This is a genomic window from Salmonella sp. SJTUF15570, assembly GCF_043357055.1.
Taxonomy (GTDB): domain Bacteria; phylum Pseudomonadota; class Gammaproteobacteria; order Enterobacterales; family Enterobacteriaceae; genus Salmonella; species Salmonella enterica.
The window spans coordinates 1-57449 of record NZ_JBEUKJ010000019.1 but is presented as its reverse complement, the minus strand read 5'-3'; the positions used below and the strand labels follow the sequence as shown (position 1 = coordinate 57449).

54 protein-coding genes, 1 pseudogene and 1 riboswitch (1 of these 56 running past the window's edge) are annotated in these 57449 nt (G+C 54.1%); of the genes and pseudogenes, 33 read left to right on the top strand and 22 right to left on the bottom strand.

Annotation, left to right across the window (positions count from 1 at the left end; translation table 11 throughout):
* Positions 1 to 441, top strand: the 3' portion of a protein-coding gene (locus ABVN44_RS23515; RefSeq protein ID WP_017465744.1) for an ABC transporter ATP-binding protein. The gene continues 336 nt to the left of window position 1, outside the view; the window shows 441 of its 777 coding nt (coding positions 337–777); its start codon lies beyond the left edge, outside the window; its stop codon occupies positions 439 to 441.
* Positions 442 to 531: 90 nt separating this feature from the next.
* On the opposite strand, the gene gpmA is transcribed toward ABVN44_RS23515, so the two are convergent.
* The 8 genes from gpmA to modE form a co-directional block, all read right to left on the bottom strand.
* Positions 532 to 1284, bottom strand: coding sequence for a 2,3-diphosphoglycerate-dependent phosphoglycerate mutase (gpmA, locus tag ABVN44_RS23510; RefSeq protein WP_000301556.1), 753 nt, complete (start codon positions 1282 to 1284; stop codon positions 532 to 534).
* Positions 1285 to 1507: 223 nt separating this feature from the next.
* Positions 1508 to 2548 carry a galactose-1-epimerase gene (galM, locus tag ABVN44_RS23505; RefSeq protein ID WP_000931428.1) on the bottom strand — a complete coding sequence of 347 codons (1041 nt, stop codon included), beginning with the start codon at positions 2546 to 2548 and terminating at the stop codon, positions 1508 to 1510.
* Positions 2542 to 3690 carry a galactokinase gene (gene galK / locus ABVN44_RS23500; protein WP_023193990.1) on the bottom strand — a complete coding sequence of 383 codons (1149 nt, stop codon included), beginning with the start codon at positions 3688 to 3690 and terminating at the stop codon, positions 2542 to 2544. The genes galM and galK overlap by 7 nt, the downstream gene beginning before the upstream one ends.
* Before the next feature lie 2 nt (positions 3691 to 3692).
* Complete coding sequence (galT, locus tag ABVN44_RS23495) at positions 3693 to 4739, bottom strand: galactose-1-phosphate uridylyltransferase (protein ID WP_000187473.1); 1047 nt, start codon at positions 4737 to 4739, stop codon at positions 3693 to 3695.
* A gap of 10 nt (positions 4740 to 4749) precedes the next feature.
* Positions 4750 to 5766, bottom strand: coding sequence for a UDP-glucose 4-epimerase GalE (galE, locus tag ABVN44_RS23490; protein WP_001265465.1), 1017 nt, complete (start codon positions 5764 to 5766; stop codon positions 4750 to 4752).
* A 222-nt stretch (positions 5767 to 5988) separates the two neighbouring features.
* A complete protein-coding gene (locus ABVN44_RS23485) occupies positions 5989 to 6897 on the bottom strand; it encodes a DUF2167 domain-containing protein (protein WP_000885520.1) in 909 nt (302 codons plus the stop codon).
* Positions 6898 to 7067: 170 nt separating this feature from the next.
* Complete coding sequence (modF, locus tag ABVN44_RS23480) at positions 7068 to 8543, bottom strand: molybdate ABC transporter ATP-binding protein ModF (RefSeq protein ID WP_001616901.1); 1476 nt, start codon at positions 8541 to 8543, stop codon at positions 7068 to 7070.
* Between the two features lie 67 nt (positions 8544 to 8610).
* Complete coding sequence (modE, locus tag ABVN44_RS23475; protein ID WP_001147416.1) at positions 8611 to 9399, bottom strand: molybdenum-dependent transcriptional regulator; 789 nt, start codon at positions 9397 to 9399, stop codon at positions 8611 to 8613.
* A gap of 128 nt (positions 9400 to 9527) precedes the next feature.
* On the opposite strand from modE, the gene ABVN44_RS23470 reads away from it, so the two are divergent.
* The 4 genes from ABVN44_RS23470 (at position 9528) to modC (ending at position 12367) form a co-directional block, all read left to right on the top strand.
* Positions 9528 to 9677, top strand: coding sequence for an AcrZ family multidrug efflux pump-associated protein (locus ABVN44_RS23470; RefSeq protein WP_000891513.1), 150 nt, complete (start codon positions 9528 to 9530; stop codon positions 9675 to 9677).
* Between the two features lie 166 nt (positions 9678 to 9843).
* Positions 9844 to 10617 (top strand): molybdate ABC transporter substrate-binding protein, encoded by a 774-nt coding sequence (gene modA, locus ABVN44_RS23465; RefSeq protein WP_000951416.1) that lies wholly within the window; start codon positions 9844 to 9846, stop codon positions 10615 to 10617.
* Entirely contained in the window at positions 10617 to 11306 is a 690-nt protein-coding gene (gene modB / locus ABVN44_RS23460; RefSeq protein WP_000604026.1) for a molybdate ABC transporter permease subunit, read from the top strand. The genes modA and modB overlap by 1 nt, the downstream gene beginning before the upstream one ends.
* 2 nt (positions 11307 to 11308) lie before the next feature.
* Positions 11309 to 12367, top strand: a complete 1059-nt coding sequence (gene modC, locus ABVN44_RS23455) for a molybdenum ABC transporter ATP-binding protein ModC (protein WP_000891710.1) — start codon at positions 11309 to 11311, stop codon at positions 12365 to 12367.
* Here the strand turns inward: modC and ABVN44_RS23450 are convergent, their stop codons facing one another.
* The gene (locus ABVN44_RS23450) at positions 12368 to 13186 is read right to left on the bottom strand and encodes a pyridoxal phosphatase (protein WP_001748281.1); all 819 of its coding nucleotides are present in this window, start codon (positions 13184 to 13186) and stop codon (positions 12368 to 12370) included.
* A gap of 163 nt (positions 13187 to 13349) precedes the next feature.
* On the opposite strand from ABVN44_RS23450, the gene pgl reads away from it, so the two are divergent.
* Positions 13350 to 14345 (top strand): 6-phosphogluconolactonase, encoded by a 996-nt coding sequence (gene pgl, locus ABVN44_RS23445; RefSeq protein ID WP_000815468.1) that lies wholly within the window; start codon positions 13350 to 13352, stop codon positions 14343 to 14345.
* A gap of 143 nt (positions 14346 to 14488) precedes the next feature.
* Here pgl and ABVN44_RS23440 read toward each other — a convergent pair whose 3' ends face one another.
* Positions 14489 to 15772 (bottom strand): putative acyl-CoA thioester hydrolase, encoded by a 1284-nt coding sequence (locus ABVN44_RS23440; protein WP_001094776.1) that lies wholly within the window; start codon positions 15770 to 15772, stop codon positions 14489 to 14491.
* A 237-nt stretch (positions 15773 to 16009) separates the two neighbouring features.
* Between ABVN44_RS23440 and hutI the strand changes: the two genes are divergently transcribed.
* The 5 genes from hutI to hutH all read left to right on the top strand — a co-directional run bounded on the left by hutI (position 16010) and on the right by hutH (position 22345).
* The gene (gene hutI / locus ABVN44_RS23435; RefSeq protein ID WP_023231415.1) at positions 16010 to 17233 is read left to right on the top strand and encodes an imidazolonepropionase; all 1224 of its coding nucleotides are present in this window, start codon (positions 16010 to 16012) and stop codon (positions 17231 to 17233) included.
* Positions 17230 to 18171 carry a formimidoylglutamase gene (hutG, locus tag ABVN44_RS23430; RefSeq protein ID WP_023231414.1) on the top strand — a complete coding sequence of 314 codons (942 nt, stop codon included), beginning with the start codon at positions 17230 to 17232 and terminating at the stop codon, positions 18169 to 18171. The genes hutI and hutG overlap by 4 nt, the downstream gene beginning before the upstream one ends.
* 44 nt (positions 18172 to 18215) lie before the next feature.
* Complete coding sequence (locus ABVN44_RS23425) at positions 18216 to 18941, top strand: histidine utilization repressor (RefSeq protein ID WP_000287413.1); 726 nt, start codon at positions 18216 to 18218, stop codon at positions 18939 to 18941.
* A gap of 196 nt (positions 18942 to 19137) precedes the next feature.
* A complete protein-coding gene (gene hutU / locus ABVN44_RS23420; RefSeq protein WP_023231413.1) occupies positions 19138 to 20823 on the top strand; it encodes a urocanate hydratase in 1686 nt (561 codons plus the stop codon).
* 1 nt (position 20824) lies between these two features.
* Positions 20825 to 22345, top strand: a complete 1521-nt coding sequence (hutH, locus tag ABVN44_RS23415; RefSeq protein ID WP_023231412.1) for a histidine ammonia-lyase — start codon at positions 20825 to 20827, stop codon at positions 22343 to 22345.
* A gap of 84 nt (positions 22346 to 22429) precedes the next feature.
* Here hutH and ABVN44_RS23410 read toward each other — a convergent pair whose 3' ends face one another.
* Positions 22430 to 22906, bottom strand: a complete 477-nt coding sequence (locus tag ABVN44_RS23410) for a kinase inhibitor (protein WP_023231411.1) — start codon at positions 22904 to 22906, stop codon at positions 22430 to 22432.
* Positions 22907 to 22963: 57 nt separating this feature from the next.
* A complete protein-coding gene (gene bioA / locus ABVN44_RS23405; RefSeq protein ID WP_000205502.1) occupies positions 22964 to 24253 on the bottom strand; it encodes an adenosylmethionine--8-amino-7-oxononanoate transaminase in 1290 nt (429 codons plus the stop codon).
* A gap of 86 nt (positions 24254 to 24339) precedes the next feature.
* Here bioA and bioB point away from each other — a divergent pair, with 86 nt between their 5' ends.
* From bioB to slrP, 7 genes and pseudogenes are all read left to right on the top strand, one after another.
* Complete coding sequence (gene bioB / locus ABVN44_RS23400; protein ID WP_000090727.1) at positions 24340 to 25380, top strand: biotin synthase BioB; 1041 nt, start codon at positions 24340 to 24342, stop codon at positions 25378 to 25380.
* Entirely contained in the window at positions 25377 to 26534 is a 1158-nt protein-coding gene (bioF, locus tag ABVN44_RS23395; RefSeq protein WP_023231410.1) for an 8-amino-7-oxononanoate synthase, read from the top strand. The genes bioB and bioF overlap by 4 nt, the downstream gene beginning before the upstream one ends.
* Positions 26518 to 27273: a malonyl-ACP O-methyltransferase BioC gene (gene bioC, locus ABVN44_RS23390; RefSeq protein ID WP_000079911.1), complete on the top strand. Its 756-nt coding sequence runs from the start codon at positions 26518 to 26520 to the stop codon at positions 27271 to 27273. The genes bioF and bioC overlap by 17 nt, the downstream gene beginning before the upstream one ends.
* The gene (gene bioD, locus ABVN44_RS23385; protein WP_000167227.1) at positions 27266 to 27952 is read left to right on the top strand and encodes a dethiobiotin synthase; all 687 of its coding nucleotides are present in this window, start codon (positions 27266 to 27268) and stop codon (positions 27950 to 27952) included. Before bioC ends, bioD begins: the two co-directional genes overlap by 8 nt.
* 650 nt (positions 27953 to 28602) lie before the next feature.
* Positions 28603 to 30624, top strand: a complete 2022-nt coding sequence (uvrB, locus tag ABVN44_RS23380; protein WP_000042502.1) for an excinuclease ABC subunit UvrB — start codon at positions 28603 to 28605, stop codon at positions 30622 to 30624.
* Positions 30625 to 30930: 306 nt separating this feature from the next.
* A pseudogene (locus ABVN44_RS23375) lies at positions 30931 to 31105 on the top strand (hypothetical protein).
* A 7-nt stretch (positions 31106 to 31112) separates the two neighbouring features.
* On the top strand, positions 31113 to 33410 hold the full coding sequence (gene slrP, locus ABVN44_RS23370; protein WP_023231409.1) for an SPI-1 type III secretion system effector E3 ubiquitin transferase SlrP: 2298 nt from the start codon (positions 31113 to 31115) through the stop codon (positions 33408 to 33410).
* 91 nt (positions 33411 to 33501) lie between these two features.
* On the opposite strand, the gene yvcK is transcribed toward slrP, so the two are convergent.
* Entirely contained in the window at positions 33502 to 34410 is a 909-nt protein-coding gene (gene yvcK / locus ABVN44_RS23365) for a uridine diphosphate-N-acetylglucosamine-binding protein YvcK (protein WP_001246031.1), read from the bottom strand.
* Positions 34411 to 34674: 264 nt separating this feature from the next.
* Positions 34675 to 34819: riboswitch (molybdenum cofactor riboswitch) on the top strand.
* On the opposite strand from yvcK, the gene moaA reads away from it, so the two are divergent.
* The 9 genes from moaA (at position 34807) to ABVN44_RS23320 (ending at position 40316) form a co-directional block, all read left to right on the top strand.
* Positions 34807 to 35796: a GTP 3',8-cyclase MoaA gene (moaA, locus tag ABVN44_RS23360; protein WP_000168180.1), complete on the top strand. Its 990-nt coding sequence runs from the start codon at positions 34807 to 34809 to the stop codon at positions 35794 to 35796. (Overlaps the previous riboswitch by 13 nt.)
* A 21-nt stretch (positions 35797 to 35817) precedes the next feature.
* On the top strand, positions 35818 to 36330 hold the full coding sequence (gene moaB, locus ABVN44_RS23355) for a molybdenum cofactor biosynthesis protein B (protein WP_000084604.1): 513 nt from the start codon (positions 35818 to 35820) through the stop codon (positions 36328 to 36330).
* Positions 36331 to 36332: 2 nt separating this feature from the next.
* A complete protein-coding gene (gene moaC / locus ABVN44_RS23350) occupies positions 36333 to 36818 on the top strand; it encodes a cyclic pyranopterin monophosphate synthase MoaC (RefSeq protein ID WP_000080894.1) in 486 nt (161 codons plus the stop codon).
* On the top strand, positions 36811 to 37056 hold the full coding sequence (gene moaD / locus ABVN44_RS23345) for a molybdopterin synthase sulfur carrier subunit (protein ID WP_000598596.1): 246 nt from the start codon (positions 36811 to 36813) through the stop codon (positions 37054 to 37056). The genes moaC and moaD overlap by 8 nt, the downstream gene beginning before the upstream one ends.
* Position 37057: 1 nt before the next feature.
* Entirely contained in the window at positions 37058 to 37510 is a 453-nt protein-coding gene (gene moaE / locus ABVN44_RS23340) for a molybdopterin synthase catalytic subunit MoaE (protein WP_020898569.1), read from the top strand.
* Positions 37511 to 37557: 47 nt separating this feature from the next.
* Complete coding sequence (locus ABVN44_RS23335; RefSeq protein WP_000373611.1) at positions 37558 to 38262, top strand: Bax inhibitor-1/YccA family protein; 705 nt, start codon at positions 37558 to 37560, stop codon at positions 38260 to 38262.
* Positions 38263 to 38408: 146 nt separating this feature from the next.
* Entirely contained in the window at positions 38409 to 39116 is a 708-nt protein-coding gene (locus ABVN44_RS23330) for a Bax inhibitor-1 family protein (protein WP_023231408.1), read from the top strand.
* Positions 39117 to 39139: 23 nt separating this feature from the next.
* Complete coding sequence (locus ABVN44_RS23325; RefSeq protein WP_077248404.1) at positions 39140 to 39748, top strand: hypothetical protein; 609 nt, start codon at positions 39140 to 39142, stop codon at positions 39746 to 39748.
* A 7-nt stretch (positions 39749 to 39755) separates the two neighbouring features.
* Positions 39756 to 40316, top strand: coding sequence for a hypothetical protein (locus ABVN44_RS23320; protein ID WP_001052196.1), 561 nt, complete (start codon positions 39756 to 39758; stop codon positions 40314 to 40316).
* A gap of 2 nt (positions 40317 to 40318) precedes the next feature.
* On the opposite strand, the gene ABVN44_RS23315 is transcribed toward ABVN44_RS23320, so the two are convergent.
* The 3 genes from ABVN44_RS23315 to ABVN44_RS23305 are packed head-to-tail and all read right to left on the bottom strand — an operon-like array spanning position 40319 to position 43277.
* Positions 40319 to 41281 carry a YbhN family protein gene (locus ABVN44_RS23315; protein WP_001129817.1) on the bottom strand — a complete coding sequence of 321 codons (963 nt, stop codon included), beginning with the start codon at positions 41279 to 41281 and terminating at the stop codon, positions 40319 to 40321.
* The gene (gene clsB, locus ABVN44_RS23310) at positions 41281 to 42522 is read right to left on the bottom strand and encodes a cardiolipin synthase ClsB (protein WP_000649639.1); all 1242 of its coding nucleotides are present in this window, start codon (positions 42520 to 42522) and stop codon (positions 41281 to 41283) included. Before clsB ends, ABVN44_RS23315 begins: the two co-directional genes overlap by 1 nt.
* Positions 42519 to 43277: an endonuclease/exonuclease/phosphatase family protein gene (locus tag ABVN44_RS23305; RefSeq protein WP_000192039.1), complete on the bottom strand. Its 759-nt coding sequence runs from the start codon at positions 43275 to 43277 to the stop codon at positions 42519 to 42521. Before ABVN44_RS23305 ends, clsB begins: the two co-directional genes overlap by 4 nt.
* A 132-nt stretch (positions 43278 to 43409) precedes the next feature.
* On the opposite strand from ABVN44_RS23305, the gene ABVN44_RS23300 reads away from it, so the two are divergent.
* Positions 43410 to 43820, top strand: coding sequence for a YbhQ family protein (locus ABVN44_RS23300; protein WP_000871970.1), 411 nt, complete (start codon positions 43410 to 43412; stop codon positions 43818 to 43820).
* On the opposite strand, the gene ABVN44_RS23295 is transcribed toward ABVN44_RS23300, so the two are convergent.
* From ABVN44_RS23295 to ABVN44_RS23270, 6 genes are all read right to left on the bottom strand, one after another.
* Positions 43782 to 44888 (bottom strand): ABC transporter permease, encoded by a 1107-nt coding sequence (locus tag ABVN44_RS23295; RefSeq protein ID WP_023231406.1) that lies wholly within the window; start codon positions 44886 to 44888, stop codon positions 43782 to 43784. The two genes, ABVN44_RS23300 and ABVN44_RS23295, sit on opposite strands and share 39 nt — an antisense overlap.
* A 115-nt stretch (positions 44889 to 45003) precedes the next feature.
* The gene (locus ABVN44_RS23290) at positions 45004 to 46134 is read right to left on the bottom strand and encodes an ABC transporter permease (protein WP_000045762.1); all 1131 of its coding nucleotides are present in this window, start codon (positions 46132 to 46134) and stop codon (positions 45004 to 45006) included.
* Positions 46127 to 47863, bottom strand: coding sequence for an ATP-binding cassette domain-containing protein (locus ABVN44_RS23285; protein ID WP_001287612.1), 1737 nt, complete (start codon positions 47861 to 47863; stop codon positions 46127 to 46129). The genes ABVN44_RS23290 and ABVN44_RS23285 overlap by 8 nt, the downstream gene beginning before the upstream one ends.
* The gene (hlyD, locus tag ABVN44_RS23280; RefSeq protein WP_000743436.1) at positions 47856 to 48851 is read right to left on the bottom strand and encodes a secretion protein HlyD; all 996 of its coding nucleotides are present in this window, start codon (positions 48849 to 48851) and stop codon (positions 47856 to 47858) included. The genes ABVN44_RS23285 and hlyD overlap by 8 nt, the downstream gene beginning before the upstream one ends.
* A complete protein-coding gene (cecR, locus tag ABVN44_RS23275) occupies positions 48851 to 49525 on the bottom strand; it encodes a transcriptional regulator CecR (protein WP_023231419.1) in 675 nt (224 codons plus the stop codon). The genes hlyD and cecR overlap by 1 nt, the downstream gene beginning before the upstream one ends.
* A 73-nt stretch (positions 49526 to 49598) precedes the next feature.
* Positions 49599 to 50522 carry a LysR substrate-binding domain-containing protein gene (locus tag ABVN44_RS23270; protein WP_001075546.1) on the bottom strand — a complete coding sequence of 308 codons (924 nt, stop codon included), beginning with the start codon at positions 50520 to 50522 and terminating at the stop codon, positions 49599 to 49601.
* A gap of 338 nt (positions 50523 to 50860) precedes the next feature.
* Between ABVN44_RS23270 and ABVN44_RS23265 the strand changes: the two genes are divergently transcribed.
* The 5 genes from ABVN44_RS23265 to adhE all read left to right on the top strand — a co-directional run.
* On the top strand, positions 50861 to 52192 hold the full coding sequence (locus ABVN44_RS23265; RefSeq protein ID WP_001518324.1) for an MFS transporter: 1332 nt from the start codon (positions 50861 to 50863) through the stop codon (positions 52190 to 52192).
* 50 nt (positions 52193 to 52242) lie between these two features.
* Positions 52243 to 52992 carry an SDR family NAD(P)-dependent oxidoreductase gene (locus tag ABVN44_RS23260; protein ID WP_000924697.1) on the top strand — a complete coding sequence of 250 codons (750 nt, stop codon included), beginning with the start codon at positions 52243 to 52245 and terminating at the stop codon, positions 52990 to 52992.
* Between the two features lie 13 nt (positions 52993 to 53005).
* Positions 53006 to 53851: a transketolase gene (locus ABVN44_RS23255; protein WP_000784291.1), complete on the top strand. Its 846-nt coding sequence runs from the start codon at positions 53006 to 53008 to the stop codon at positions 53849 to 53851.
* A complete protein-coding gene (locus tag ABVN44_RS23250) occupies positions 53851 to 54843 on the top strand; it encodes a transketolase family protein (protein WP_000083414.1) in 993 nt (330 codons plus the stop codon). The genes ABVN44_RS23255 and ABVN44_RS23250 overlap by 1 nt, the downstream gene beginning before the upstream one ends.
* Before the next feature lie 56 nt (positions 54844 to 54899).
* The coding region (gene adhE / locus ABVN44_RS23245; RefSeq protein ID WP_393954310.1) for a bifunctional acetaldehyde-CoA/alcohol dehydrogenase at positions 54900 to 57449 on the top strand (2550 nt) is incomplete at its 3' end.

The window sequence follows — 57449 nt, the reverse complement described above, 5'->3', positions numbered from 1 at the left end:
GGCAGAGCGCAGATACTGGCTATCCTTGAGCAATTGGGCATAACGCATCTGGCGTTGCAGTATCTCGACCAGCTTTCCGGCGGTCAGCGGCAGTTAGTGGGTCTGGCGCAATCGCTGATTCGTCGCCCTGAACTTCTGTTGCTGGATGAGCCGCTCAGCGCGCTGGATTTAAACTATCAGTTTCACGTAATGGATCTCGTGCGTCGGGATACCCAGGCGCAAAATAGGGTGACGATAGTCGTGGCGCATGACATTAATATTGCACTGCGTCATGGTGACCATGTCCTGATGCTAAAAGACGGCAGGCTGGTCGCCAGCGGCGCGCCGGAGACGGTGATTACCGCGGAGCGTCTGGCTGAAGTGTACCGGGTACGAGGACGCGTGGAGCGCTGTTCGCAGGGGAAATTGCAGGTGGTGCTGGACGGCGTGATCGCTGTTTAAGACGTATTGCCTGATGGCGCTGCGCTTATCCGGCCTACCCATTGCTCGTAGGCCGGATAAGGCAGTTATACCGCCATCCGGCAAAGGTGATTACTTCGCTTTACCCTGATTCGCCACGGCAGCCGCTTTCGCGGCGATTTCGTCAGCGTTGCCCAGATAGTAATGTTTGAGCGGCTTGAAGTTTTCGTCGAACTCATACACCAGCGGCACGCCGGTCGGGATGTTTAACTCAAGGATCTCATCTTCACTCATGTTATCCAGGTATTTCACCAGCGCACGCAATGAGTTACCGTGAGCGGCGATGATCACGCGCTCACCGCTCTTCATACGCGGCAGGATGGTGTCGTTCCAGTAAGGAATAACGCGGTCGATGGTCAGCGCCAGACTTTCGGTCAACGGCAGCTCTTTCTCGCTCAGTTTGGCATAACGTGGATCGTGACCCGGATAACGCTCATCATCTTTGGTCAGTTCCGGCGGCGTCACGGCAAAACCGCGGCGCCACTGTTTAACCTGCTCGTCACCATATTTTTCTGCCGTTTCCGCTTTATTCAGCCCCTGCAACGCGCCATAGTGACGTTCATTGAGTTTCCAGGATTTTTCCACCGGCAGCCACGCCTGATCCAGTTCATCCAGTACGTTCCACAGCGTATGGATAGCGCGTTTCAGTACGGAAGTGTAGGCAAAATCAAAGCTGAAACCTTCTTCTTTTAGCAGTTTACCCGCTGCTTTTGCTTCGCTTACGCCTTTTTCAGACAGGTCAACATCATACCAGCCGGTGAAACGGTTCTCTTTGTTCCATTGACTTTCACCGTGACGTACCAGAACCAGCTTAGTTACAGCCATACTCTCACTCCTATAAATCATATGTAATGATAATAATTCTCATTATATTGCCGCGAGGTGTTGGCGGCAATGCTTACGCATAACCATAGCGAAAATAGTGGCGCAGTGTAAGGTTCTTGTGAACTCAGAGTTGCGATTTTGTCTTTAAGTGGTGGAGGTTTGAGCAGGGCAATGGCGCGTAGGCCCGATAAGCTTGCGTCATCGGGCATGTAGCGGCATATCGTTAGAACGGAATAAACTGATACTCGGTCAGGCTGGCGTACTCCTCGCCAGGGCGAAGGATACAGTCAGGCTGCGGCCATTCAGGATGATTCGGGCTGTCCGGCAGCAGTTCGCTTTCCAGCGCCAGCCCTTGCCAGTCGGCATAAGGTTCCGGCCCGCGGGAAGGTGTACCCGCCAGATAATTGCCGGAATAAAACTGTAACGCCGGGGCGGTGGTGTAAACCATCATTTGTAGCTTTCCATCCTGTGACCACAGACGGGCCGCCGGCTTTTTGCCATCACCCTGCGTCTGTAGCAGGAAAGCATGATCGTAGCCTTTAACCTTGCGCTGATCGTCATCGGCGAGAAATTCACTGGCAATGACTTTTGGCATCCGGAAGTCAAACGAGGTATTGGCTACCGATTTTAGTCCCTGGCGTGGAATACCGGATTCATCTACCGGCAGATACTCATCCGCCAGAATTTGCAGCTTATGCTGGCGCACGTCGGTCCGATCGCCGTCCAGATTAAAATAGACGTGGTTGGTCAAATTCACCGGACAGGGTTTATCGACCGTCGCCCGGTAGGTGATGGAGATTCTATTGTCATCGGTCAGACGATATTGCGCCGTGGCGCAAAGATGGCCAGGAAAGCCCTGGTCGCCGTCATCAGAGGTGAGCGCGAATAATACCTGGCGATCGTTCTGGTTCACAATTTGCCAGCGGCGCTTGTCAAAGCCTTCCGGTCCGCCGTGTAGCTGGTTCTCGCCCTGGCTTGGGCTTAACTGTACGGTTTCGCCGGCAAACGTATAACGGCTATTGGCGATACGGTTCGCGTAACGGCCAATAGAGGCGCCGAGGAATGACGTCTGTTCAGGGTAGTGTTCCGGGCTGGCGCAGCCCAGCAATGCTTCCCGAACGCTGCCGTCAGACAGCGGAATACGGGCGGAAAGAAGAGTGGCTCCCCAGTCCATCAGCGTTACCACCATCCCTGCGCTGTTGCGCAGGGTTAGCAGGCGGTACGGTTGACCATCGGGGGCCAGTGCGGGCGTTTCATTTAGCACTGTCCTGCTCCTTGTGACGGTTTGCATACATAAAAGGTTTCTTTGATTCCGGTTTTCGCTTCGTACTGTTGCGCAACAGCCTGCTGCACAGCGGGAACCAGATCTTCCGGGATCAGCGCGACAACACAGCCGCCGAAGCCGCCGCCGGTCATGCGCACGCCGCCTTGATCGCCGATGGTCGCTTTGACAATGTCTACCAGCGTGTCTATCTGCGGGACGGTAATTTCGAAATCATCGCGCATTGAGGCATGGGACTCCGCCATCAGTTGGCCCATACGTTGCAAATCACCTTTCTCCAGCGCGCTTGCCGCTTCAACGGTGCGCGCATTTTCGCTCAATACATGGCGAACGCGTTTTGCGACTACCGGGTCCAGTTCGCTGGCAACGGCATTGAACGCCTCAAGGCTGACATCGCGCAGGGCCGGCTGCTGGAAGAAACGGGCGCCGGTTTCGCACTGTTCACGGCGGGTATTATACTCGCTGCCCACCAGCGTGCGCTTAAAGTTACTATTGATGATCACCACGGCGACACCTTTCGGCATGGAAACCGCTTTGGCGCCGAGCGTACGGCAATCAATCAGCAACGCATGATCTTTTTTGCCGAGCGCAGAGATGAGCTGATCCATAATGCCGCAGTTACAGCCAACAAACTGGTTCTCGGCCTCTTGTCCGTTGAGCGCAATTTGCGCGCCGTCCAGCGGCAGGTGATAAAGCTGCTGGAAGACGGTGCCCACCGCCACTTCCAGCGAGGCGGAGGAGCTTAACCCGGCGCCCTGCGGCACATTGCCGCTGATGACCATATCCACGCCGCCAAACGCGTTGTTACGCTGTTGCAGGTGTTTCACTACGCCGCGCACATAGTTAGACCACTGCTGGCTATCGTGGGTCACGATCGGCGCATCCAGTGAAAATTCGTCCGCCTGATTGTCGTAATCGGCGGCAATCACCCGTACGGTACGATCGTCGCGCGGCGCACAGCTAATTACGGTCTGGTAATCGATAGCGCAGGGCAGAACAAAACCATCATTGTAATCAGTGTGCTCGCCGATCAGATTGACGCGGCCTGGCGCCTGAATCGTGTGGGTGGCAGGGTAGCCGAAAATTTCAGCAAACAGCGCGCGCGTTTTCTCTTTCAGATTCATTTTTATACTCCGGATTCGCGAAAATGGATGTCGCTGACCGCGCGCAGGCGTTCAGCCGCTTGTTCTGCGGTTAAATCACGCTGGGTTTCCGCCAGCATTTCATAGCCGACCATAAATTTACGGACGGTCGCAGAGCGCAGCAGCGGCGGGTAAAAGTGTGCGTGCAACTGCCAGTGTGCGTTTTCTTCACCGTTAAACGGCGCGCCGTGCCAGCCCATTGAGTAGGGGAAGGAACACTGAAACAGGTTGTCATAACGACTGGTCAGCTTTTTCAACGCCAGCGCCAGAGAGTCGCGCTGCTCGTCGCTTAAATCGGTAATGCGCAGGACATGCGTTTTGGGTAACAGTAGCGTTTCGAACGGCCACGCCGCCCAGTAAGGCACCACCGCCAGCCAGTGTTCGGTTTCGACCACGGTGCGGCTGCCGTCCGCCAGTTCTCGCTGGACATAATCCACCAGCATTGGCGAACGCTGTTCGGCGAAATAGGCTTTTTGTAAACGATCTTCGCGTTCGGCCTCATTCGGCAGGAAGCTGTTGGCCCAGACCTGTCCATGCGGATGCGGGTTCGAACAGCCCATCGCCGCGCCTTTATTTTCAAAGACCTGCACCCACGGATAGGTTTTGCCTAACTCGGCGGTCTGCGTCTGCCAGGTTCTGACGATTTCCGTCAGCGCGGGCAGGCTCAACTCCGGCAGCGTTTTACTGTGATCGGGAGAAAAGCAGATCACGCGGCTGGTGCCGCGCGCGCTCTGACAGCGCATCAGCGGATCGTGGCTGTCCGGCGCATCCGGCGTGTCGGCCATCAGCGCCGCGAAATCGTTAGTAAAGACGTAAGTCCCTTTGTAATCGGGATTTTTATCGCCGGTGACACGCGTATTGCCCGCACACAGGAAGCAGTCCGGATCGTGGGCCGGCAGCATTTGCTGAGACGGCGTTTCCTGCGCCCCCTGCCAGGGGCGTTTTGCGCGATGCGGCGAAACCAGAACCCACTGGCCGGTAAGCGGGTTATAACGGCGATGCGGATGATCGATGGGATTAAATGGGGTCATAACAACGTCCTTAATCTGGGTATCCCTGCGGATGGCGTGACTGCCAGTGCCAGGTGTCCTGCGCCATTTCGTCAAGCGTGCGGGTGACGCGCCAGTTCAGCTCGCGATCGGCTTTGCTGGCATCCGCCCAATACGCCGGGAGATCGCCGTCGCGACGCGGCGCGAAGTGGTAATTAATGGGTTTACCGCAGGCTTTACTAAAGGCGTTGACCACATCCAGGACGCTACTGCCGACACCCGCGCCGAGGTTATAAATATGTACGCCGGATTTGTCCGCCAGTTTTTCCATCGCCACGACGTGCCCGTCGGCTAAGTCCATAACGTGAATGTAATCGCGTACGCCGGTGCCATCCTCGGTCGGGTAATCGTTGCCGAAAACGGCGAGCGATTCGCGACGACCCACGGCGACCTGGGCGATATAGGGCATCAGGTTATTCGGAATACCTTGCGGATCTTCTCCCATGTCGCCCGACGGGTGCGCGCCGACCGGGTTGAAATAACGCAGCAGCGCAATACTCCACTCCGGCTGGGCTTTTTGCAGATCGGTGAGGATCTGTTCTACCATCAATTTACTTTTGCCGTAGGGGCTTTGCGGCGTGCCGGTAGGAAAACTTTCGACGTAAGGAATTTTGGGCTGATCGCCATAAACGGTGGCAGAGGAGCTAAAAATAAGGTTTTTAACGTTGGCCGCACGCATGGCGCTGACCAACCGCAGCGTACCGTTGACATTGTTGTCATAGTACTCCAGCGGCCTGGCGACCGATTCGCCGACGGCTTTCAGGCCGGCAAAGTGAATCACGGTATCAATCGCGTGATCGTGCAGAATTTCGGTTATAAGCGCTTCGTTGCGAATATCGCCTTCGACAAAGGTCGGGTGCTTACCGCCCAGACGTTCAATCACGGGCAGCACGCTGCGCTTGCTGTTGCAGAGGTTATCGAGGATGACGACGTCATGACCATTTTGCAGCAATTGTACGCAGGTATGACTTCCAATGTAACCGCTACCACCTGTAACCAATACTCTCATAATTCGCTCCGTTAAGCCTATGGTATGGAATAACTATAGCATAACAAAGATGCGAAAAGTGTGACATGTAATAAATTAGTGGAATCGTTTACACGCTGGTGATTTTACGCATTTATATCAATTAAATGATTACAAATCATCTGGCTTGAGAATGCTTCTGCTTTTTATCCGAAAAAAAGGCGCGTTACGCGCCTGGGAATGAAACGGACGGGGCAGGAGCTGTCAGTCTTTTTTACGCGAGAGTAGCTTCCTGGCGAGCGCCCCGACAGCGACGACGCCGATGGCGGTCACTTTCCAGAACTTAAGCAACGCGATACCGAGCATAGCAAGCAGACCTACTTTTTTGGCCGCGATACCGCCAATCAGCGCGGCGAGCCCATACTCCGCTATTTTGTCCGTTGATTCGTTGAAGTCAGCGTAGCGTTGTCCAGAGTTGAACTTGACGGAACTGAGAATTCTTTTCGCCAGAGGGATTTCGTGGTCAACAGAACCTCTGTCGGTCACCAGATTTAAAGAAAAATAACCTTCACGTCCCAGTAGATAGGTGTTGTAGTTCACGCCTTGTTCATTCAGTGGTTCGTTGGTGCCGATATCCTGGATGGCGGCGGACCAGATCAGACGATGATTGGTTGCATCGTAGGTAGGCTTCTCGATCCAGCCAATAATTTCTATCGGCTCAATGCCTTTTGCAATACGATCTTTATTCGCTTCTTTTGTGCCTTTGCGCAGGTTATCCATTAATTCATCGGCATCCCAGTTTTTTGCATCATCATCTTTTACATAACCAGAATCATCATATTCGATAGAAATAAATCCATTCATTTCCTTTTTAAATACGAGGCCGTAAAAATATTCATCGTCAACATAGTTACCAATTTCACGCATAAATACCGCCGCTTCTTTTGCGGGTATCCAGGTAAATCCTTCCGGCAGATTAAGCGTGGCTTTATCACCTAAACTAATCTTTGTCGGACCCGCAACGGCGGCGCGACTCATGCCTTCAACAGCGACCTCAACGGCGGTTTTACGCGCTTCCTGCGCAGCGGTCGGCTTTTGCTCAGCATAACTGCCGGGGCAAAATAACATGGCTGCCAGTAAAAATAGTATTATTTGTGGAAAACGAAAAGCCATAATGAATCCCTTATATTCACATACGACATCATTGTCGAAAATTTCAGGATTATTATGACAATGAGGCGGTCAGCGATTCAAGAGATAGTAAGCTTATCGACCGTTATTATTATTCTTAATAAAAGGAGAGTGGTTCCAGAATGGCGCGCGGCGCCATTCTGATAATACATTTAATTATTGCATCGTCCGGAAACGTACTTATAACGTTCGCCATCTGGTACAAATTCCAGCCGGTGAGTAATACAGGCAGGCGCATCCTCTGCATGATGGGAAACGAACAGCAGTTGGGTCTCTCCCTGGCGAATTAATACATCTACAAAACGGCGTACCAGTTGGCGGTTTAGCGGGTCCAACCCTTGCAGCGGCTCATCCAGAATCAACACTGTCGGATGCTTAACCAGCGCGCGCACGATCAGCGCCAGCCGCTGCTGTCCCCAGGAGAGACTGTGGAAGGGGGCATCCGCCGTACGCTTATCGATTCCCAGAATATCCAGCCACTGTTGCGCCAGTTTTCGTTGCCTGTCTGAAACGGCCTGGTAAATGCCGATAGAATCGAAATAGCCGGAGAGAATGACATTGCGCACCGTGGTACTGACGCGGTAATCCAGATGTAAACTGCTGCTGACGTAGCCGATATGTTTTTTGATATCCCAGATTGTTTCGCCGCTTCCTCGCCGCCGCCCGAACAGCGTAAGATCGTTGCTGTAGCCTTGCGGATGATCGCCAGTAATAAGGCTAAGCAACGTAGACTTACCCGCTCCGTTAGGACCGACGATCTGCCAGTGTTCGCCCGGATTGACTCGCCAGCTTAGGTGGTGGAGGATAGGGCGATCGTTATACGAGACTACGCCATCGTTAAGTACGATCCGTGGTTCGCCATCGGGTAACGCATGGCGGGCGGAAGGTTCGTCCGGTTCGGGTAATTGTACGTCGGTCAGACGCTCGCTGTGCGCGAGTTGAGCAACCAACGCCCGTTGCAGCAACTCCGCCGTCGTTCCGGTCTCCGCCAGCGTACAGTCGGCAAGCACGCCGGCAAACTGCACGAAGTCCGGGATTTCATCAAAACGGTTGAGTACCAGTGCCAGGGTCATACCCGCCTGGTTCAACGCCGTCAGGCGTTGCGCCAGTTGTTGACGGGCGGTCACGTCAAGTCCGTCGAACGGTTCATCAAGGATTAATAACTCCGGCTCAGACATCAGCGCCTGACACAGCAGCGCTTTTCGCGTCTCGCCGGTAGAAAGGTATTTAAAACGTCTGTTGAGTAAAGCGGAAATGCCGAACTGCTGCGCCAGCATCGCACAGCGGGCAGGATGGTGAACATCATCCTGAATAATTTCCGCGGTAGTGCGCCCGGTATCGTCTTCGCCAGGACTGAGCATATCGGTGTTATTACGTTGCCACTCATCGCTGACCAGCTTTTGCAATTGTTCAAAGGACAGACGAGTAATGCGGGTAAACCGACACTGGCGCTCGCCTGTTAATAATGGCAGTTCACCCGCCAGCGCGCGGGCGAGCGCCGACTTTCCGCTCCCGTTAGCCCCAACGAATGCCCAGCTATCGCCCGCATTGAGCGTCAGCGAATCCAGATGAAGTGTTTTTGTATCGCTCAGACGAAACGTGCCTTGCGAAATTTGCAACGATGACATTTTGCATCCCATTTTTTGCAGCGATGAATGACAGGGATACGTCTTTCGGCAACGGATGTCAATGTGCTTAGCACAACGTTGCAATAATCACTCTGTCCGCATTAAACCAGGCAATCACGTCATCGCCTTCCTTTAACGTGGCGGCATCCGCAGTCGGTATCGTGGCGCACAGCGTCTGGCCGTCCGGTAGCGCCATCAACACTTCACACTGTTCCGCGCCGCGCTCGATATGGCTGATCGTTCCCGACAACTGATTGTCAGCGGCGCGCGCAACGGCTGCATCCCGGGTAATGCCAACCCACGGCGCTTTTAGCAGGATCAGCACTTCTTTACCTTCCTCCAGGCCGAGACGCTCGCCGCTTTGCGCCGTCAGCGCGACTTTGAGCCGCGTTTTGCCGTCGGCCAGCAGCACATCGACATGCTGTTGCACCTGATCGCGATCGCGGGCGGTAATGGTGCCGAACCACTGATTTCGGGCGCTGGTTTGCAGTGAAAAGCGGGAGATAGCGGCCAGCAGACTGTCAAGCGGCAGGGCGTCATCGTCGCTTAACACATCGAACGCTTTTTGCTGAATTTGGCCCAGCAAATCGTAAAGCTGGATCAGACGCTGGCCATAGCGGGTTAATACCGCGCCGCCGCCGCCTTTGCCGCCCGTTGCGCGTTCAACCAGCATATGTTCGCTAAGCTGGTTCATGTCGTTTATCGCATCCCAGGCGCTCTTATAGCTGATTCCCGCGTCTTTCGCGCCCTGACTAATCGAGCCGGAAAGCGCAATGTGTTTCAGCAGAGAGATACGTCGGGGATCGGCAAAAAGCTTTTGCTGAAGTTTCAGGGTAAGAAGGATTTCGGCCTGCATAACCAGCTCCTGGTAAAAAGACTATTGTGACTGAAAAGCGCGTCAGCGCAAAGCCGACCGCACAAAAGGGGAGTGCTTTTCTGTGTGATGCGGTTAAAATACAAAAAGGACTATATCTGGAGTTGCCCATGTTAGAGTTATTAAAAAGTCTGGTATTCGCCGTCATCATGGTACCGGTAGTGATGGCCATCATCCTCGGTCTGATTTACGGTCTGGGTGAGGTGTTCAACATTTTTTCCGGTATCGGTCAGAAAGACCAGTCCAGACAGAACCGCTGATTTCCCCAAACGCCCGCTCAGTCGGGCGTTTTTGTTACTCAAGATCCTGCTTTTCCTGCCGATATTTTCTGTGTTTAATCGTTAATGGGTATGAATAACCGCTGGGAAACCCCTGAGATTATCGTTATATTATCGTTTACATAACGAAACGCACAAGGAGTTACAGATGGCGCATTCCTGGTTACGCCTGGTCGCAGGGGCGACATTATCTTTCGTCATCGCTGGTCATGCGCTGGCGGATGAAGGCAAGATCACCGTATTTGCCGCCGCGTCGCTAACGAACGCGATGCAAGACATTGCGGCAGAATATAAAAAAGAGAAAAATGTGGATGTGGTCTCCTCATTCGCCTCCTCTTCAACGCTGGCGCGCCAGATAGAAGCGGGCGCGCCGGCGGACCTGTTCATCTCTGCTGATCAGAAATGGATGGATTATGCAGCCGATAAAAAAGCGGTGGATACCACGACGCGCGAAACATTGCTTGGCAATAGCCTGGTGGTGGTAGCGCCGAAAGCCAGCGAGCAGAAACCGTTTACCATCGACAACAAAACGGACTGGATTCGTCTGTTGAACGGCGGGCGTCTGGCAGTGGGCGATCCGCAACACGTACCGGCGGGAATTTATGCCAAAGAAGCGCTGCAAAAGCTGGGCGCATGGCAAACGCTTGAACCGAAACTGGCGCCGGGCGAGGATGTGCGCGGCGCGTTGGCGCTGGTCGAACGTAACGAAGCGCCTTTGGGCATTGTATACGGTTCTGATGCGGTTGCCAGCAAGGGGGTCAACGTGGTGGCGACGTTCCCGGAAGATTCACATAAAAAAGTGGAATACCCCATCGCTATCGTAGAGGGGCATAAAAATGCGACCGTCAGCGCGTTCTATGATTACCTGAAAGGACCGCAGGCCTCGGCAATCTTTAAACGTTATGGATTTACGACGAAGTAATGATACTGACCGATCCAGAATGGCAGGCTGTCCTTCTTAGCCTGAAAGTGTCTTCCCTGGCCGTGCTGTTTAGCCTGCCGTTTGGGATCTTTTTTGCCTGGTTACTGGTACGATGCCGGTTTCCGGGCAAAGCCTTACTTGATAGCGTCCTGCATCTGCCGCTGGTGCTGCCGCCGGTGGTGGTCGGCTATCTGCTGCTGGTGTCGATGGGGCGACGCGGGTTTATTGGCCAGTGGCTGTATGACTGGTTCGGTCTCACGTTTGCCTTTAGCTGGCGCGGCGCCGTGCTGGCGGCGGCGGTGATGTCCTTCCCGCTGATGGTGCGGGCCATTCGGTTGGCGCTGGAGGGGGTGGATATCAAGCTTGAACAGGCCGCCAGAACGCTGGGCGCCGGGCGCTGGCGCGTTTTTCTGACTATCACCTTACCGCTTACCCTGCCGGGTATTATTGTCGGTACGGTGCTGGCGTTTGCCCGTTCGCTTGGCGAATTTGGCGCGACCATTACCTTTGTTTCCAATATTCCGGGCGAAACCCGCACCATACCTTCCGCCATGTATACCTTGATCCAGACGCCTGGCGGGGAGAGCGCGGCGGCGAGGCTGTGCGTGATTTCGATTGTATTAGCGCTGATTTCGCTATTAATTTCTGAATGGCTGGCGCGGATTAGCCGTGAACGGACGGGGCGCTAACCATGCTGGAGCTTAATTTTTCCCAGACGCTGGGAACGCACTGTTTAACCCTCAACGAAACGCTGCCAGCCAGTGGGATCACGGCTATCTTTGGCGTCTCCGGCGCGGGAAAAACCTCGCTGATTAATGCCATCAGCGGTTTGACTCGCCCGCAAAAAGGACGCATCGCGCTGAATGGCCGGGTGTTGCATGACGCGGAAAACGGTATCTGTTTAACGCCGGAAAAGCGCCGCATCGGTTATGTTTTCCAGGATGCGCGCCTGTTCCCCCATTACAAAGTACGCGGCAATTTGCGCTACGGCATGGCGAAAAGCATGACCGGTCAGTTTGATAAGCTGGTGTCGCTGCTGGGAATTGAAGCGTTGCTTGATCGCCTGCCGGGGAGCTTGTCCGGCGGAGAAAAACAGCGCGTAGCGATAGGCCGGGCATTGCTCACCGCCCCGGAGTTGCTGCTGTTGGACGAACCGTTGGCCTCGCTGGATATCCCGCGTAAACGCGAATTACTGCCGTACCTGCAACGGCTGGCGCGGGAAATCAATATTCCCATGCTGTATGTCAGCCATTCTCTCGATGAAATTCTCCACCTGGCGGATAAAGTCATGGTGCTGGAGGATGGACAGGTTAAAGCGTTTGGCCCGCTGGAAGAAGTCTGGGGAAGCAGCGTTATGCACCCGTGGCTGCCGAAAGAGCAACAGAGCAGTATTCTGAAAGTCAGCGTGCTGGAGCATCACCCGCATTATGCCATGACCGCCCTGGCGCTTGGCGACCAGCACCTGTGGGTAAATAAACTCAATCAGCCGCTGCAATCCACACTGCGTATTCGTATACAGGCGTCGGATGTCTCGCTGGTACTACAGCCGCCGCAGCAGACCAGTATCCGCAACGTATTGCGGGCAAAAGTGGCGAATTGCTATGACGATAACGGACAGGTGGAAGTCCAGCTTGAGATAGGCGGCAGAACGCTGTGGGCGCGAATAAGCCCGTGGGCCAGGGATGAGCTGAATATCAAGCCTGGCCTGTGGCTTTACGCGCAGGTGAAAAGCGTTTCTATCACCGCCTGACTATAGCAGGTGGGTGTAAATAAATTTGGCGATGCTATCGGTAGTGTTATCGCCGATCACGACGTCAGCGCGCGCTTTCACCGCCTCATCGGCGTTGCCCATCGCAACGCCGGTGCCTGCCGCCTCCAGCATACTGATGTCGTTGTAGTTATCGCCGAAAGCGATCACATTTTTCATTGACCCTCCCTGCGCTTCTATCCACTGGGTAAGGCGCTTGCCTTTACTGTTGCCTTTGCGCGCGATATCCACCTGATCGTGCCATGACCATTCGCACTCCAGGCCAAGCGCCTGTTCAACATGCTGACCGAACCGCTGTAGCCTGGGAATATCTTCATCGGTAAGCGCAAACTTCCACACGGCATTCACGTCGCGCGCCGCCTGCGCCAACGAAGAGACCTGTGTAAAGGTCGGACGTTGCTCCGGCGGCAAGGTCTGCGCCCACCGGGAGGTACGCACGACGTGACCGGTTGGGTGTTCGTAAAGCATAGCGTCATCAACATACATCAGGCCGTGAATCTGATGCTCATCCAGTAAATCAATCAACTGCAACGCCTTATCCACGGGCATAGGATCGGCATCCAGGACAGTTTTAGCTTGATAATCATACAAATAGGTGCCGTTGCAGCAAATAGCAGGTGTTTCCAGCGCCAGCGCCTGATAAAAAGGATGAATAGCAACGTGATGGCGACCAGTGACAATGATAAGTTGAAAGCCCGCCTCTTTGGCGCGTGATAGCGCGTCAAGCGAGGAGGGGAGTAAGGTTTTATGCGGGGTTAATAATGTTCCGTCTAAATCGAGGGCAATCACGCGTGCAGTCATAATTTTTTCCAGATTAAGAGTAATAATTCCGTCTGTCGGCATGGTACACCGGGACGGTAAGCAGACAAAATTCTGCGTCTGAATTCAGCATTCGCCGTCAAAAGCGACTACGTTAAGCTGTGTCCTGTTATTGCAGCTACATGCCATATGCAAAGGAGTATTCATGAAACAAACAGTCTATACCGCCAGCCCTGAGAGTCAGCAAATTCACGTCTGGAGCCTGAACCACGAAGGGACGCTGACGCTGGTGCAGGTCGTGGATGTGCCCGGTCAGGTTCAGCCGATGGTGGTCAGTCCGGATAAACGCTACCTCTATGTCGGCGTGCGCCCGGAGTTTCGTGTCCTGGCGTATCGTATTGCGCCGGATGATGGCGCGCTGACGTTTGCCGCCGAATCCGCCCTGCCGGGTAGCCCGACCCATATTTCTACCGATCATCATGGTCGTTTTGTCTTTGTCGGATCGTATAACGCCGGTAATGTCAGCGTGACGCGCTTACAGGATGGTCTGCCGGTTGAGCTGGTGGATGTGGTGGAAGGGCTGGACGGCTGCCACTCGGCAAATATTACGCCTGATAACCGTACCCTGTGGGTGCCTGCGCTAAAACAGGATCGCATTTGTCTGTTTACGCTAAGCGATGACGGCCATCTGGTGGCCCAGGAGCCGGCGGAAGTAAATACAGTCGAAGGGGCAGGCCCGCGTCATATGGTCTTCCACCCGAATCGACAATATGCGTATTGCGTCAATGAACTGAACAGTTCGGTGGATGTCTGGCAGCTTAAAAATCCGCATGGCGAGATAGAGTGCGTACAAACCCTGGATATGATGCCCGCCGATTTTTCCGATACCCGCTGGGCGGCGGATATTCATATTACGCCGGATGGACGGCATCTGTATGCCTGTGACCGCACCGCCAGTCTGATTACCGTCTTTAGTGTCTCCGAAGATGGCAGCGTACTGAGCGTTGAAGGCTTCCAGCCGACGGAAGCCCAACCGCGCGGCTTTAATATCGACAATAGCGGAAAATACCTGATTGCAGCGGGTCAAAAATCACATCATATCGCGGTCTATGAAATTACGGGCACTCAGGGGTTGCTGACGGAAAAAGGCCGTTATGCCGTCGGGCAGGGGCCGATGTGGGTTGTGGTGAACGCGTACTAAAGCGCTGTGTGCCGGAGGGCGGCGGGCTGGAGCTCATCAAGGCGGGATGCCTGATTAATTTCAATAAACATCGCTTGCAGTAAAACCACGGGCCGCCACATCTGCTGCGGCGGCCCGTTTATAAACCTGAACCGGAACGGCGATTACTGCTTAGGTTCCGCCACTACTTTACTGCCTACACCGCGGTTGTTGTATTCCCACATGCGGTTGTAGTTAGTGTCGTTCAGATTACGCTGCACCTCGTCTTTGTCATCCACGGTTCCCGTATTTCCAGCAAACGGACGTTTCGAGATGACCGCGTCGGCCCACGGTTTGGCAACGTTGAAGCCCTCGTTAATCACGCTGTCGCGGATCACGACCTGACCGTTGGTGTTGGCGTCGACATCCAGCGAGCGGCCAAGCTGCGCAACGCCATCGCCGGAGGCGTTAAAGCGGCTGTTGATCGCCAAAAAGCCATAGTAAATATTGGACAGCGTCGCCGGGGCGAAGACGTAGGCTTCCTGCTGTGTGCGGGAGTTGACGACCTGGAAGTTGGTGTTATCGAACACCACGGCGCCGCGTCCGGACACCATATCCACATCGCCTTCAATATAGCTGTTCGTCACCAGCGTACGCGGCTGGCGATCGGTTTGCAGACGGTTCTGCACGCCGCTGTTGGTCACAAAGAAGGTATTCTGGCGGCCAAGGATATTGACCTTGTTAATCTGGACTTTGTCGCCATCGGTACGCAGCGCCACCGCCGGATGGTTTCCGGCATCGACGCTGTCGCCCAGCGTGTTCTCGATGGTCAGATTTTGTAGCTGCAGACCGTTATTCTGCGACCAGAACGCGGCAGAACACATTACACCGATCGTCGCGGCGTGTTTGCTTTGGCAGTTATCGAACATATACCAGGCGGGTTTACCAGGCATATATTTCCCGCCGGGATTCACCGCGCGGCGCCAGTCAGCGACGCTCATTTCACCATCAATCGCCATCCCAATTTTCACATCGATCGGTTTTTCACCGGTCCCGTACAGGGTCAGACTTCCCGGCGCGGCGGGAACATACACGGTCCCCTGATAGTCGCCCGGCATAATAGCAATGTACTGGCGTTTGTTCGTGCGTTTAACCATTGCCGCATCGACCGCGGCCTGAATCGAGGTGTGCGTAACGCCTGGCGTACCTGCCGGCCCCACCACAAAGTCAGGCTGTGCGGGCAGGGTAATCGGCGACGGCGACCACGGGGCGGTATTCGGCGTCAGGGAGGCAAAATAGCGCGCCGCAACGAAGTTTTTCGCTTCATTTGCCGACAGAATTGGGCGCGAGGCGGTGCCAGGCGCGGTTTGATCGGAAGGGATCTGATCGGGTGGCGTAGAGCTACAGGCGCTCAGCGTCACGCCAAAAGCCAGTGCCAGCGCCAGACGGGAAACCGATAATGTATTCACAGGTTGCTCCGGGCTTGAAAAAGTTAAATGACATCCATTGAAGCCTGCTTTTTTATACTAAGTTGAACGAAACGGGAAGGCGAAAAGGTAAAAAGTTCCTTTTCAGGCTGGAAACACCTGTCGCATCAGATAGTTTTATCACAATTAAGCAACAACTTTCGCGCTTTGAGTTGACAATCCGGAGCAGAAAGAAAATAAATGTCTATACAACTCATGACAGGCAAGAGAGCGACAGGAATGCGGCAACTTTTACCGGACGATACTGTCTGGCGAAACATCAGGCTGGCGACAATGGACCCGCAGCGGCAAGCCCCGTACGGGCTGGTGGATAACCAGGCGCTGATTGTACGCGAAGGGCATATTTGCGATATCGTGCCAGAGACGCAGCTTCCTGTCAGTGGGGACAATATCCATGATATGCAGGGACGACTGGTAACCCCGGGACTTATCGATTGCCACACGCATCTGGTGTTTGCCGGTAACCGCGCCGCAGAGTGGGAGCAGCGGCTTAACGGCGCGTCATACCAGCATATTAGCGCTCAGGGCGGCGGCATTAACGCGACGGTATCAGCAACCCGCGCCTGTGCGGAGGAGCCGCTCTACCTGCTGGCGCGCGAACGCATGATGCGCCTTGCCAGCGAAGGCGTTACGCTGCTGGAGATTAAATCCGGCTATGGTCTGGAGCTGGCGACAGAAGAAAAGCTGTTGCGCGTTGCTGCAAAACTTGCCGCCGAAAACGCTATCGACATTAGCCCCACGCTATTGGCCGCTCATGCTACACCAGCGGAGTATCGTGACGACCCGGACGGCTACATCACTCTGGTCTGCGAGACGATGATTCCGCAGCTCTGGCAAAAAGGGTTATTTGATGCGGTAGACCTCTTTTGCGAGAGCGTCGGCTTTAATGTGGCGCAGAGTGAGCGCGTGTTGCAGACGGCGAAGGCGTTAGGTATTCCCGTTAAAGGCCATGTTGAGCAGCTTTCGCTGTTGGGCGGCGCGCAGCTGGTGAGTCGTTATCAGGGTTTATCGGCGGATCATATCGAATATCTTGATGAAACGGGCGTCGCGGCGATGCGTGACGGCGGTACTGTCGGCGTATTATTGCCCGGCGCGTTTTATTTTCTGCGCGAGACGCAGCGCCCGCCGGTAGAACTGCTGCGCCGCTATCAGGTGCCTGTCGCCGTCGCCAGCGATTTCAATCCCGGCACCAGCCCGTTTTGCAGTTTGCATCTGGCGATGAATATGGCCTGCGTACAGTTTGGTCTGACGCCGGAAGAGGCATGGGCGGGCGTTACGCGCCATGCCGCACGCGCGTTGGGAAGACAGGCGACGCACGGGCAGATCAGGGCCGGCTACCGGGCGGATTTTGTGGTGTGGGATGCTGAACAGCCGGTAGAGATAGTGTATGAGCCGGGGCGTAACCCTTTATATCAGCGGGTATACAGAGGAAAAATCTCATGACGCAATGGTATCCGGCTTCTCCGGCGCTTTGGCAGGGGCGCGATGACAGTATAGAAGCGCCGGATGCGCGGCGTCTGTTTCAGACCGTCACGCGCAGCGAGACCTTTTTCCCCGAAAACTGGCAGCAAAAGATCGCGTTAATGGGATTTGCCTGCGACGAGGGGGTAAAACGCAATGCAGGCCGTCCCGGCGCGGCAGGCGCCCCGGACGCGTTGCGTAAAGCGCTGGCGAATATGGCCAGCCATCAGGGACATGAACGGCTGGTGGATTTAGGCAATTGGGTTGCGCCGACGCCCGATCTGGAAGGCGCGCAGCAGGCCTTGCGCGATGCGGTAAGCCGCTGTCTGCGGGCCGGGATGCGCACGCTGGTACTGGGCGGCGGGCATGAAACCGCGTTTGGACACGGCGCGGGGGTGCTGGACGCGTTTGCGCAGGAAAGCGTAGGGATCATTAATCTTGATGCGCATCTGGATCTCCGTCAGACCGACCGGGCAACATCCGGGACGCCGTTTCGTCAACTGGCGCAGCTATGCGACGCGCAGAGCCGCGCGTTTCATTATGCCTGTTTCGGCGTGAGCCGTGCGGCGAATACGCAGGCGTTGTGGCGGGAAGCGCAGTGGCGGAATGTTACCGTGGTGGAGGATCTGGACTGCCATGACGCGCTGGCGCAGATGGCGCAGTTTATCGACAAGGTGGATAAAATTTATCTGACTATCGATCTCGACGTATTGCCTGTCTGGGAAATGCCGGCCGTCTCCGCTCCCGCAGCGCTGGGCGTGCCGCTGATACAGGTTCTGCGTTTAATTGAGCCGGTTTGCCGCAGCGGAAAATTACAGGCGGCGGATCTGGTTGAATTTAATCCACGCTTTGATGAAGATGGCGCAGCGGCGCGCGTGGCGGCGCGGCTTGGCTGGCAAATCGCGCACTGGTGGCGTTAATCTGTCATCCGGAAAACACTCTCCGCATAAGGAAGGCTTCACGCATGTATTCATCCCGCTCCCGTTCTGCGCCTGCGCCTTTTTACGAAACGGTGAAACAGGACATCTGTAAAAAAATAGCCGGCGGCGTCTGGCAGCCGCACGATCGCATTCCGTCGGAAGCAGAACTGGTCGCCCAGTATGGCTTTAGCCGAATGACCATCAACCGGGCGCTGCGTGAGCTGACGGATGAAGGGTGGCTGGTGCGTTTACAGGGCGTGGGGACGTTTGTCGCCGAACCGAAAGGCCAGTCCGCGCTGTTTGAAGTCCGCAGTATCGCCGAGGAGATTGCCGCCCGCCGTCATCAGCATCGTTGTGAGGTGCTCACGCTGGAGCGTGTGCGGGCAAACGCCATCCAGGCCAGCGCTCTCAACGTCAATGAGAGCGATGTCATTTTCCATTCCATCATGGTGCATTATGAAAACGATCTGCCGGTACAAATTGAAGATCGCTGCGTGAATGCGGATATTGCCGTGGATTATCTGACGCAGGATTACCGTCAGACCACGCCGCACGCTTATTTGTCGCGGATCGCGCCGCTAACGGAAGGGGAACATATTGTGGAGGCGGTGCGCGCCACGGCGCAAGAGTGTGCGTGGTTAACTATCAAAGAGCATGAGCCTTGTCTGCTCATTCGTCGTACGACCTGGTCCGCGTCGCGGATTGTTTCTCACGCCCGTTTACTTTTCCCCGGGTCGCGCTACCGGCTACAGGGACGATTTATCTCCTGAGCGGGCCGCTGCCGGAAAACGTGATTGCTGACACAATATAACAAAATTGTATCATTTTTGTTAATTCTATTCTTGTGCTTACTTGTATAGACAAGTATATGTCTGATTCTTATCTGTGGGTCTGCGGCGGTGCCTGATAGTGGCGTTTTAGCGTTATTTGGCGATGGCAGACCGATAATAATGAGGAGTCATTGCTATGCCTGAAAGCAAGTATCGTCAGCAGACTATCCGCGCGCCCCGAGGCACGGTATTAACGGCGAAAAGCTGGCTGACAGAAGCCCCGCTGCGGATGTTAATGAATAATCTCGATCCTGACGTGGCGGAAAATCCGCATGAGCTGGTGGTCTACGGCGGGATTGGTCGCGCCGCGCGCAACTGGGAATGCTATGACGCTATTGTTGATGCGCTCACCCGGCTGGAGGCGGACGAAACGTTGCTTATTCAGTCTGGCAAACCGGTCGGCGTATTTAAAACGCACGACAACGCGCCGCGGGTATTAATCGCCAACTCCAACCTGGTTCCCCACTGGGCGACATGGGAACACTTTAACGAACTGGATGCGAAAGGGCTGGCGATGTACGGTCAAATGACGGCCGGAAGCTGGATCTATATCGGCAGCCAGGGAATCGTGCAGGGAACATACGAAACCTTTGTCGAGGCGGGGCGTCAGCACTATAACGGCACGCTGGCGGGACGCTGGGTGCTGACTGCCGGGCTGGGCGGCATGGGCGGCGCGCAACCGCTAGCCGCGACGCTGGCCGGAGCGTGTTCGCTGACGATTGAATGCCAGCAAAGCCGTATCGATTTTCGTCTGCGTACTCGCTACGTGGATGAGCAGGCCGCCACGCTGGATGACGCGCTGGCCCGCATTACGCGCTACACCCGCGAGGGGAAAGCCGTGTCCGTCGCCCTGTGCGCGAACGCGGCGGATATCCTGCCGGAACTGGTTAATCGCGGCGTGCGCCCGGACCTGGTGACCGATCAGACCAGCGCCCACGATCCGCTACATGGCTATTTACCCTCCGGCTGGCGCTGGGAGGAGTATCAGAAAAACGCGCAATCCGATCCCCACGGGACGATGCAGGCAGCGAAACGTTCCATGGCGGCGCATGTTCGGGCGATGCTGGCGTTCAGTAAAATGGGCGTGCCGACCTTTGACTATGGCAACAATATTCGTCAGATGGCGAAAGAGATGGGGGTGGAAAACGCCTTTGATTTTCCGGGATTTGTGCCAACCTATATTCGTCCGCTGTTCTGTCGTGGCATCGGGCCGTTTCGCTGGGTGGCGCTGTCCGGCGATCCGCAGGATATCTATAAAACCGATGCCAAAGTCAAAGAGATAGTGGCTGAGGATAAACATCTGCATCACTGGCTGGATATGGCGCGCGAGCGCATTCATTTTCAGGGGTTACCGGCGCGTATCTGCTGGGTAGGCCTGGAGTGGCGGCAAAAACTGGGGCTGGCGTTCAACGAAATGGTGCGTTGCGGCGAGGTATCCGCGCCCATTGTGATTGGCCGCGATCACCTGGATTCCGGTTCTGTCGCCAGCCCTAACCGTGAAACCGAAGCGATGCGCGACGGTTCCGACGCGGTTTCCGACTGGCCGCTGTTAAATGCGTTGCTGAATACCGCCAGCGGGGCGACATGGGTATCGCTCCATCATGGCGGCGGGGTGGGAATGGGGTTTTCGCAACACGCCGGTATGGTGATTGTCTGTGATGGCACTGACGAGGCCGCCGCGCGTATTCGCCGCGTGTTACACAACGATCCGGCGACGGGCGTCATGCGCCATGCCGATGCCGGATATGATCTCGCGGTGGAATGCGCTGTTGAGCAAGGTCTGAATTTACCGATGGTTGCGGCGACGCAGGGGAAAGGCTGATATGAACACCATGACACTCACTCCGGGGCAGTTAAGCCTCTCTCAACTGTACGATGTCTGGCGTCATCCGGTACAGCTTCGGCTGGACGCCAGCGCCATTGACGGCATTAACGCCAGCGTCGCGTGCGTCAATGATATCGTTGCCGAAGGGCGTACCGCCTACGGCATCAACACCGGTTTCGGCCTGCTGGCGCAGACGCGCATCGCTGATGAAGACTTGCAAAATCTACAGCGATCGTTGGTGTTGTCTCACGCCGCGGGCGTAGGCGACCCACTGGATGACGCGATGGTGCGTCTGATTATGGTATTGAAAATCAATAGCCTGGCGCGCGGGTTTTCCGGGATTCGGTTGAGCGTGATAGAGGCGCTCATCGCTCTGGTGAATGCCGGCGTGTATCCGCTGATTCCGGCAAAAGGCTCGGTTGGCGCGTCGGGCGACTTAGCGCCGCTGGCGCATCTGTCGCTGACGCTGCTTGGCGAAGGAAAAGCGCGCTGGCAGGGCGAATGGCTTCCGGCGCAGACGGCGCTAAAAAAGGCCGGACTGGAGCCTGTCGCGCTGGCGGCCAAAGAGGGGCTGGCGCTGCTTAACGGCACCCAGGCGTCAACGGCCTTCGCGCTGCGCGGTTTGTTTGAGGCACAGGAGTTATTTGCCTCCGCCGTCGTCTGCGGCGCGCTGACCACCGAAGCCGTACTGGGATCGCGCCGTCCTTTTGATGCGCGCATTCATGCCGCGCGCGGACAACAGGGGCAAATTGACGCCGCGCGGTTGTTCCGGCATCTGTTGACCGATACCAGTGCTATTGCTGAATCACATCACCACTGTCATAAAGTTCAGGACCCGTATTCCCTTCGCTGCCAGCCGCAGGTAATGGGCGCTTGTCTGACCCAGTTACGTCAGACGAAAGAGGTACTGCTGGCTGAGGCCAACGCGGTGTCCGATAATCCGCTGGTCTTTGCCGAGGCGGGGGAGGTGATCTCCGGCGGTAACTTCCATGCTGAACCGGTTGCCATGGCGGCGGATAATCTGGCGCTGGCGATAGCGGAAATCGGCGCGCTATCGGAGCGGCGCATCGCGCTGATGATGGATAAACATATGTCGCAGTTACCGCCGTTCCTGGTAAAAAATGGCGGCGTTAATTCCGGTTTTATGATTGCCCAGGTCACCGCCGCGGCGCTCGCCAGCGAGAATAAAGCGCTGGCGCACCCGCACAGCGTGGATAGCCTGCCGACCTCGGCGAATCAGGAAGATCATGTCTCAATGGCCCCGGCGGCAGGACGGCGACTCTGGGAAATGGCGGCGAATACCCGCGGCATCATTGCCGTGGAGTGGCTGGCTGCCTGTCAGGGGATAGATTTACGGGAAGGGTTAACCTCCAGCCCGTTACTGGAACAGGCGCGGCAGACACTGCGCGAGCGGGTGGCGCACTATACGCAGGATCGTTTTTTCGCGCCCGATATTGAGTGTGCGACGGCGCTGCTGGCGCAAGGCGCGTTACAGCGTCTGGTGCCGGACTTTATGTGAATGCTGCCGGATGGCGCGGCGCGTATTCGGCTTACCCAACCCGTTGGCAGGGTAAGACGTTTACGCCGCCATCCGGCACAGCGTTTAACTAAACATCGCCGTAATCGAGGCGCTGGCGAGCGAGTGGAAGTGAACATTAAATCCAACCATCGCGCCGCTGGCGTCCTCATCGACATCAATACGCTCTACATCCAGCGCGTGAACCGTAAAGATATAGCGGTGCGTTTCCCCTTTAGGCGGCGCCGCGCCGCCGTAGCCCGCTTTACCGAAATCGGTACGCGTCTGAATGACGCCGTCTGGTACGGCCACCAGGCCTGAGCCGAACCCCTGGGTCAGTACGCGCGTATCCGCCGGGAGGTTCACCACCACCCAGTGCCACCAGCCGGAGCCGGTCGGCGCGTCGGGATCGTAACAGGTCACGACAAAACTTTTGGTGCCCATCGGCACGTCGTCCCAGGCCAGATGCGGCGAAATATTATCGCCATCATAGCCCATACCGTTAAAAACGTGGCGATGAGGAAGTTTATCTCCATCGCGCAAATCGTTGCTGATAAGTTTCATGCGCTCTCCTTTTGACTCACCAGAAGTGTAGCCAGAAGCAGCATCGCTTACCGCTGATTAATGGCTAAAAAATGTTTCATTGTGTACCGCGTCATTGACCGCCTGGGTCAAACGGCGCAGTTGATCCGGACGAATAATGTAGGGCGGCATCAGGTAGATTAGCTTGCCGAACGGCCTGATCCAGACGCCTTGCCCGACGAAGAAGCGTTGAAGCGCCGCCATATTGACCGGATGCGTGGTTTCAACCACCCCAATCGCGCCCAACACCCGCACATCCGCCACCCAGGGCGAACGTTGCGCGGGGGCTAACTCAGCGCGTAACTGAGACTCGATAGACGCCACCTGCTGACGCCATTCGCCGCTTTCCAGCAGCGTCAGGCTGGCGCAGGCGACGGCGCAGGCCAGCGGATTCCCCATAAACGTCGGGCCATGCATAAAACATCCCGCCTCGCCGTTGCTAATAGTCTCTGCAACCTGGCGTGTCGTGAGCGTTGCCGAGAGGGTCATGGTGCCGCCGGTTAAGGCTTTGCCGAGACACAGAATATCCGGCGCGATCCCGGCGTGCTCGCAGGCGAACAGTTTGCCGGTACGGCCAAACCCGGTGGCTATTTCATCGGCAATCAGCAGAATGCCTTCGCGATCGCACATGTTACGAATACGCCTGAGCCATTGTGGATGATATATGCGCATCCCGCCCGCGCCCTGAACGATAGGTTCCAGAATCACGGCGGCTATTTCATGGCGATGCGCGGCCATCAGGCGGGCAAATGGCGCGATGTCGCTTTCATCCCATTCGCCATCCATCCGGCTTTGTGGCGCCGGCGCGAACAGATTTTCCGGCAGATAGCCTTTCCACAAGCTGTGCATGGAGTTATCCGGATCGCACACCGACATCGCGCCGAACGTGTCGCCATGATAACCGTGGCGAAACGTCAGAAAACGCTGACGCGATTCGCCCCGCGCCTGCCAGTATTGCAGCGCCATCTTCATGGCCACTTCTACCGACACCGAACCAGAGTCGGCCAGAAAGACACACTCCAGCGGCTCAGGCGTTATCGCGACCAGCTTACGGCACAGATTCACCGCAGGTTGATGGGTTATGCCGCCGAACATGACATGCGACATGGCGTCAATTTGCGCTTTCATCGCCGCGTTCAATTGCGGGTGGTTATAACCATGAATGGCCGCCCACCACGAGGACATCCCCTCAATCAGGCGTTCGCCCGAGGCGAGAACCAGCTCGCAGCCTTCGGCCCGCTCAACGGGATATACCGGCAGCGGCGAGGTCATGGAAGTGTAAGGATGCCAAATATGGCGTTTATCGAAGGCCAGATCGTCCGTTGTCATAATCGACTTGTAAACCAAATTAAAAAGATTTAGGTTTACGAGTCTACACCATATCAAAAACAAACAACATATTTTGGAGAAGCCCGATGGCTCGCCACCCACGCTGGACACTGTCGCAAGTAACCGAATTATTTGAAAAACCACTGCTGGAATTGCTGTTTGAAGCGCAGCAAATTCATCGCCAGCATTTCGATCCGCAGCAGGTACAGGTTAGTACGCTGCTGTCGATCAAAACCGGCGCCTGCCCGGAGGATTGTAAATACTGCCCGCAGAGCTCGCGCTATAAAACCGGGCTGGAAGCCGAGCGTTTAATGGAGGTAGAGCAGGTACTGGACTCCGCCCGTAAAGCGAAAAACGCCGGTTCGACCCGCTTCTGTATGGGAGCGGCCTGGAAGAATCCGCATGAACGCGATATGCCTTATCTGGAGCAGATTGTACAGGGCGTCAAAGCGATGGGGCTGGAAACCTGTATGACGCTCGGCATGTTGAACGAGAGCCAGGCGCAGCGTCTGGCTAACGCCGGGCTGGATTACTACAACCACAACCTCGATACCTCGCCGGAGTTTTACGGCAATATCATCACTACCCGTACCTATCAGGAGCGCCTCGACACGCTGGAAAAAGTCCGTGAAGCAGGGATTAAAGTGTGCTCCGGCGGCATTGTGGGTCTGGGCGAAACGGTTACCGATCGCGCCGGACTGTTGTTGCAGTTGGCGAACCTGCCGACGCCGCCGGAAAGCGTGCCAATCAACATGCTGGTGAAGGTGAAAGGCACGCCGCTTGCGGATAACGATGACGTGGATGCGTTTGATTTTATTCGTACTATCGCCGTGGCGCGCATCATGATGCCGACCTCATACGTGCGTCTTTCCGCAGGACGTGAACAGATGAACGAGCAGACCCAGGCGATGTGCTTTATGGCCGGGGCGAACTCGATTTTCTATGGCTGCAAATTGTTAACTACGCCAAATCCGGCAGAGGACAAGGATCTGCAGTTATTCCGTAAGCTGGGGCTGAATCCGCAGCAGACCAGGGTGCTGGCGGGCGATAACGAGCAGCAGCAACGTCTGGAGCAGACGCTGATGACGCCTGACACCGATGATTATTACAACGCGGCAGCCTTATGAGTTGGCAACAACGCGTCGACGATGCGCTGACGGCGCGTCGGGCGACGGATACGTTGCGCCGCCGCTATGTGGTATCGCAGGGTGCCGGACGCTGGCTGGTAGCGAACGGGCGACAGTATCTTAACTTCTCCAGCAATGATTACCTCGGCTTAAGTCAACACCCGCAGATTATTCGCGCCTGGCAACAGGCAGCGACGCGTTTTGGCGTCGGCAGCGGCGGGTCGGGTCATATCAGCGGTTATTCCGTGGCGCACCAGGTGTTAGAGGAGGAACTGGCGCAATGGTTAGGATATCCACGCGCGCTGCTGTTTATCTCTGGCTTTGCGGCGAATCAGGCGGTCATTACCGCCTTAATGAAAAAAAATGACCGGATTGTGGCCGACAGGTTGAGTCATGCTTCCCTGCTGGAGGCCGCCAATCTGAGTCCGGCGCAGCTTCGCCGCTTTATCCATAACGATACGCAGCATCTGTCGCGTTTACTGCAATCGCCCTGCGTGGGTCAGCAACTGGTGGTGACAGAAGGTGTATACAGCATGGACGGCGACAGCGCGCCGCTGGCGGAAATCCAGCACATTGCCCGCAGGCATCATGCCTGGCTGTTGGTTGATGATGCGCACGGCATCGGCGTGACTGGCGATGAGGGGAGGGGCACCTGCTGGCAACGGGGGGTGAAGCCTGAGTTGCTGGTGGTGACTTTCGGTAAGGGGTTTGGCGTCAGCGGCGCAGCGGTGCTCTGCTCGGAAAGCGTCGCGGATTATCTGCTGCAATTCGCCCGTCATCTGGTTTACAGCACCAGTATGCCGCCCGCCCAGGCGCAGGCGTTAAGCGCCTCGCTGGCGGTGATCCGTAGCGATGAAGGTGGTGAACGGCGCGAAAAACTCGCCGCTCTGGTTCAGCGCTTTCGGGCCGGCGTTAACGCGTCCCGATTTACGCTACTGAATGCCCATAGCGCCATCCAGCCGTTAATCGTGGGCGATAACAGCCGTGCATTGCGCCTGGCGGAGGCGCTGCGTCAACAAGGATGCTGGGCGACGGCGATTCGTCCGCCGACGGTGCCTGTCGGTACGGCGCGCCTGCGCTTAACGTTAACGCAGGCGCATGAAGCGTGCGATATCGACCGTCTGCTGGAGGTGCTGCATGGCGCAGGTGAATAAGCAGGCTATTGCGGCGGCGTTTGGCCGGGCCGCATCGCAATATGAACAGCACGCCTCTTTGCAGCAACACAGCGCGGATGCGCTGCTGACGCTGCTGACAGGCCGCCAGTTTGCCAGTGTGTTGGACGCAGGCTGCGGCCCCGGACGTATGAGTCGTTACTGGCGAGAGCGGGGGAGCGAGGTGACCGCCCTGGATCTTTCGCTGCCGATGCTGCAACAGGCTCGCGATCGTCAGGCGGCGCATCACTATTTGCTGGCGGATATCGAAGCGATTCCCCATGACGCCGAAGTTTTTGACCTGGCCTGGAGCAACCTGGCGGTCCAGTGGTGTGGCGATTTACGTGATGCGTTGAGCGAGTTGTATCGGGTTGTACGGCCCGGCGGCGTGGTGGCGTTTACCACCTTGTGCCAGGGGTCGTTGCCGGAGCTGCGTCAGGCATGGCAGGCCGTCGATAATCGCGCTCACGCGAATAGCTTTTTGCCGGAAGAGGCCATTGACCACGCGCTGCGCGGCTGGCGGGCGTCTCGTCATACTCAGGCGATGACATTGTGGTTTGAGGATGCCCTGAGCGCGATGCGCTCGCTTAAAGGCATTGGCGCCACCCATCTTCATGAAGGGCGGGAGTCAGATGTATTAACCCGCGCCCGGCTTAGACAGATTCAGTTGGCATGGCCGCAGCGGCAGGGGAAATATCCGCTGACGTACCATCTTTTTATGGGAGTGATTGAACGTGACTAAACGCTATTTTGTGACCGGTACTGATACTGAAGTCGGTAAAACGGTTGCCAGTTGCGCCTTATTGCAGGCCGCAACGCAGTTAGGTTATCAAACCGTAGGCTATAAGCCCGTCGCTTCCGGCAGCGAAATGACAACCGACGGGCTACGCAATAGCGATGCCCTGGCCTTGCAGCGTAACAGCAGCCTGCCGCAACCTTATTCCGCTATCAATCCTTATACTTTTGCCGAGCCTACCTCTCCCCACATCGTTAGCGCCGACGAAGGCCGGGCGATAGACGCGGCGGTATTATCACGCGGATTGCGAACGCTGGAGTCGCAGGCAGACTGGGTGTTGACAGAAGGGGCGGGCGGCTGGTTTACACCGCTCTCTGCCACGCTGACGTTTGCCGACTGGGTACAGACGGAGCAGCTGCCGGTGATTCTGGTTGTTGGCGTCAAGCTGGGCTGTATTAATCACGCCATGCTGACGGCGCTGGCGGTAGAACAGGCCGGATTACCACTTGTCGGATGGATAGCCAACGACATACAGCCGCCGGGCGCGCGTCATGGTGAATATCTCGCGACGCTTCGCCGCGTCATACCGGCCCCGCTGTTAGGGGAAATCCCGTGGCTGGGTGTTTCTCCATCGCAGGCGGCGACAGGACAGTATCTGGACCTTAGCCCCCTGGAACGCGCCTGACCGCGCTTAAAAACCGCCTTCTTGCAGGATCTGACGATCCTGCTGCTCTTTCGCCAGACCCTCCTGACGTCGCCATGCTGAAAATGTGCAAAATGTGAGCGTCTACGCCTCAATTTTTCCCTTCTCGTTAGCCAATAATCTGCCAAAAATAGCGATAATTTTTTTTTATCGCCCGGCGAAAACGTCAAGGGCTGATTTTGCCAGGCGGCAGGGGATACGGGCTGGAAGCAGTTATCCACTATTCCTGTGGATAACCTTGTGTATTAGAGTTAGAAAACACAACGTAAGCGAGAGGCGACGCGGCCTGCGACTAAATTGGCGCGAAAGACGGCTTGAGAAAATATCCCTTTTCAGACAGCAAGTTATATAAAATCAATGGTTGTAAAGGAAGGAGGATACGTTGACATAAAACTTTCATCATCCGACTTGACAAATGTTAAAAAAGACTCTGGTCTGGGGATAACCAGCACACTGCTGGAATTTTACCCCGCGACTGTCTATGTTTTACCTCTAAATAGCGTGGGGTATCTACCGATAGCCATTATACACTGGAGTGTTACTGTTTTTTCATCCAGTATTTTTTATTGGCAATATTCACCGTCGAGAGTAAAATTACACCCCTGCCCGCTCACTCCTTCAGGTAGCCGCTCATGAGTAAACCGTTCAAACTGAATTCCGCTTTTAAACCTTCTGGCGACCAGCCGGACGCTATACGTCGTCTGGAAGAGGGGCTGGAGGACGGGCTGGCGCATCAGACGTTATTGGGCGTGACCGGCTCCGGGAAGACATTCACCATCGCCAACGTCATTGCGGACTTGCAGCGGCCAACGATGGTGCTTGCGCCCAATAAAACCCTGGCGGCGCAGCTCTACGGCGAAATGAAAGAGTTTTTCCCGGAAAACGCGGTCGAGTATTTCGTCTCCTACTATGACTACTATCAGCCGGAAGCGTATGTGCCAAGTTCGGATACGTTTATCGAAAAAGACGCTTCGGTAAACGAACATATTGAGCAAATGCGGTTGTCGGCAACGAAAGCGTTGCTTGAGCGACGCGATGTCGTGGTGGTGGCTTCCGTGTCCGCGATTTACGGTCTGGGCGATCCGGATCTCTACCTGAAAATGATGCTGCATCTGACGGTGGGAATGCTGATTGACCAGCGCGCGATTTTGCGTCGGCTGGCGGAATTGCAATACACCCGTAACGATCAAGCTTTTCAGCGTGGTACCTTTCGCGTGCGCGGCGAAGTGATCGACATCTTCCCGGCTGAATCTGACGACATCGCGCTACGCGTTGAGCTGTTTGATGAAGAAGTGGAACGCCTGTCGCTGTTCGACCCGTTAACCGGGCAGGTAGAGTCAACGGTGCCACGTTATACTATCTATCCCAAAACGCACTACGTGACGCCGCGCGAGCGTATTCTGCAGGCGATGGAAGAGATAAAAGATGAGCTGGCGGACAGGCGTAAGGTCTTGCTGGCAAATAATAAGCTGCTTGAAGAGCAGCGATTAAGCCAGCGCACGCAGTTCGATTTAGAGATGATGAACGAGCTGGGCTACTGCTCAGGCATTGAAAACTATTCCCGCTTTCTGTCGGGCCGCGGGCCGGGCGAACCGCCGCCAACCTTGTTCGATTATCTGCCCGCCGACGGACTGCTGGTGGTGGATGAGTCTCATGTCACCATCCCGCAGATAGGCGGCATGTACCGCGGCGACCGGGCGCGCAAAGAGACGCTGGTCGAGTATGGCTTCCGTCTGCCTTCGGCGCTGGATAACCGTCCGCTGAAGTTTGAGGAGTTTGAAGCCTTAGCGCCGCAAACTATCTATGTTTCCGCCACGCCCGGCAACTATGAGCTGGAAAAATCTGGTGATGAGGTGGTGGATCAGGTCGTGCGACCGACCGGGCTGCTGGACCCGATTATTGAAGTGCGTCCGGTGGCGACCCAGGTGGACGATCTGCTGTCCGAAATTCGTCAGCGTGCGGCCATTAATGAGCGTGTCCTTGTCACTACGCTCACCAAACGGATGGCGGAAGATTTGACCGAATATCTGGAAGAGCACGGCGAGCGCGTGCGTTACCTGCACTCAGATATTGATACCGTGGAGCGCATGGAAATCATCCGCGATTTGCGTCTGGGCGAGTTTGACGTTCTGGTGGGGATTAACCTGCTGCGCGAAGGGCTGGATATGCCGGAAGTCTCGCTGGTGGCGATTCTGGACGCCGATAAAGAGGGCTTCCTGCGCTCCGAGCGCTCCCTGATTCAGACCATAGGGCGCGCGGCGCGTAACGTTAACGGTAAAGCGATTCTGTATGGCGATAAAATCACGCCGTCGATGGCGAAGGCGATTGGCGAAACCGAGCGACGTCGCGAGAAGCAGCAGAAGTACAACGAAGAGCACGGTATCACTCCGCAGGGGCTGAACAAAAAAGTGGTCGACATCCTGGCGCTGGGGCAGAACATTGCGAAAACCAAAGCGAAGGGGAAAGGCAAGGGCCGTTCTACGGCAAAAGCCGGAATTGTCGAACTGGATATGACGCCGAAAGCGTTGCAGCAGAAAATTCATGAACTGGAAGGGCAAATGATGCAGCACGCGCAAAATCTGGAGTTTGAAGAAGCCGCGCAAATTCGCGACCAGTTGCACCAGTTACGCGAGTTGTTTATCGCGGCGTCCTGACAATGTGTCGATCGCCAGCGAGTCATCGTTACCATGGCTCGCTTTTGAGAATTTCAGTGCAATAGTAAGGGCTAAGTCAGTCAGGAATGAAAAACAGTGACAGGCTTGACTAACGAGATTGTCGAAAAAGTCAAAACATCAATGAGTTAGCTAGTTTAATCACAACTGAAGAAAATTAGCGTTGAGGCTGAACCCAACGCTAATTTTCCCTCTCTCCTCGGCTATGAAAAAAACGCCCCGTATTATCGGTATAGCTATCCTTATGATCGTCATTTTAATCTTATGTGAGTTCGTTGAAATCGTGTCATGGCAACAGATAACATCATCCTACGTAAAAAAAGAGGTGATGGAAGCGTGAGCATTTATAAGTCAAGTGCAGCAAATACTGAATGATTTGTCCGAAATAATGACGACTATGACCTCTTATTTAAAGTTGAGAATATCCTTATCTGTTACTTTAGGTTACGTTCAGATCAGGTAGGGAAAATATGTTTAATATTACTAATATACAACCTACGGCAAGGCATCAAAGTATTAGCAATGAGGCATCAACAGAGGTGCCTTTAAAAGAAGAGATATGGAATAAAATAAGTGCCTTTTTCTCTTCAGAACATCAGGTTGAAGCACAAAGCTGCATCGCTTATCTTTGTCATCCACCTGAAACCGCCTCGCCAGAAGAGATCAAAAGCAAGTTTGAATGTTTAAGGACGTTAGCTTTCCCGGCGTATGCGGATAATATTCAGTGTAGTAGAGGGGGGACAGACCAATACTGTATTTTGAATGAAAATAGTCAGGAAATTCTGTCTATAATTTTTAATACAGAGGGCTATACCGTTGAGGGAGGGGGAAAGTCAGTCACCTATACCCGTGTGACAGAAAGCGAGCAGGCGAGTAGCGCTTCCGGCTCCAAAGATGCTGTGAATTATGAGTTAATCTGGTCTGAGTGGGTAAAAGCGGCGCCAGCGGAAGAGGCAGCAAATCGTGAAGAAGCCGTGCAACGGATGCGTGACTGCCTGAAAAATAATAAGACGGAACTTCGTCTGAAAATATTAGGACTTACCACTATACCTGCCTATATTCCTGAGCAGATAACTACTCTGATACTCGATAACAATGAACTGAAAAGTTTGCCGGAAAATTTACAGGGAAATATAAAGACCCTGTATGCCAACAGTAATCAGCTAACCAGTATCCCTGCCACGTTACCGGATACCATACAGGAAATGGAGCTGAGCATTAACCGTATTACTGAATTGCCGGAACGTTTGCCTTCAGCGCTTCAATCGCTGGATCTTTTCCATAATAAAATTAGTTTCTTACCTGAAAATCTACCTGAGGAACTTCGGTACCTGAGCGTTTATGATAACCGCATAAGGACATTGCCAGAACATCTTCCGTCAGGGATTACCCATTTGAATGTGCAGAGTAATTCGTTAACCGCGCTGCCTGAAACATTGCCGCCGGGCCTGAAGAATCTGAAGGCCGGCGAAAATGCCTTAACCAGTCTGCCCGCATCGTTACCACCAGAATTACAGGACCTGGATGTAAGTAAAAATCAGATTACTGTTCTGCCTGAAACACTACCTCCCACGATAACAACGCTGGATGTTTCCCGTAACGCATTGAGTAATCTACCGGAAAACCTCCCGGCGGCATTACAAATAATGCAGGCCTCTCGCAATAACCTGGTCCGTCTCCCGGAGTCGTTACCCCATTTTCGTGGTGAAGGACCTCAACCTACAAGAATAATCGTAGAATATAATCCTTTTTCAGAACGAACAATACAGAATATGCAGCGGCTAATGTCCTCTGTAGATTATCAGGGACCCCGGGTATTGTTTGCCATGGGCGACTTTTCAATTGTTCGGGTAACTCGACCACTGCATCAAGCTGTCCAGGGGTGGCTAACCAATCTCGAGGAGGAAGACGTCAACCAATGGCGGGCGTTTGAGACGGAAGTAAACGCGGCAGCCTTCAGCATGTTTCTGGATCGTCTTAGCGATACGCAGAACACCCGACACCCGGATTTTAAGGAACAAGTCTCCGCCTGGCTAATGCGCCTGGCTGAAGATAGCGTACTAAGAGAAACCGCATTTATTATAGCGATGGGTGCAACGATAAGCTGTGAAGATCGGGTCACACTGGCATACCACCAAATGCAGGAAGCGACGTTGGTTCATGATGCTGAAAGAGGCGCCTTTGATAGCCACTTAGCGGAACTGATTATGGCGGGGCGTGAAATCTTTCGGCTGGAGCAAATAGAATCGCTCGCCAGAGAAAAGGTAAAACGGCTGTTTTTTATTGACGAAGTCGAAGTATTTCTGGGGTTTCAGAATCAGTTACGAGAGTCGCTGTCGCTGACAACAATGACCCGGGATATGCGATTTTATAACGTTTCGGGTATCACTGAGTCTGACCTGGACGAGGCGGAAATAAGGATAAAAATTGCTGAAAATAGGGATTTTCACAAATGGTTTGCGCTGTGGGGGCCGTGGCATAAAGTGCTGGAGCGCATAGCGCCAGAAGAGTGGCGTGAAAGGATGGCTAAAAGGGATGAGTGTATTGAAACGGATGAGTATCAGAGCCGGGTCAATGCTGAACTGGAAGATTTAAGAATAGCAGACGACTCTGACGCAGAGCGTACTACTGAGGTACAGATGGATGCAGAGCGTGCTATTGGGATAAAAATAATGGAAGAGATCAATCAGACCCTCTTTACTGAGATCATGGAGAATATATTGCTGAAAAAAGAGTTGAGCTCGCTCATGAGCGCCTACTGGCGATAGCTGAACGTAGTTTATCAGAAGGGGGAGAGAGCCTGTTTACCCTTCGGTGTAAACAGGCTTCTGATAAGCGCAGCGTCGTCGGTAAATGGGCTTAACCCAACGCCTGTAGCGCTTTTTCCAGCGCATTGTGTAGTAACTGACGATCGTGGCGATAGGGGATATCGCTGGCCTCCAGCACTTCCTGAATCACCAGCCGATCGTTCACCGCACTGACGTCAACTTGCGGTCCAACCACCACCGCGTCAATGACTTTTTTGCCAATATATTGCTCCATCATTGCCAGCTTATCGACCAGCGTTAAACTGGCGGCGGGCAGACTCAGTTCGCGACCCAGATTGCCGATATACACCATTGGCGCCGGGGTGCGCCGCAGCGCCTGCGCCAGTTCATCCAGCAGCAGGCAAGGCATCAGGCTGGTATAAAAACTGCCAGGGCCAATCAGAATCAGATCCGCGTCATTAATGGCCTGTACCGCTTCCCGCGTCGCCGGAACGTTTGGCGTTAACATGATCTCCTGCGGAGGAGTCGCTAACTGATCGATATTCACCTCGCCATAAATCTCATGCCCCTGATCGTCAATCGCCATCAGATCTACCGGTAGCTCCGACATCGGGATCAGTTGCGCGTCCACTTTAAGTAGATTACGAATTAAATTAATCGCTTCCAGAGGCCGCACGCTCAGGTGATCTAACGCCTTTAACATCAAATTTCCGAGGTTATGACCAGAAAGTTCGCCATTACCGCCAAAACGGTACTCAAACATAGCGGATGCGACGCTGGGTTCGGTAATTAACTGATTCAGGCAGTTGCGCATATCGCCCCAGGCGATCCCGCCTTCCGAGCGGCGAATACGGCCAGTTGACCCCCCGTTATCTGTGGTAGTCACAATGCCGGTCAGGCGCGAACCTAATGAAGAAAGCGAGGAGAGGACGCGTCCTAATCCATGCCCTCCGCCGAGGGCAACGACACGATCAAGGTCAGCCAGCGTACGATTGCGCATAAAAATTCCTGAAGTCAAATAAGCAGCGCTACAGTAGCGCAAGTCGCGGGTTTTCAGCAATTAGCCGACCGGCTAAAAGACAATTAATTATTCCCGACTACCCCTTTATAGCGAGGGCGTTACCACGGCTAAATGATATATATCAATGTAAAAGTGTGATTTTCACGTATTCTGTCGCTAAATAGCACGATCATATCGCTATGTATATGTTTATATAGCGAAAGCGTGATGGCGAAATTGTCATTTACACGCTAGTATCGGCGTAACCACAGTAAACACTCTAGCCTCTGCACCTGGGTCATTTTTGATATGGTGCTTTGGCCGTGACAACGTTTAACGTTTGCCACCAGGGCGCAGGAAGAAATGACTCCGCCTCCCGTATTTGGAAAGGTGTACATGGCTTCACAACTTACCGATGCTTTCGCGCGTAAGTTTTACTACTTGCGTTTGTCGATTACCGATGTGTGCAACTTTCGTTGCACCTACTGTCTGCCGGATGGCTACAAACCTGGCGGCGTCACTAACAACGGTTTCCTTACCGTCGATGAAATTCGTCGCGTTACGCGCGCTTTTGCCAGTCTTGGCACGGAAAAGGTGCGTCTTACCGGCGGCGAGCCTTCATTACGCCGCGATTTTACCGACATCATTGCCGCCGTGGGTGAAAATGATGCTATTCGCCAGATCGCGGTGACCACTAACGGTTATCGACTGGCGCGCGATGCCGCGAACTGGCGCGAAGCGGGGCTGACGGGCGTCAATGTTAGCGTGGATAGTCTGGATGCGCGTCAGTTCCATGCGATTACCGGTCAGGACAAATTCCGCCAGGTGATGGCGGGCATCGATGCCGCCTTTGACGCCGGTTTCGAAAAGGTGAAAGTCAACACCGTGCTGATGCGCGACGTGAATCACCATCAGTTGGATACCTTCCTTGCCTGGATTCAGCCTCGCCCCATTCAGCTACGCTTCATTGAACTTATGGAGACGGGCGAGGGGAGCGATCTCTTCCGCAAACATCATATTTCGGGTCAGGTATTACGCGACGAGCTGATTAAGCGCGGTTGGATCCACCAGCTCCGCCAGCGCAGCGATGGCCCGGCGCAGGTTTTTTGTCATCCCGATTACGCCGGTGAGATCGGCCTCATTATGCCGTATGAAAAAGATTTCTGCGCCACCTGTAACCGCCTGCGTGTTTCGTCCGTCGGTAAGCTGCATTTATGTCTGTTTGGCGACGGCGGCGTGAGTTTACGCGACCTGTTACAGGATGACGCGCAGCAATACGCGCTTGAGGAACGTATTTCCGACGCGTTGCGGGAGAAAAAGCAGACCCACTTTCTTCACCAGAGCAATACTGGTATTACGCAAAATTTATCTTACATTGGCGGTTAATCCTTAATAAGGAGATTTCAGATGAGTCAGGTCAGCGCTGAATTTATCCCGACCCGCATCGCTATTCTTACTGTTTCCAGCCGACGCGGCGAAGAAGACGACACCTCCGGTCATTATCTGCGTGATTCGGCGCAGGAGGCCGGGCATGAAGTGGTGGCGAAAGCCATCGTTAAAGAGAACCGTTACGCGATTCGCGCCCAGGTTTCCGCCTGGATCGCCAGTGATGAGGTGCAGGTCGTATTGATAACTGGTGGGACCGGTTTGACCGAAGGCGATCAGGCGCCGGAAGCGCTGTTGCCGCTGTTCGATCGTGAAGTGGAAGGATTTGGCGAAGTGTTTCGCATGCTCTCGTTTGAAGAGATCGGTACCGCAACTCTGCAGTCGCGCGCGGTAGCTGGCGTGGCGAATAACACCTTGATTTTCGCCATGCCGGGCTCCACAAAAGCGTGCAGAACCGCATGGGAGAATATCATTGCGCCGCAACTGGATGCCCGTACACGCCCATGTAATTTTCACCCTCATTTAAAGAAATAACGATGTCGCAATTAACCCATATAAACGCCGCAGGCGAAGCGCACATGGTGGACGTTTCCGCGAAAGCGGAAACCGTTCGTGAAGCGCGGGCGGAAGCATTCGTTACCATGCGTAGTGAAACGCTGGCGATGATTGTTGATGGCAAACACCACAAGGGCGATGTTTTCGCCACCGCCCGTATTGCCGGTATTCAGGCCGCCAAACGCACCTGGGAGTTGATCCCGCTGTGCCACCCGCTACTGCTAAGTAAAGTGGAGATTCAGCTTCAGGCCGAGCCGGAGCATAACCGCGTACGTATTGAGTCTCTGTGCCGTCTGACCGGTAAAACCGGCGTCGAAATGGAAGCGTTAACTGCGGCGTCCGTCGCGGCGTTAACCATCTACGACATGTGTAAAGCGGTACAAAAAGATATGGTAATTGGTCCGGTGCGCCTGCTGGCGAAAAGCGGCGGCAAATCGGGGGATTTTAAGGTGGATGCGCATGATTAAGGTGCTTTTCTTCGCCCAGGTTCGCGAGCTTACAGGAACTGACGCGCTGGATCTTCCAGCAGATTTTTCCACCGTTGAGTCGCTGCGACAGCATCTGGCGACAAAGAGCGATCGTTGGGCGCTGGCGCTGGAAGACGGTAAGCTGTTGGCGGCGGTCAACCAGACGCTGGTAAGTTTTGACCATCCGCTGACGGCGGGCGATGAAGTGGCGTTTTTCCCGCCAGTCACGGGGGGCTAACATGCGTGAAACGCGAATTGTAGTCGGCTCTGCGCCGTTTAGCGTCGGGGAGGAATATTCCTGGCTGGCGGCGCGCGACGAAGACGGCGCGGTCGTCACCTTTACCGGAAAAGTGCGCAATCATAACCTGGGCGATAGCGTTAAGGCGCTGACGCTGGAGCATTATCCCGGCATGACTGAGAAAGCTCTGGCGGAGATCGTCGCGAAGGCGCGTTCCCGCTGGCCGCTGGGGCGGGTCACGGTGATTCATCGCGTTGGCGAATTATGGCCGGGCGATGAGATTGTGTTTGTCGGCGTCACCAGCGCGCACCGCAGTAGCGCGTTCGACGCCGGTCAGTTCATTATGGATTATCTGAAAACCCGTGCGCCGTTCTGGAAGCGTGAAGCCACGCCGGAAGGCGATCGCTGGGTCGAAGCGCGCGACAGCGACCAGCAGTTGGCGAAACGTTGGTAGCAGAATGTGATACGCTTTAGGGTATCATTTCCACACAGGAGTTCATCATGGACAGATTTCCACGATCTGATTCAATAGTGCAGGCGCGGTCCGGCCTGCAGACCTATATGGCGCAAGTGTATGGCTGGATGACGGTCGGACTGTTACTGACCGCGTTTATCGCGTGGTATGCGGCTAATACGCCAGCCGTCATGATGTTTGTCTTTTCCAGTAAGATCACCTTCTTTGGCTTAATTATTGCCCAGCTTGCGCTGGTGTTTGTTCTGTCGGGACTGGTGCATAAACTTAGCGCCGGAATGGCGACGACGCTGTTTATGCTCTATTCGGCGCTAACCGGATTGACGTTATCCAGTATTTTTATCGTTTACACCTACTCCTCTATCGCCAGCACGTTTGTGGTGACGGGGGGAATGTTTGGCGCCATGAGCCTGTACGGGTACACCACTAAACGCGATCTTAGCGGTTTCGGCAATATGCTGTTTATGGCGCTTATTGGTATCGTTCTGGCGTCGCTGGTCAATTTCTGGCTGAAGAGTGAAGCGCTGATGTGGGCGGTAACCTATATCGGGGTGGTGGTGTTTGTCGGTCTGACCGCCTATGACACGCAGAAACTGAAAAATATCGGCGAGCAAATAGATACCCGCGATAGCGCTAATCTGCGTAAATATTCGATTCTCGGCGCGTTAACGCTGTACCTGGACTTTATCAACCTGTTCCTGATGTTACTGCGTATTTTTGGTAATCGCCGCTAATTATAGCGATCTCTTAAAATCCTGGCCCTGCGCCAGGATTTTTTTTAGGACTATATTTAGGGCGAAACAGCATAAATATCTTAGAAATGTTTTCCTGCGCTTGCCATTCTTATCACCGTGATCATGTGAAGAGTGATAAATGACAAGTGGGACCTCTGGCTGCAATACGTATACGGCAAATAGCATTTATTCCCGCGACAATGTTATCCCTTACCTATTGGTATACTGCGTTGGGACTATGGTGTACCGCCGGCATTATATGGTTAACGTTGTATACTCATTTTTTGATACCTCATGTTCAACCTGTTGTTGTTTTGTGGATATCAGCACTTTTGCTTGGCCTGGGGTATGGGACCATTACCTGTCTTTCCCGCTTTGGCACTGTTGTCGCAACGTTGATATATATTGCCATCATTACGCTTACCGGCGTGTCATTAGCTTACCTTTTCTCAGGTGGCGCGACCATTTTCGTGATTGTTGGAATCATGTTTAGTCTTAATGCCTTATTTATTTTCTACCTGAATATCAGTTCTGGTCTATTCAGGCCGTTAATTTTTATGGCGGTAAGCGGGATCATTGCTGCGATAGTTGTCAATAGCCTGGTGGCCAGTAGCACTCTGGTCTGGATAGTCAGTGTGCTGACGGTATTGGTGTGGACATTGATTACAGCACTAGAAAAATCGACACTTCATGGTTATGCCCGCATGTTATACCACAGCGAGTTTTCATCCCTGTCTCGTTGCGCTTTACCTGGCGCGCTGACGCTTTACCTTGGCATTATTAATGCTGTGGTTACGCTGTGTCGTTATATCATTTTGATGATTCTGGAAATACTATTATCTTTCAGGCCGTAGGCGTTGCAGGTTTTTTATTCAGGTTGGTGATGATGGGTATAATGAGTAAATTATGTGGCAAACAATTTTGGTTAGCGTTTTGTGAAGCTAAAGACGTCACTCGCGCCATTAAAAATGGCGGCGAGGATTTTAATAAGAAATGCCCGCCAGCGCTGATTTCTCATTTCATTACCGGATTGTCATGGGAACATTCATTACCCAATCCTGCGCCTGTTTGCGCGTTTAGTTTTATGCTTCTTGTGGGGGGTGTGTGCAGTGCGCATTTTGTTTTTGATAAGTTTATCCTGTATTGGCCACTAAATATAATTATTTATTTTGGCAGTGCTATAGGTATGATGCTATGTGTTATGGCTGAGGTATGGCTTATTGCCAAAGGTTTTATCCTGGGGTTGCGCCTCTGCGTTTTACTGTTTTTATTAAATATTATGCTCTGCGGTACTGGATTATTTGACGTGTTGTGCCATCAAAATAGCGAACTAAAGAGTGATCTGGTTATCGCGATTATTATGGTTGTGCTTTGCCGCTGGGTGATGAATGGCGAAACGTTTACGATGATGATTCGTTTCTGCCTGGGGCGTCGATTAGTGCGAGTCGCATTACAAAAATATCTCACCTCACAGACAAGGAAATGATAAGCCCATGAACCTGATGACGTGGCTAACAGGAAAAACACTGGCGGAGCTGGTGAAAAAAGGGCAGTTGATCCCGCCAGAAATTAAGTTACCTGTGTATCCGGCCAGCCACTACAAAAAAAACTGGTATGAACAAGGTATTCCTCACGGAGGCGTTATTGGGCTTACGGCGATCATGATGACCATGACATGGATCGTCAGTATAAACATGGTTATTGCGCAGTTTGAGCTGCACAATAAAAAGCATCTGGAGCTGGTCTTCTTCCTGGCCGTGGGCTATATCGCTTTTCTTACCCCGTCAAATCAGCTCCTGCTTAAAGGAAGAATGAGCGGGGTCATTATTTACCGCTATGCGCTATTGCTGGCCATTATTTCCGTTACGTTGGCAACGTTCTGTACCCTGTCATCAGTATTCATGGGCGAGTTTCACGAAGTGCTCCTGCTGCTGTTTAGCTGGTCATTGCTGCTTTTTTCCCGCTTACAGATGAATACGTCTTTTTTCTCAGCATATGTTTATTTTTACCGGATAAAACGCGTTGTGCTGGAAAGCGAAAACGCGTCTGCTTAAATTTATTTCGCCATCGCCCGCTCGTTTTTCGCCCGCAGCTTCTTCGCCCGGCTCTCCAGGATCAGATAGCACACCAGCGCCAGCAACAGGGGAATAAAATAGTAAAGCACGCGGTACGCGAGCAGGGCGGCGATAATCGTGCCTTGCGACGTATGTTCGCCCGCCAGCAACGCAAGGAATACGGCCTCCAGCACGCCGATGCCTGCCGGAATATGCACGATGACGCCCGCGATACTGCTCACCAGCAGTACGCCCAGCACAAAGAAATAGTTCACATCCTGACCCATCAGCAGCCAGATGATGGCGCCCATCGCCATCCAGTTCGCGCTGGAGATCGCCATCTGCGCCAGCGCGAATTTCCATGACGGCAGCACCAGTTTCTGTCCTTTAATCGTCATATGCCGCCGCTTCGCAAAGGCGCAAAACCACAGATAGACCGCGATAATCAACAATAAAACGATACCGAGAATTCGTAGCGTGCCTTCATCGATATACCAGTGGTCGGGAAGCTGGACAATGCCGAAGGTAAAAATGATGCCGCCAAGCAGAATATAGCCCAGCCAGTTAGTGGTAATGCTGAGTGAGAAAATACGCGTGATAGTACTGCCGGGCAACCCGAGGCGAGAGTACAGTCGGTAACGCATCCCGATCCCGCCGACCCAGGTGCTGAGCGTCAGGTTAAAGGCATAGCAGACGAACGATACCAACATCACCTGTCGCTTCGCCAGTTTATGGCCGCAATAAAGCCGTCCAAGCAGGTCGTAGCAGCCGTACAGAAGATAGCTAACGATCACCAGTCCTACAGCGCTTAAAAGCGCCGTGCGGTTATAGTCGCGGATGACGGTCCAGACATCGCCCCAGTCGACCTTTTTAGCATAAACCACCAGCAGAACGACGACCGCAATAAAAAACAGCCAGGTCAGCACTTTTTTAGCCAGCCGCCAGCGCGGATGCGATTTAGCCATTAGGGCTTCACTCCTGTATTTTCTGGATCAACGCGATCCTGGGTTTCCATTTCTGGCTGGGCAGGCGGGGGAACCTGCGCCAGATGCGGGGTATGCGCCGGTAGCCAGCCGACCAGCGCCGGGAAATGACGTAAAAAGTGGAACGCCAGCACGCTTTTGGTCAGGTTCCACCAGGTGCGTTTCGGCAGCATAGACTCATCGACCTGCTTACAATCGTTCACGATGATGCCTTGTAAATTATCGCGCAGGGTCTGGTTAAAGGTACGATCGTGAATGATCAGGTTAGCTTCAAGGTTAAGCGACAGGCTGAGCGGATCGAGATTACTCGACCCTACCGTGGCCCAGTGATCGTCCATCAGCGCCACCTTGCCATGCAGCGGACGGCGTCGGTATTCATAAACCTGCACGCCGCCCTTCACCAGATAGTTATAGAGCAACCGCGCGCCGACTTTGACTATCGGCATGTCTGGTTCCCCCTGGACAATCAGTTTTACGCTCACGCCACGGCGGGCGGCTTTACGCATTGCGTGGAGCAAGCGATAGCCGGGGAAAAAATAGGCGTTAGCGATAATCACTTCACGCTTTGCCTGGGTCAGCATTTTCAGATAATGACGTTCGATATCGTCGCGGTGTTCTTCATTATCCCGCCAGACAAACAGCGCCTGCGCTTCGCCGGGGTGGCGGTTTTCTTCGGCCTGATGATGGCGCTTCCACCAGCGGCGCGCGGGGCTTTGCCCCGGCAGATTCTCGACTTCGAATTGCAGGATATCGGCCACTACAGGCCCTTCGACCCGTACCGCGTAGTCTTGTTTCGCCTGCGGGCCGTAATCCGACATATGTTCGGCGGAGTAGTTAATGCCGCCGACAAAGGCAATACGATCATCAATCACCACAATTTTGCGGTGCATTCGGCGGAAGATATTGGTTCGCAACCCCAGTAGACGCGGGCGGGGGTCGTAATAGCGAAAAATAACGCCCGCCGAGGTTAATTCGCCGACAAACGCGTCGCTGAGATCGGGAGAGCCGTAGCCGTCGAGTAATACTTCGGCTTTTACGCCGCGCTGTGCGGCTTTTAGCAGAGCGGCATGGAGTTTTTTACCCACCTCATCTTCAAACAAGATAAAGGTTTCCAGAATGATTTTTTGCTGTGCTTGAGCGATAGCCTCAAACACGGCAGGATAGAACTGGTCGCCGTTTTCCAGTAGCTGAATTTGATTACCTTCACGCCAGCCGCATTTCATAGATGGATCTCCGCGCTAAGGGGGGCATGGTCTGATAAATGTCGCCAGTTCCGCAGCGGCAGCGCCGTAGGAGAACTGGCGTTCGCATTCTTGACGTAAATACGATCGAGTCGCAGCAGCGGCATACTCACCGGGAATGTGCGCGCCGGTCGGCCATGGGCACGGGTGAATATCTCCTCCAACCCGGCCGCGTTTAACGGCGGGCCGGCCTTTTGCCGCCAGTCATTAAAGTCTCCGGCCACCAGCACCGGTTCTGATTCCGGCAAGGCATTCACCCATCCCGCCAGCATGGTTAGCTGTGCCTGGCGGTGACTCTCCCGCAGGCCGAGATGTACGCACATGACGTGGATAGGGCGGTTGAGCATGGGCGGCGTAATGCGGCAATAGAGCACGCCGCGTTTTTCGCTACCGCCGACCGAGACGTCGCGATTTTCATAATGTTCAATGGGATAACGAGAAAGAACCGCGTTACCGTGGTGGCCTTCCGGATAGACCGCATTGCGGCCATAGGCGAAATCGCTCCACATGGTGTCGGCTAAAAATTCATAGTGGGTAGTGTCCGGCCAGTTTTCGATATGCAGCGGATGCACTTCGTGCGCGCCCATCACTTCTTGCAGACAGACGATATCGGCGCCGACCGTTCTGACGGCGTCGCGCAGCTCCGGCAGGATGAAGCGTTTATTAAAGGCGGTAAAACCTTTGTGCGTATTAATTGTGAGCACTTTGAATGAAAAATTTCGCGTGTGTTGAGTCATTTTCTTCCTGTCCGCGTCACTATCCTGATTGAAATAGTGTAGTCGTCGTCACAAAAAGATGCGGTCTTACGGAATTTTCCGTAAAGTTCGGTACTCTGAATAATGAGAGAAAAATGCTTCAGGAGAAAAGCCATGAAGTGGCAACAACGCGTTCGTGTCGCAACCGGCCTCGGTTGTTGGCAGATTATGTTGCATTTACTGGTAGTGGCGATGCTGGTAATAGGCTGGATGAGCGGCACATTAGTGCGCGTCGGCCTGGGATTATGCGTGCTTTATGGCGTGACGGTACTGCTGATGCTGGCGTTGCAGCGCCATCATGAGCAACGCTGGCGCGATGTGGCGGATGTGCTGGAAGAGCTGACTACCACCTGGTACTTCGGCACCGCGCTGATTGTCCTCTGGCTGCTATCCCGCGTATTGCAAAACAATGTCTTACTGGCGCTGGCGGGGCTGGCTATCCTGGCCGGGCCCGCCGTGGTCTCGCTACTGGCGAAAGATAAAAAGCTACATCACTTTGCGTCTAAACATCGCATACGCCGCTGAACCCGTGGTGGCCGCTATTACCAGTAGCGGCCACAAACTTCCCCAGACAATCCCCAGACTCGCGTCCTTAAGATAAATTTGCTTAGTAATATCAGTAAAGTGGCGGATAGGGTTTATCCACGTCAGGTTTTGCAGCCAGACCGGCATATTTTCCACCGGCGAGACATACCCCGAGAGCAAAATCGCCGGCATCATAAAGACAAAGACGCCGATAAACGCCTGCTGTTGCGTGGCGCAAAGCGATGATATCAGCAAGCCAAAGCCTACCAGCGACAGCCCGTAAATCACCATCGTGAAATAAAACAGCGCTAACGAACCGGCGAAGGGAATTTGGTATGCCCAAATGCCGATAGCCAGCACGATCGTGGCCTGGAAGGTCGCGACAATCAGCGCCGGCACCGCTTTACCAACGAAAATCTGCCAGGTGGTGAGCGGAGAGACCAGCAGCTGATCCAGAGTGCCTTGTTCACGCTCGCGGGCGACGGACAGCGAAGTGACGATCATCACGCCAATAGTGGTGATCATGGCGATCAGCGAGGGCACCACAAACCACTTGTAGTCCAGATTCGGGTTATACCAGTTGCGTACCACCAGTTCGCTATTGTTGGGCTTTGGCTTGCCGTCCATCAATGTCTGCTGATACTCCTTGACGATCTGTTGCAGATAATTGGCGGCGATTTGCGCGCTGTTGGAGTTACGTCCATCAAGAATGAGTTGCATCGGCGCAGGCTGGAAGGTATCCAGATTCCGCGAGAAATCCGCCGGGAAGCGCACCAGCAGCAGCGCTTTTTGCGTATTGATAGTCGGCTGGATCTCCTGCGGACTGTTCAGCAATAGCACATGGGTAAACGCTTTCGCGCGGGCAAAGCGCTGGGTAAGTTCTACCGAATGTTTGCCGTTATCTTCGTTATAGATGGCGATAGTCGCGTTAGTGACTTCAAGCGTCGCGGCGAACGGAAACAGGATGACCTGAATCAGCACCGGCAGAATCAGGATCGCGCGCGTTTGTGGTTCGCGTAAAAGCGATTGCAGTTCTTTGCGAATTAACGTCCATAAGCGATGAAACATGTCCGTCCTCTCAGTCCAGTTTGTAGGCCTGATAAGCAAAGCGCATCAGGCATAATACCGGATGGCGGCGTGAACGCCTTATCCGGCCTACGACGACAATTATCCATACACATAGTTAATCCAGCCGTCGTTTGGTTTTTAGCCACGTCAGGCCAATAAACATCACCGCCGAGGCGATTAAAAACAGTACGTTAACGCCTAACACGACCGGAATATTGCCGGCCAGAAACAGACTTTGTAGGGTGCTGACAAAATAGCGCGCCGGAATAATATAGGTCACCGCGCGGATCACCGCAGGCATACTGTCTATCTGGAAGATAAATCCGGACAGCATAATCGAGGGCAAAAACGCGGCGTTCAGCGCCACCTGCGCGGCGTTAAACTGGTTGCGAGTGATAGTGGAAATCAACAGCCCCATCCCCAGCGTACTCAGTAAAAACAGACTGGTGATGATAAACAGAATCACCAGCGAACCGCGATACGGCACGCCGAGAATAAACACCGATACCAGCATACAGAGCAGCATCGCCAGCATACCGAGAAAGTAATAGGGAATAAGCTTACACAGCAGCAGTTCAACACGCGTCACTTCGGTTGAGAGCAGCGCCTCCATCGTGCCGCGCTCCCATTCGCGGGCAACGACCAGCGAGGTGAGGATGGCGCCAATTACCGTCATGATAATGGTCACCGCCCCGGGAATGATAAAATGCTGACTGATCGCCGCCGGGTTAAACCAGTAGCGCGTCTGGACGTCGATGAGCGGTTCAAAGGTGTCGCCGCGATCTTCCGCCCGCTGCTGTTGCCAGATTTGCCAGATGCCTTCAACATAGCCCTGAACGAAGTTGGCGGTGTTTGGCTCGCTGCCGTCGGTAATCACCTGAATCGGCGCGCTGTCACCGGCGCGCGCCATTTGCTGCGCGAAATCCACCGGAATCACCACCAGTCCGCGAATGCGTCCGGCCTGCATTTTTTCAATTAATTCATGGCGATTATCGCTAATGGTCGCGTCGATATAGGGTGAACCGGTCATCGCATGAGTGAAATCCAGCGCCTCCTGGCTTTGCTGTTCAAGCAGAATCCCCACCCGCAGCTTGCTGGAGTCGAGGTTAATGCCGTAACCAAAAATAAACAGCAACAGCAGCGGGATCACCACCGCAATCAGCCAGCTACTGGGATCGCGCACGATCTGGCGCGTCTCTTTGACGCACAACGCACGCACGCGGCGCCAGGAGAGAGACTTACTCATGCGTATGCTCCTTATCCCAGTCATTGATGAGAGTGATAAAGGCCTGCTCCATCGTCGGATCGGCCTGTTGCTCATCGGCGGCCTGCGCTTTGAGATCGTCCGGCGTACCGCTGGCGATAAGCTTCCCGCGATAAACCAGTCCGATGCGATCGCAATATTCCGCCTCATCCATAAAGTGGGTCGTCACCATTACCGTGACCCCTTTTTCCACCATGCTATTAATATGCAGCCAAAATTCACGGCGGGTGAGGGGATCAACCCCGGACGTTGGTTCATCAAGGAATAAAATATCCGGTTCGTGCATCAGCGAGCAGGCCAGCGCCAGTCGCTGTTTAAAGCCCAGCGGTAGCGCATCGGTGGGATGCGACGCGATGCTTTTCAGACCAAACGCTTCACTCATGCGCTGAATTTTTTCATTTTGCGCGCGGCCCCGCAAACCGTAGACGCCGGAGAAAAAACGCAGGTTCTGCTCAACCGTCAGGTTGCCGTAAAGCGAAAATTTTTGCGCCATATAGCCCAGATGCTGACGGGCTTTGCCGGAGCTGACTTTCAGGTCCATATCCAGCACCAGCGCCTTGCCGGACGTCGGCACCAGCAGGCCGCACATCATTTTAAAGGTGGTTGATTTACCCGCGCCGTTCGGGCCGAGCAGGCCAAAAATCTCGCCGCGCTGTACGACGAAATTAACATGGTCCGTGGCTGCGAAATCGCCAAATTTTTTCGTCAGTTCCTGCGCTTCAATCACCGTTTCGCCGGCAGTGCCTTCAACCGTATGCAGGATTGAACCCAGCGGAGACTCCGAGGTTCCCGCTCCGCCAAGCAGATCGATAAACGCATCTTCGAAGCGCGGCGCGGTCTCATTGAGGGTGATTTCCGGCATCCCTTCGGCCTGGCGAATATCTGCTGCGGTCGCCTCTTTTTTCAGGATCAGGCGTACCGAACGTCCCTGAATCATGCCGTCGCTCACCTGCGGCAGTCTGAGCGCTCTCTGTAGCAACTTACGGTTGTTTTCCTGTGGACTGCTCATCAGAAAGCTACGACCGGCCATCGTTTGCGTCAGCGCTTTAGGTTCGCCCTGATAGAGCAGCTCGCCTTCATTCATCAGCAGCACATCGCGACACTGTTCGGCTTCATCCAGATAGGAGGTACTCCATAAAATCAGCATCCCGTCGCCCGCCAGTTCGTGGACCATTTGCCACAACTCGCGCCGTGAAATCGGGTCAACGCCAACGCCCGGTTCATCCAACAGCAGCACTTTCGGTTCGCCGACCAGCGTACAGGCCAGCCCCAGTTTTTGCTTCATCCCGCCGGACAATTTTCCTGCCAGACGGCCAGTGAAAGGGCCGAGGGCGGTAAACTCCAACAAACGGGCAAAGGTCTTTTCCCGTATCTCGCCGGTAACGCTGCGTAAATCGGCATAGAGATTAAGGTTCTCCATGACGGTAAGATCTTCATACAGACCGAATTTCTGCGGCATATAGCCCAGAACCGCGTGCAGCTCGCTGTCGTTTTGTATCGGGTCGAAGCCCAATACTGACGCGTTGCCGCCATCGGCTTTGAGCAGGCCCGCCAGCATACGCATCAGCGTGGTTTTTCCTGCGCCGTCCGGCCCTACCAGCCCGGTGACATAACCGGAATGAATGGTACAGTCGAGCGGCGCGACGGCGGGTTTATCCATTCCCGCAAAGCGCTTCGTCAGACCGTGCAGCGTAATAACGGCCTCACTCATGCCGTGCCTCGTCATTAAATTTCACCGTGACTGGCATCCCCTGGCGTAACGCATCGTCCGCATCGGTGACGATAATGCGCAGGCGATAGACGAGATCGGTACGCAGATCCGGCGTTTCGACGGTTTTCGGCGTAAATTCCGCGGTGGGCGAAACGAAACCAATCTTGCCGTGGTAAGGTTTGTCAGGACGACCGTCGGTATACAACAGAATGTCGCGCCCCGGTTGCGTCTGACTGAGGTTGCGTTCATCGACATAGGCGCGCACCCAGACGGGGCGGGTCAGCGAGAGCGTTAATACCGTGCTGCCGGCGTTCAGCATACTGCCAGGCTCGACCGCGCGGGTGAGCAAGGTTCCGTTGGCAGGCGCGATAAGCGTGGTGTCCTGCAAATCAAGCTGCGCCTGCGCCAGTTGGGCCTTTGCCTGTTCCAGGCTGGCTTTCGCCTGGGCGATATCCTGTTCACGATTACCGGTACGGTACTGGCTCAGTTTATCCTGCGCGGACTTCAGCGTCGCCTGCGCCTGATCGCGCGATGAGCGGGCATTTTCCAGATCGTTAGCGGAAATGGTGCGGCTTTTCCACAATCCTTGCTGACGGTTATAAAAGTTTTGCGCGTAGTCATAGGCGGCTTGCGCCTGTCTGACGGCGGCGGCGGCCTGGGCTATCTCTTCATCGCGATAGCCTGCCAGCATCAAATCATATTGCGCCTGCGCGACCGACACGCCAGCTTTCGCCTGCATTAGCGCGTTTTCGTATGGCGCGTGATCCAGTTCGCCGAGCACCTGTCCGGCTTTGATAGTATCGCCTTCATCAACATTCAGCGACGCCAGCCTGCCGCCGACGCGAAAGCTGATATTGACGGTACGGATATCGACATTACCGTATAGCGTCAGCCCATCGTCCTGCCGACTTTGATACCACCAGGTTCCACCGGCAATCACAGCGACGATCGCTGCGATTGCCAGTCCGATAACGACAGGTTTTTTCATCAGTCCAGACTCCTTTGCGTTAAACCGTGCAGAATAAGATCGATGTGGCAGGTTACCGTCTGGTAAATCAGCGCCGCTTTTTCTTCATCAAACTGCGGCCAGCCGGTACGTAACAGAATAGTTTCTTTGCCGAGACGGAACGCCAGCACTTCGCCCAGTAAGGCATGGGTATGCAAAATCATGCGCGTATCATTGGCGTCGCAGCCGGTATAAGCGGCAACCAATCTTGTCAGATGGGTGTGCAACGGATCGATAACCTGTTCATGGACCAATTGATAGGCCGACGTGGGAGAGAGCTGCTCGCGTGAAATAAATTTGCTCAGGTTAACGGTGTCTTCCTGCGTCAGCAGCATAATCATGTTCTTGCAGGCGAGCAGAATGAGCTCGCGTATGGCGTCCCGGTCAGGGGCAGGCTGGCGAAACAGACGTTCCGCTTTTTCAGCATGGGGGCGAAATTTTTCGCCAAGAAAATCGGCAATCCACTGGGCGCAGGCGAGGTATAAATCCTCTTTTGAGCCGAAATAGTAAGTAATGGCGGCAATATTTTGCCCCGCCAGCGCGGCGATATCGCGCGTGGTGGCATGGAGGCCATACTCGCCAAACTGCGCCAGCGCGGCGGCAATGAGCTGACTTTTCGCCTGCTCGCCCTTGGTGGTCGTAGTGGGAATATTCATCACACGCCCTAAGTCTTAATCAATCGATTGATTAACTTTAGGCGCACATTTCAGGTTTGTCTACCGCCAGCTATTAGATCTGAAATCCTTCGCGGCTTAGCTCTTTGGAAACCCAATTAAAGAATATCTTCACTTTCTCTTTTTGTTCATTGTGATGTGGCAAAACGAAGTGGTGAGCGTTAACCGGCATACTCACGTCAGTCGTAAAAACGGGCGCCAGGTGGCGTTGGCTAACGCTTTGTCCGGCCAGTAAATTGCTTTCAAGAATAATCCCCATGCCCATACGTGCAGCCTCAATGCTCATATAGGAGCGGTCAAAATTAAAAATAAAGTTTTTATTCCAGCCGCGAACCTTATGCCAGGACAGCCAGTTGCTCCAGTTGATCAGCGTGCTATCTGAATGAATAAGATCGCAACCCAGTAAGTCTTCAATGTTTTGAATGCTATGACTCGCTAAATAAGTCGATGACGTATAGGGGAGCATACGTTCATTTTTTATGGTTTTGACGACCAGCGTCGGCCATTGTGAAAGGCCGTGGCGGATATCGATGTCGATATTATCACGGGAGAACTGAATACTTTCGTAAGAACAGGTCAGGCTAATTTTAAGCTCAGGCCAGGCCTGGCGAAATTTATTCAGACGGGGCATCAACCATAGTAATCCAAAACTCGGTGCTGAATGTATGCGTAAATAATCCTGGTGAATATCATTTATGACCTGGTTGGTAGCCTGTCCAATAATGTTTAACGCCCCCGAAACCTCTTTTAAATATTTTTCACCAATCGCGGTCAATACGACGCCTTTACTGCTGCGCGAAAAAAGTTTCTTTCCCAGATACTGTTCCAGACTGGCTATCTGATGGCTTACCGCGGAGGCCGTAACATTGAGATTTTCAGCTGCCAGATTCAGGCTGTTGGTATCAGCCACTTCAATGAATGCCTGGATATTGCGTAAAGATGGCACAGGCAAGCTTTTATTCTGTAGTGGCTGGTTCATGATTATCTCCGGTGAATGGAATGATGATCGCCCAATTTTATTACCCCAGGAAGTAAATTCAGCGGTTACTCCCCTAATACCTGGTCAGCTTAACATAGGCGAAAAATAAGTTATGGGGTAATTCGTGATGAAGTTAACAGTTTTATCTGCCATTTCTGTCGGTCAAGCTGATTCAACAATAATTTGAATCCAGTCACGAAGCAAATTTTCCTCATTCATAATTGAGGTTTTTTGAATACCGTTTCTTTTGGGGATTGTTATATTGCAACCACAGGCCTGATAACAAGGCGCGATGCGGTAAGGTTCGCGAAAATATAAAACAATAATGAGGATACCCTATGTCACGTATAGATACTGTAGTCTGTACTGACGCCAGGAAGACAAAATATCGTTTGGTGGTTTTGACGATGATTTTCCTGGTGTATGCAATAAATTACGCCGACAGAACCAATATCGGCGCGGTGCTGCCGTTTATCATTGATGAGTTTCATATCAACAACTTTGAAGCCGGGGCCATCGCCAGTATGTTTTTCCTTGGCTACGCGGTAAGCCAGATCCCGGCAGGTTTTTTTATCGCCAAACGTGGCACGCGGGGGTTAGTTTCACTATCAATTTTCGGCTTTTCCGCTTTCACCTGGCTGATGGGCACGGTAAGTTCGGTGTTTAGCCTGAAGATGGTGCGACTGGGACTGGGGCTTAGCGAAGGACCATGCCCGGTGGGTCTGGCTTCAACGATTAATAACTGGTTTCCGCCGAAAGAGAAAGCCACGGCAACCGGCGTTTATATCGCGGCCACCATGTTTGCGCCGATTATCGTGCCGCCGTTGGCGGTGTGGATTGCGGTCACCTGGGGCTGGCGGTGGGTCTTTTTCTCCTTTGCGATCCCGGGGATCGTGGCGGCGATTGCCTGGTATTTACTGGTTAAGTCCAAACCTTCAGAGAGCGGATTTGTTTCGCAAAGTGAACTGGAAGAGATTAATGCCGGGCGTGATATCCATAAAAACACCGTGCGGGAAAATATATTAATTGCCGATCGTTTCACTTTGCTGGATAAAATTATTCGGGTGAAAAAAATGGCGCCTATCGATACGGCAAAAGGATTATTTACTTCCAAAAATATCCTCGGTGACTGCCTGGCCTATTTTATGATGGTTAGCGTGCTGTACGGCTTATTAACCTGGATTCCGCTCTATTTAGTGAAAGAGCGCGGTTTTGATGTCATGAGTATGGGGTTTGTAGCCAGTATGCCGTGCATCGGCGGGTTTATTGGCGCGATTGGCGGCGGATGGATTTCGGATAAAGTATTAGGCCGTCGTCGTAAGCCAACGATGATGTTTACTGCTATTTCTACCGTGGTCATGATGTTAATTATGCTGAATATTCCGGCAAGCACCTGGGCGGTATGTGTTGGGTTATTCTTCGTCGGTTTATGCCTGAACATTGGCTGGCCCGCATTCACAGCATACGGTATGGCGGTTTCGGACACGAAAACTTATCCCATTGCCTCTTCTATTATCAATAGCGGCGGCAACCTCGGCGGGTTTGTCGCTCCGATGGCTGCGGGTTTTTTACTTGATAAGACCGGCAGCTTTAATTCTGTATTTACCTATTTCGGTATCTGCGCAGCAATTGGTCTGGTGGTTATTCTCTTCCTCGATGAGCCACAATAACGGAAATATATCCTGTTAATTAATATGACGTAATGTCATGGAGTGAAAATATGTTATTAAAAGATAAAGTCGCCATTATTACTGGCGCGGCCTCCGCACGCGGTTTAGGTTTTGCTACCGCGAAATTATTTGCTGAAAACGGCGCTAAAGTGGTCATTATCGACCTCAATGGCGAAGCCAGTGAAGCCGCAGCTGCGGCATTAGGCGAAGGTCATCTCGGGTTGGCGGCAAACGTCGCTGACGAAGTTCAGGTTCAGGCGGCAATTGAACAGATCATGGCTAAATATGGTCGGGTCGATGTACTGGTGAATAACGCCGGTATTACTCAGCCGCTGAAGCTAATGGACATTAAGCGCGCTAATTATGACGCGGTGCTTGACGTCAGCCTGCGCGGCACGCTGTTGATGTCACAGGCGGTTATCCCGGTCATGAGAGCGCAAAAATCCGGCAGCATTGTCTGCATCTCCTCCGTTTCCGCCCAGCGCGGCGGCGGTATCTTCGGCGGCCCGCACTACAGCGCGGCAAAAGCCGGCGTGCTCGGTCTGGCGCGGGCGATGGCGCGTGAGCTTGGCCCCGATAACGTCCGCGTAAACTGCATCACTCCGGGGCTGATTCAGACCGACATCACCGCCGGTAAGCTGACCGATGAAATGACGGCCAACATCCTTGCCGGGATCCCGATGAACCGCCTGGGCGATGCGGTAGACATCGCGCGCGCCGCGCTGTTCCTGGGAAGCGATCTCGCGTCCTACTCCACCGGTATCACCCTGGATGTTAACGGCGGCATGTTAATTCACTAAGCGAGGCAATGAGATGAAGATGACCGAATCACAAAAAGTCGCCGCAGCGGCGTGGCGCATCCGCCGCTACGCCCTGCAAATGGGGGAAGTTCAGGGACAGGGCTATATCGGCCAGGCTCTGGGCTATGCCGATGTGCTGGCAACCGCGTTCAGCCACGCGATGACCTACCGTCCGGAAGACCCTGAGTGGGAAGGGCGCGACCGCTTCCTGCTTTCTCACGGCCATTACGCTATCGCCTACTATGCGGCGCTGCTGGAAGCGGGAATTATCCCGGAAGAGGAGCTGGAAACCTACGGTTCCGACGACAGCCGCCTGCCGATGTCGGGGATGGCGACCTACACGCCGGGGATGGAGATGTCCGGTGGTTCGCTGGGGCAGGGGCTGTCCATTGCCGTAGGAATGGCGCTCGGGCTGAAGCAAAAGAGCAGCACGTCCTGGGTTTATAACTCTATGTCGGATGGGGAGCTGGACGAAGGTTCAACCTGGGAAGCGGCGATGTCGGCAGCCCACTATGGCCTGACTAACTTGATTAACATCGTTGATGTTAACAAACAGCAGGCGGACGGCGATTCGCGCAAAATCCTCGGCTTTGAGCCGCTGCATGAAAAATGGGCCGCTTTCGGCTGGTACGTACAGCGCGTGGACGGTAACGATCTGGCTGCGGTGATTGCGGCCTTTGACAACGCGAAAAGTCATGCCGGCAACCAGCCGCGGGTCATTCTCTGCGACACGCTGATGGGCAAAGGGGTGCCGTTCCTCGAAACCCGCGATAAGAACCATTTTATTCGCGTCGATGCTGACGAGTGGCAAAAAGCGATTGCGGTGCTGGACGCTAACAAACCGGAAGGAGTGTTGTAATGAGCCAGAGTAAACCACGTTTAAAAACGTCCGCGATGATTGCTTCTATCGCCGATGAAGGCCAGGCGACGATCCCTGCGCCGTTTGGCGTCGCGCTGTCAAAACTGGCGGCGCAGCGCCCTGAAATCGTCGGTATGACCGCGGACCTGTCAAAATATACCGATCTACATATTTTCGCCCAGGCTTTCCCGGATCGCTTTTTCCAGATGGGAATGGCGGAACAGCTGCTGATGGGAGCGGCGGGGGGCATGGCGAAAGAGGGATTTATTCCCTTCGCTACCACCTACGCTGCGTTTGCCACCCGTCGCGCCTATGATTTTATCCATCAGGTGATCGCCGAAGAGCATCTGAACGTGAAGATCTGTGCAGCGCTGCCGGGCCTGACGACGGGTTATGGCCCAAGCCACCAGGCAACCGAAGATCTGGCGATTATGCGCGGCATTCCCGGCATGGTTATCGTCGATCCTTGCGATGCGCTGGAGATAGAGCAGGCGGTACCGGCAATTGCTGACCATAACGGCCCGGTGTATATGCGCCTGCTGCGCGGTAAGGTGCCGCTGGTGCTGGATAAGTACGACTATCAGTTTGAGCTGGGCAAGGCGAAACTGCTGGAGGACGGCAATGATGTGCTGATTATCTCTTCCGGGCTGATGACCATGCGTGCTCTGGAGGCGGTTGAAAAGCTACGCGCCGATAATATCAGCGTGGCCGTGCTGCACGTGCCGACAATCAAGCCGCTTGATGAAAAAGCGATTATTGAGCAGGCGTCGAAGCCCGGTCGCCTGGTGATGACCGCGGAAAACCATACCTCGGTCGGCGGGTTAGGGGAGGCGGTTGCCGCGCTGCTGATGCGTAAGGGCGTACGCTGTGAGCTGGATACCGTTGGTTTGCCTGACGAATTCCTGCTGGCCGGCGCGCTGCCGACGCTGCACGATCGCTACGGCATCTCCACCGCGATGATGGTAGAAAAAATTAAGCATCGTCTGCGTTAATGACTTTCGCCGCCGTGTTCTGCGGCGGCGCTTCTCTGTTTCCGTTCGAGGTTTCCATGTCGATTAATTCCATTGAAGAATTAAACGCGCTGGTTGCGCGCGTCAAAAAAGCCCAGCGTCAGTACGCGAGTTTCACGCAACAACAGGTAGACAAAATCTTCCGCGCCGCTGCTCTGGCCGCCGCTGATGCCCGCATTCCGCTGGCCAAAATGGCGGTCGCCGAGTCTGGTATGGGCATCGTGGAAGACAAAGTGATTAAAAACCACTTCGCTTCCGAATATATCTATAACGCCTATAAAGATGAAAAGACCTGCGGCGTGCTGTCAGAAGACGACACTTTCGGGACCATTACGATTGCTGAACCTGTCGGTATTATTTGCGGCATCGTTCCGACAACCAACCCGACCTCTACCGCGATTTTCAAGTCGCTAATTAGCCTGAAAACGCGTAACGCCATCATCTTTTCTCCGCATCCGCGCGCTAAAGAGGCAACCAACAAAGCGGCAGATATCGTTCTGCAAGCGGCTATCGCTGCCGGCGCGCCGAAAGATCTGATTGGCTGGATCGATCAACCTTCCGTAGAACTGTCTAACGCGCTGATGCACCACCCGGATATTAACCTGATCCTTGCGACGGGTGGTCCAGGCATGGTTAAAGCAGCATACAGCTCCGGCAAACCGGCTATCGGCGTAGGCGCAGGTAACACTCCGGTAGTGATTGATGAAACTGCTGACATTAAACGCGCTGTGGCGTCAATCCTGATGTCGAAAACCTTCGATAACGGCGTAATCTGTGCTTCTGAACAGTCTGTTGTCGTTGTTGACTCCGTCTATGATGCCGTTCGCGAGCGTTTTGCGAAATGCGGCGCGGTGATTCTGAATAAAAAAGAGAGGAAAGCTGTAGGCGGAGTATTGCTCAAAAATGGGGCGCTGAACGCGGCAATTGTCGGCCAGTCAGCGGCTACAATCGCAGAGATTGCCGGCATTTTTGTGCCTGAAAACAGCAAGGTTCTGATAGGGGAGGTGAGTGCAACGGACGTCTCTGAGCCTTTCGCTCACGAAAAACTCTCTCCGACGCTCGCCATGTACCGAGCAAAAGATTTTTCCGATGCGGTAGATAAAGCGGAGCAACTGGTCGCTATGGGCGGTATCGGTCACACCTCCTGCCTGTACACTGACCAGGATAACCAGCCAGAACGCGTTGCTTACTTCGGTCAGATGATGAAAACTGCGCGTATCCTGATCAACACCCCTGCTTCTCAGGGGGGTATCGGTGACCTGTACAACTTCAAACTCGCACCTTCCCTGACGTTGGGTTGTGGTTCCTGGGGTGGTAACTCCATCTCTGAAAACGTTGGTCCGAAACACCTGATCAACAAGAAAACCGTTGCTAAGCGAGCTGAAAACATGTTGTGGCACAAACTTCCGAAATCTATCTACTTCCGCCGTGGCTCTCTGCCCATCGCGCTGGATGAAGTGATTACTGATGGCCACAAACGTGCGCTCATCGTGACTGACCGCTTCCTGTTCAACAACGGCTATGCAGACCAGATCACCTCTGTGCTGAAAGCGGCTGGCGTTGAAACCGAAGTCTTCTTCGAAGTTGAAGCCGACCCGACGCTTTCCGTTGTTCGCAAAGGCGCTGAGCTGGCTAACTCCTTCAAACCAGACGTGATTATCGCGCTGGGCGGTGGTTCCCCGATGGACGCCGCGAAAATCATGTGGGTCATGTACGAACACCCGGAAACCCACTTTGAAGAGCTGGCGCTGCGCTTTATGGACATCCGTAAACGTATCTACAAGTTCCCGAAAATGGGCGTGAAAGCGAAAATGATCGCCGTCACCACCACTTCCGGTACCGGTTCTGAAGTCACACCGTTTGCGGTTGTGACCGACGATGCAACCGGTCAGAAATATCCGCTGGCTGACTATGCCCTGACCCCGGATATGGCGATTGTCGATGCCAACCTGGTGATGGATATGCCGAAGTCCCTGTGTGCGTTCGGTGGTCTGGATGCGGTAACTCACGCCCTGGAAGCTTACGTTTCCGTACTGGCTTCTGAGTTCTCTGACGGTCAGGCTCTGCAGGCCCTGAAACTGCTGAAAGAAAACCTGCCGACGTCTTACCACGAAGGGTCTAGAAACCCGGTTGCGCGTGAACGTGTTCACAGTGCAGCGACTATCGCCGGTATCGCGTTTGCCAACGCCTTCCTCGGTGTATGTCACTCCATGGCGCACAAACTGGGCTCTCAGTTCCACATTCCGCACGGTCTGGCGAACGCCCTGCTGATTTGTAACGTTATCCGCTACAACGCGAATGACAACCCGACCAAGCAGACCGCTTTCAGCCAGTACGATCGTCCGCAGGCACGCCGTCGTTACGCTGAAATTGCTGACCACCTGGGCCTGAGCGCGCCGGGCGACCGTACCGCCGCTAAGATTGAAAAACTGCTGGCATGGCTGGAAAGCATTAAAGCTGAGCTGGGCATTCCTAAGTCTATCCGTGAAGCAGGCGTACAGGAAGCTGACTTCCTGGCACACGTTGACAAACTGTCTGAAGATGCCTTCGATGACCAGTGCACCGGCGCTAACCCGCGTTATCCGCTG

What these genes read in the sequence shown, in the direction of transcription:
- gpmA (WP_000301556.1), bottom strand. Translation starts at nt 1,284, where the DNA reads ATGGCTGTAACTAAGCTGGTTCTGGTACGTCACGGTGAAAGTCAATGG.
- galK (WP_023193990.1), bottom strand. Translation starts at nt 3,690, where the DNA reads ATGAATCTGAAAGAGAAAACGCGCGCGCTGTTTGCTGAAATTTTCGGC.
- galT (WP_000187473.1), bottom strand. Translation starts at nt 4,739, where the DNA reads ATGACCCCATTTAATCCCATCGATCATCCGCATCGCCGTTATAACCCG.
- galE (WP_001265465.1), bottom strand. Translation starts at nt 5,766, where the DNA reads ATGAGAGTATTGGTTACAGGTGGTAGCGGTTACATTGGAAGTCATACC.
- ABVN44_RS23485 (WP_000885520.1), bottom strand. Translation starts at nt 6,897, where the DNA reads ATGGCTTTTCGTTTTCCACAAATAATACTATTTTTACTGGCAGCCATG.
- modF (WP_001616901.1), bottom strand. Translation starts at nt 8,543, where the DNA reads ATGTCATCGTTGCAAATTTCGCAAGGCACGTTTCGTCTGAGCGATACA.
- modE (WP_001147416.1), bottom strand. Translation starts at nt 9,399, where the DNA reads ATGCAGGCCGAAATCCTTCTTACCCTGAAACTTCAGCAAAAGCTTTTT.
- ABVN44_RS23470 (WP_000891513.1), top strand. Translation starts at nt 9,528, where the DNA reads ATGTTAGAGTTATTAAAAAGTCTGGTATTCGCCGTCATCATGGTACCG.
- modA (WP_000951416.1), top strand. Translation starts at nt 9,844, where the DNA reads ATGGCGCATTCCTGGTTACGCCTGGTCGCAGGGGCGACATTATCTTTC.
- modB (WP_000604026.1), top strand. Translation starts at nt 10,617, where the DNA reads ATGATACTGACCGATCCAGAATGGCAGGCTGTCCTTCTTAGCCTGAAA.
- modC (WP_000891710.1), top strand. Translation starts at nt 11,309, where the DNA reads ATGCTGGAGCTTAATTTTTCCCAGACGCTGGGAACGCACTGTTTAACC.
- ABVN44_RS23450 (WP_001748281.1), bottom strand. Translation starts at nt 13,186, where the DNA reads ATGACTGCACGCGTGATTGCCCTCGATTTAGACGGAACATTATTAACC.
- pgl (WP_000815468.1), top strand. Translation starts at nt 13,350, where the DNA reads ATGAAACAAACAGTCTATACCGCCAGCCCTGAGAGTCAGCAAATTCAC.
- hutI (WP_023231415.1), top strand. Translation starts at nt 16,010, where the DNA reads ATGCGGCAACTTTTACCGGACGATACTGTCTGGCGAAACATCAGGCTG.
- hutG (WP_023231414.1), top strand. Translation starts at nt 17,230, where the DNA reads ATGACGCAATGGTATCCGGCTTCTCCGGCGCTTTGGCAGGGGCGCGAT.
- ABVN44_RS23425 (WP_000287413.1), top strand. Translation starts at nt 18,216, where the DNA reads ATGTATTCATCCCGCTCCCGTTCTGCGCCTGCGCCTTTTTACGAAACG.
- hutU (WP_023231413.1), top strand. Translation starts at nt 19,138, where the DNA reads ATGCCTGAAAGCAAGTATCGTCAGCAGACTATCCGCGCGCCCCGAGGC.
- hutH (WP_023231412.1), top strand. Translation starts at nt 20,825, where the DNA reads ATGAACACCATGACACTCACTCCGGGGCAGTTAAGCCTCTCTCAACTG.
- ABVN44_RS23410 (WP_023231411.1), bottom strand. Translation starts at nt 22,906, where the DNA reads ATGAAACTTATCAGCAACGATTTGCGCGATGGAGATAAACTTCCTCAT.
- bioA (WP_000205502.1), bottom strand. Translation starts at nt 24,253, where the DNA reads ATGACAACGGACGATCTGGCCTTCGATAAACGCCATATTTGGCATCCT.
- bioB (WP_000090727.1), top strand. Translation starts at nt 24,340, where the DNA reads ATGGCTCGCCACCCACGCTGGACACTGTCGCAAGTAACCGAATTATTT.
- bioF (WP_023231410.1), top strand. Translation starts at nt 25,377, where the DNA reads ATGAGTTGGCAACAACGCGTCGACGATGCGCTGACGGCGCGTCGGGCG.
- bioC (WP_000079911.1), top strand. Translation starts at nt 26,518, where the DNA reads ATGGCGCAGGTGAATAAGCAGGCTATTGCGGCGGCGTTTGGCCGGGCC.
- uvrB (WP_000042502.1), top strand. Translation starts at nt 28,603, where the DNA reads ATGAGTAAACCGTTCAAACTGAATTCCGCTTTTAAACCTTCTGGCGAC.
- slrP (WP_023231409.1), top strand. Translation starts at nt 31,113, where the DNA reads ATGTTTAATATTACTAATATACAACCTACGGCAAGGCATCAAAGTATT.
- yvcK (WP_001246031.1), bottom strand. Translation starts at nt 34,410, where the DNA reads ATGCGCAATCGTACGCTGGCTGACCTTGATCGTGTCGTTGCCCTCGGC.
- moaA (WP_000168180.1), top strand. Translation starts at nt 34,807, where the DNA reads ATGGCTTCACAACTTACCGATGCTTTCGCGCGTAAGTTTTACTACTTG.
- moaB (WP_000084604.1), top strand. Translation starts at nt 35,818, where the DNA reads ATGAGTCAGGTCAGCGCTGAATTTATCCCGACCCGCATCGCTATTCTT.
- moaC (WP_000080894.1), top strand. Translation starts at nt 36,333, where the DNA reads ATGTCGCAATTAACCCATATAAACGCCGCAGGCGAAGCGCACATGGTG.
- moaD (WP_000598596.1), top strand. Translation starts at nt 36,811, where the DNA reads ATGATTAAGGTGCTTTTCTTCGCCCAGGTTCGCGAGCTTACAGGAACT.
- moaE (WP_020898569.1), top strand. Translation starts at nt 37,058, where the DNA reads ATGCGTGAAACGCGAATTGTAGTCGGCTCTGCGCCGTTTAGCGTCGGG.
- ABVN44_RS23335 (WP_000373611.1), top strand. Translation starts at nt 37,558, where the DNA reads ATGGACAGATTTCCACGATCTGATTCAATAGTGCAGGCGCGGTCCGGC.
- ABVN44_RS23320 (WP_001052196.1), top strand. Translation starts at nt 39,756, where the DNA reads ATGAACCTGATGACGTGGCTAACAGGAAAAACACTGGCGGAGCTGGTG.
- ABVN44_RS23315 (WP_001129817.1), bottom strand. Translation starts at nt 41,281, where the DNA reads ATGGCTAAATCGCATCCGCGCTGGCGGCTGGCTAAAAAAGTGCTGACC.
- clsB (WP_000649639.1), bottom strand. Translation starts at nt 42,522, where the DNA reads ATGAAATGCGGCTGGCGTGAAGGTAATCAAATTCAGCTACTGGAAAAC.
- ABVN44_RS23305 (WP_000192039.1), bottom strand. Translation starts at nt 43,277, where the DNA reads ATGACTCAACACACGCGAAATTTTTCATTCAAAGTGCTCACAATTAAT.
- ABVN44_RS23300 (WP_000871970.1), top strand. Translation starts at nt 43,410, where the DNA reads ATGAAGTGGCAACAACGCGTTCGTGTCGCAACCGGCCTCGGTTGTTGG.
- ABVN44_RS23295 (WP_023231406.1), bottom strand. Translation starts at nt 44,888, where the DNA reads ATGTTTCATCGCTTATGGACGTTAATTCGCAAAGAACTGCAATCGCTT.
- ABVN44_RS23290 (WP_000045762.1), bottom strand. Translation starts at nt 46,134, where the DNA reads ATGAGTAAGTCTCTCTCCTGGCGCCGCGTGCGTGCGTTGTGCGTCAAA.
- ABVN44_RS23285 (WP_001287612.1), bottom strand. Translation starts at nt 47,863, where the DNA reads ATGAGTGAGGCCGTTATTACGCTGCACGGTCTGACGAAGCGCTTTGCG.
- hlyD (WP_000743436.1), bottom strand. Translation starts at nt 48,851, where the DNA reads ATGAAAAAACCTGTCGTTATCGGACTGGCAATCGCAGCGATCGTCGCT.
- cecR (WP_023231419.1), bottom strand. Translation starts at nt 49,525, where the DNA reads ATGAATATTCCCACTACGACCACCAAGGGCGAGCAGGCGAAAAGTCAG.
- ABVN44_RS23270 (WP_001075546.1), bottom strand. Translation starts at nt 50,522, where the DNA reads ATGAACCAGCCACTACAGAATAAAAGCTTGCCTGTGCCATCTTTACGC.
- ABVN44_RS23265 (WP_001518324.1), top strand. Translation starts at nt 50,861, where the DNA reads ATGTCACGTATAGATACTGTAGTCTGTACTGACGCCAGGAAGACAAAA.
- ABVN44_RS23260 (WP_000924697.1), top strand. Translation starts at nt 52,243, where the DNA reads ATGTTATTAAAAGATAAAGTCGCCATTATTACTGGCGCGGCCTCCGCA.
- ABVN44_RS23255 (WP_000784291.1), top strand. Translation starts at nt 53,006, where the DNA reads ATGAAGATGACCGAATCACAAAAAGTCGCCGCAGCGGCGTGGCGCATC.
- ABVN44_RS23250 (WP_000083414.1), top strand. Translation starts at nt 53,851, where the DNA reads ATGAGCCAGAGTAAACCACGTTTAAAAACGTCCGCGATGATTGCTTCT.